The organism is Chitinophaga tropicalis (genome assembly GCF_009758205.1).
Classification (GTDB): domain Bacteria; phylum Bacteroidota; class Bacteroidia; order Chitinophagales; family Chitinophagaceae; genus Chitinophaga; species Chitinophaga tropicalis.
Genome location: NZ_WRXN01000027.1, coordinates 1 through 40,689, shown reverse-complemented (window position 1 = coordinate 40,689; position 40,689 = coordinate 1). Strand labels below are relative to the sequence as shown.

The following is a 40,689-nucleotide window of genomic DNA, read 5'->3' as shown; positions in this document are numbered from 1 at the left end:
AAGAAAAAATAGCACTTACTAATGACCATATCTTATCTTTGAAATCTTAAAACGCTCTTTCTTTTTTGGCTCTTCTTAGAGGGGATACCATCACCGGTACGAGGGGGTATCATCACCGGAATTTACAATCTATAAAATGTAATGCTATTCTTTACCATCATAAAATGTCAAGCTTTATTCAAGTAGTTTAAAAACATTGCATCTCTAGCCAGAATTTTATCATATCTGTTTCTAACAAACTAGATATGATGTTTATGCTATAAAAAGAGGATAAAAAACAAACATCTTGAGGATTGTTTAAACGCCTATCTGATTCCATGAGATTATCCGCATGAAAAGAGGCTGCTCAATACATTGAGACAGCCTCCTTTTATTCATTGTTTACATCAGTTGATTTGATAAAGTGTCAATGGAACACAAGGAGCACTTTGGATTGTTGTGATAGATGTATAGAACGTTGTCAGAGGTCCAGTAGCATCTTCTGGATTAGTAGTGTAACGTATATCCAAAGGCACAGAACAAACGTTGTTAACACCTGGTGTAAAATACCTAACTGAGATACGGGCTGCTTTAAAAGCCAGTGCACCACCTACTACTGCGAACAGAGCTACTGCGCTCAGGATAACTTTTGCTTTTTTCATAATCATAGCGCCTTTTAGAATCAAAAGGCGAAATTTAAAATTAGCGACGTTTCATTGCCTACTTTTTTCTAAGGGTGTTCGGCTTCTCCCTTGAGGTCGTGCCACCACGATTGCGCAATCGGGGTAACGTATCGTTACGTAACGGAAGAACTTAATTTTTCATCGTAATATAAGTCGGACAAGATCTCTCCTGGTATTTCGTCGTCAGCTCTGTAAAAGACCCCGTATTTGAAAACGTAATATTCAAATAGGTAATCGTTCTTATAGTACAGACGCCTCCAGGTTGAGCCGGTTTATAAAGATAGTTGGGGCTTTCATTCGCCTTAAACGCCAGCATTCCTCCTACCATACCAATCGCACCAATCATTACCAGAATAAATTTTGCTTTATTTCTCTTCATAATATTCTTATTCAATATTAATAGACCTTATATCCTATCTTAGCATTGAATAACTAGCGCTATACATGTGCCTACATCAATAGCCCTAACATAATCTTACACTAAGCAAAAATGGAAATCGGGTAAAGCATTAAACGCTATAAAAATTGGGTGATTAAGTTAACGAGTTTATAATGGTCTTTCAATGTTGAATGTGCATTAATGAATGACTTCCTACAAGTCCACTAATTTCATACTGCTAAGTTACCTCTTCTCTCATTCTAACGCTTAGGAGACCCGGAATTATATTTAGGAGATACACTCTTATTTCTTCTCCTCATGATACTCCTGCTCCGTATTAATCGACCATATATTCGCCTTCTCCTCTATCCCGCTCTCAATATTATCCACGGCTACCATCGCGGTCAGCATGGAATGATCTGCGTTGTTGTATTTGTGCATACCGTTCCTTCCAACCAGGAAGAGATTACGCAAAGTATCAGTATATGCACGGATCACATCAAACTTCTCATATGCGCCAAAGTAAGCAGGATAAGTCTTTTCCACTCTAAGCACAGTGCTATCCAGTACATTCGCGGCAGATATCAACCCTATTTTTTCTAACTCAAAAACGGCTAACTCCTTTATCTTCTCATCCGGCAATTTCCAGAAGTCGTCAGTATCATTACAGAAGAATTCCATTCCTACCCACACATTACCAGGATCTGCCACCATATACGGGCTCCAGTTGTTGAAGATCTGTAGGCGGCCTACTTTCACTCCGGCGTCTTGTATATAGATCCAGTTGTCTTTGAGATCAAGTTTTTTCCACTCTCCTGTATGCGGGTCTCTGGTAGACATTCGGCTTAGGAGGATGCCTACGGTGATGAAGTCACGGTACATAAGGCCGGAAGCAATCTCGCGTACCTCTGCAGGCACAGGGCCTTCAATATCGGCAATGAGCTCTTTCACCGGCATGGTACTGAAGAAGTAGTCGCCTTCCAGGTACAAAGGTTCGCCGGTTTGATTGTTGGATGCTACAATAGCAGTTACACGGTCTTCAATGGTGTATATCTTCTGCACGTCATGATGCATATGAATGATCCCTCCCATTTCCTGTACCTGGCGGGCAACTTCTTCCCAAAGCTGACCCGGCCCTAGCTTGGGATACAGGAACTGCTCGATCAGGCTTGTCTCTGTATCTTTCTGTGAGATGTCGCCGGAGGTGGCTGCTTTCCTGCGGGTGATCTCTTTAATTGCATGTGCGATAGCCTTGCTGATACTCACCCCTTTGATGCGCTGCGCGCCCCATTCTGCCGGTATTTCATGACAGGGTACGCCCCATACTTTTTCTGTGTAGTCACGGAAAAACAGTTCATAGAGTGTTTTCCCGAAACGGTTGATCATGAAATCTTCCAGGCAGTTTTCCGGCTTGCGTGGAAAAAGCTGTGCTTTCAGGTAAGAAAATAAGATAGCGATCGTCCTGCCTATCCCTAATTTGCGCAGGGTGTCAACGGATAAAGAAATGGGATAGGTAAAGAACTGCCGCAGGAAATATATGCGCGATAAACGTTTACGAACAAGCATAACCTTGTTCTGGTCCCGCGGGTGACCATCTCCATCGCTATCATTAGTAACTTCGGTCGATTTATTCTGATATTGTATTGTAAACTTCCTGTCTGCCGATTCTGCAAGCGGCAGGATCTTCATCCACCACTTCATTACACGGTCAGATTTTGAAAAGAACCGGTGGCCTCCAATGTCCATACGGTTACCCTTATAATTGACAGTTTTTGAAATACCGCCAATTTCCCCACTTTTCTCAAGGATCACAGGTGTAATGTCTGTTCGCTTCAGTAGTTCATATGCGGCGGTCAGACCGGCAGGGCCGGCGCCAATGATTATTGCTTTTTTAGTCATCTGAGGGTTCTTTGGTTAACGTTTCAAAATGTCATGTCTTTTAAAGAATGTCCCGCCTGGAAAAGCAGGACAGTTAGATATCCTCAATATACCATTAAAAGAATTTGAGCATACTTTCACATTACCAGCTGGAGCCACCCTCCGCAGAGCAAAGGGATGGACATCCGGCTGATTGATCTTTAATGCGGAATTCCCACATTATGCAAATAGTTGAGGAAAACAGACATCCGGTAGGGATGCTCATGTAAAGTGAAGTATAATACTAGTTCGTGCCTGTTGTAATAATGTTGGGATTAAACGTCTTCTCATCTGTTGTATCTCTTTATTTGGCATTAACAATTATTCCTGGGTTACGCTCAATGTTCGTTACAAATATCGTAAGTTCTCCGGTAATTCTATGGTAAGAAGGCGATTAATTTGAGGGCTTTTTTTTCTTATCTTTTTTACTATCCGCAGCTATATTTCCGCATTGTGATCACTCCTGTACCTGCCAGGCGTAATTCCCTCTGCCTGCTTAAATACCTTTATAAAATAAGACGGATCAGAGTACCCTACTTCCATCGCTATATCAGCTACAGACTGCATGGTATCTACCAGTAACTGTTTGGCTTTCTCTACCCGCTGCTGGGAGACATAGATCTTCACCGTACTTCCGATCTTCACTTTAAACGCACATTCCAGTATACGTTCAGGCAACCCGAGCAACTGTGCCCGCTGTTCTACATTAACATGCTCTTCAGGGCATTGCTCCACCCGTTCAATGAACTCATCTATTTCTTTCTCATGCTGCAGTATCAACCGGCTGTCCTGTTCAGAGATATGCGACAGGTCATTCAGATATGCGATCAGCAGATCACTGATACGGTTATTAATATACAGGTTACGCGCAGGCCCTGCCAGGTAACAATTCTTCATCTTTTCTATTTCTGTACGATGCGCCGCACTTACCCTTATGTTAGGCAATTTTAACGGAACGTCCTGACCATAAGATGCCAGCATATCATTCAGTAACGGATAGGCTTCTGACAATCCTTCCAGCAATGACAACGGCACCCTGAAATAAACGGCGCGGTATTTATTTCCTCCGGTAAAACTTATCTTATAAGGCACTCCCGGAGCCAGGTACAGCAATCCTATTTTACCTGTTTGCAATGAAATATGCCCGTTCGGATATGATAACCGGAGATTACCCGTTAACATAACCTGCACAATAATGAGCGGCTCAGTTACTGAAACAGACAACTCCATATCTATCAGCGGTTCTGCATACAGTTCATTGTACACACTATCTTTAACAGGCACCTGCTGACGGATCATCACTCCCCAATGGCCGGATACACAAGTAGCTTGCGCATCCTCTATGGGAATACGTAATTTACGATAACAACCAGGCACAGCCTGAGCTGTTACCGTCTCTTGGGCAATATTGCCAGGTAGATGGAACTTAAGTGGCATATTGGAAAGGTTTGGTGAATGGTAAATAAATATGATTCCTATTTCTTGTTCTCCGGGTTTGGATTCATCATTCCTAAGGCAAACAGGAACTTATTGATGAAAAATATAGTCTCTCCTCCTCCCATCCTGTCTTTCTTTTCATCCTCTTCCAGGGAGAACGGAAAGGTCAGTGTCTGGTAAGATCCCTTACCAAGCAGCACCCGCAGGTCTTTGGATTTGAACCCGCCTCCCAGGTAACAATAATCTCCCGTCTCTATATCAACTCCTACATCCTGGTGCACATACATCATCTCATTTTCATTCTGTATAGCATAGATAAGCAGCTTATGCACACCGGGAGTTATTTCAAGACGTAACAGCAGGTTATCTTCAGTGGCATTAATAATGGTGTACCAGAAGGGTCTTTCAAACATTTTCATACGCTGGATCAACAGCTCGCATTTGGGCGAGGAATAATACAAAGGTTCAAATTCGGATATAATCTGCTGCTCCAGGTGCGCCGGCGCTTTCATACTTTCCTTGAAAGGTAGTAACGGGTTAAAATTTACATCTACTTTCATATGAGCTATTTTGGGTGAAGAGGAGAATAGGATTGGAATACTTCACTGCACACCTGCGGCAGCTAAGTAGGTAATTATGAGTCAGTGCACCTTTAGCAGTAAGATAAAATAGTTTAAGAATACGGATATCTCTCATACGTTTATTGTGGATACTGATCATCTTATTCAGGTTAACTTGCCATTTAATACCGGTTCTGTTATTCTCAGGGGAACATTTCTTATCCGGATTGGGTTAAACACATCTTTATCCCTTCGCTGCAACCTTCTCGCAGTAAGGCTTTCAATGCAAATTGCGATGAAATGAAATTACAAAATATTTCAAATAAAAAAGTTAATAGCAACAAGAAATATTGCTGCTATTACTCACACAGCTAATTTGGAAAAAAACGAGTCACTATTTGCTCATCTTTTCACTACCCTGTTATCCCTATTCTTCAGCCATCATCGAAGTATATAGCTCATAGTTCTCCTGGTCAAAACACACAAACACGACCTGCTTTATCGACCGGTTCTTTCGCAGGAATGCCTTAACCGCATCAATAGCTATTTCAGCAGCTACCTTTTTAGGAAACCGGTAAATGCCTGTACTGATATTGGGAAACGCAACGGTTGCTACCTCATTCTCCATTGCCAGTTTCAGGCTGTTGATATACGCATTCTTCAACAATGTCTTTTCTTCTTCACTTCCCTTATTCCATACAGGACCAACAGTATGGATCACATATTTTGCGGGTAGCTTCCCCGCAGTAGTGATCACTGCCTCCCCTGTTTTACACCCACCCTGTCTTTCTCTTATCCTGTAACATTCTTCCAGTATTGCTGGCCCGCCAGCGCGGTGTATAGCGCCATCTACTCCCCCGCCGCCCAGTAACGAAGAGTTAGCAGCATTGACAATAGCATCCACCTCAGTTTTGGTGATATCGCCCTGCTTCACTGTTATTCTTGCATCTGTCATGATGATAATTTTTTAAAGAAAGCCCCGGTAAGTTAAGAAATTTATAACTTGTGCTGTTCCTTGCACTTATATGCAACTATAAACTATTATTTATCATGAACCGCTCTTCGAAGACTGGAATTTTCATCGCTGTGGTATTCGGGCTTGTTATGCTTGTCGGATTACCTTACTATATTTTTTCGGTGATGAAAAAACACAGTAGCAGCAACGCCCAGGACGATGCCATTGTATATATGCACAATGGCAAACCGGTACTGGCCACAGTGCTGAAAAAATTCCAGGCCAGCTCTGTCAGAAGCAGCAAAGGATTTACCTCTGTATCAGGTTCTTCAAAGTTATATGCCCAGGCTATAGATATAGAAACAGGCAAAGTATTATGGAGCCACCGGCTCAAAGCTGAGAACAACCGCGGCCAGGATTGGGGAGATGCAATACTGCTGGGCCAGTCTTCCAGGTATCTCTTCTTCCTGCGCAATGAACTGTATGTCATCAGCAAAGAAACCGGCGAAATCGTAGCGCGCAATGAAAACCTCAAAGATCTGCAGGATAAGCTGCTTACCGAAAGCTCCATATATCCCACATTCATAAACAACTACGCTTACAACGATTCTCTACAGGCTGTGGTCATAAAAGGTTCCGACGGACTCACCTATCTCCTGGACGGGAATACACTTCAGACCAAACAGGAAGACAACCCTTACTTTGAGAAATCAACACATAAACCGCACCATATAGACTATAATACCCAACTGGTAACTATCACCAGAGAAGGAGAATTATACTCCGCCCTGATGAGCGATAAAGATCAACAGTTACTACAACAGGGAAATAAAATACCTTACGGCCCCCGGGAAGCAGCACGCAGGTTTCTATTCACCGGCAAACAGCTTACGCTCCAAAAAGCAAACAACGACCTATACCTCTATGGTGGATTCCTGAAAGCTGCTAACCAGGACACCCTCCTATTCAGCCAGAACGATCCCCTGTATTATAAAGGCATTTACCAGCTGCTCAGCCGTGGAGATGAGAAACACCAAACAGCTTTCCAGCTCCCGGGAGGCGGCCATATTATCCTTCACCGCACCACTGTTGAACGGGATGCGCCTATACTGTTAACTGCCGTAAAACAGGATGGTAAGAAGTTATGGCAGATAGCTACCAATATGCGGAATATCGTCAAGGTAATAGAGTTGCCTGATCATTTAGTAGTAATGGCCAGCCAGGAGAATAACAACAGCTTTAGTGATCTGCTCTATATCTCATTGTCTGATGGTAGTACCAGGAAATATAATTTTAAAGATGGGACTTTCAGCCCGCTCATTGGGAAATAAGGAGGCTGAAACCCCTGTCAGCATTATGCTGATAATTTGTAGGTAAAGAATTTACTATGTAGCGCTGTTGAAGACCTGTGACGGATGACAACTTTAACGATTTATTCATTTAAATGAAACCGGTTTTTCGTACCAGATCTTGTAACGTTTTTCGCGGGTCACATTATTAATTATTTCAAAAAGACCATCTAAATCTTTTTGATAAAAGTTTGCCACATCAATTATTTTAGTCTTGTTACCAAACTTTAATTCAATTCTTTTTTGATCCCCATCCTCGGCAAAATGATTGATATACTCCTGCTTCAGGGTATCAATGTCAAAAGAGCTGAGATAATTACAGATATTTAATCTATCATCTTCGGTTAAGGCTTTACTAAATACAATTTTATTGGTATCTCCAACTACACCTCCAATAAATTCAATCGAGAGACTATCATTGCTAATATTATAAAAGTCTGTATAAGCCCGGGAAGGATGTGCATTCCAAATATGTATTAAATATTTCGTATTACAACTTTGAGGTGGTTGGTTGGCACACCCCGAAAGTAAAGCGGCTATAATTATTATAATTTTTCTCATGATCATGGTAATACTCTGTCAGGAATATTATGTTCCTTGCGAATTTTATTTTCAAAGCTTCTTGCTTTTACTTCCTCATTGTTTAATTTTTTACCCGGCACTTCTGGATCCGTTTTCCCGGAGTCGCTACGGTCTCTTTGTCCTGTCATCATGTTTTGAGCATGTTTCAATTCATGTCCAATAGCTATTACAGTTGGTCTTTGAGTATTTCCGTTAACATCAGTTCCTCCTTCAGTATCGTATGGGCTATACCTAATCACAACATCGGATCCTTTTCCTTTAGAGCCGTCAGGTTGTAAGTCTGCTTCTGGATTTTCATCGGCAGCATTTGTTACATTTTCATAAATGGCTTCCGTTACCCAAGCTTTCTTGTCTGAATTTATTATAGATTTTACCAACTCGGTTCCGATTGGTTTATCGGCTCCTGTATTTATCATGCTAAAAGTACTAACTTCTCCTGTATTAATTGCCAAAGTCGCTTGCTGGGTATTTGCAAAAACTACTTTTCCACTGGGCAGCAATGCCAACTTATCATTTGTGAGTTTTTGCAGATCTGAAAATGCTCTCTGCATAAATTTTGCATCACCACGTAAAATGATATCTGTTGGCGCCATCCCATCAGCATCAACAAATCTTATTGGATTATCGAATGCATAGTTAAAAGGAGAATGCCTTCTCATCTTCTCCGCAAGAGGATCCACAACATGCCACCTCCCAATCTGCTGATCATACACCCTGGCGCCATAATCATACCATTCCAACCCGTTTCCATTCACAAACTCCCTACTCTGCAACTCCTTCCCATTATATTTTAACCTATTCCCAGTATAGCTATTACCTTTCAAAGCATTTGCACTAATCCCTGCCATTGTCAACCCAAACGGATAATAATGCGTCTCTTCCAACAACGGTCCGCTATTATGCACAACTACCAGGTTATCAAAGAACACGTTTTCTGCACTCTCATTAGAAGAATAAATATAAATAAATCCTGTCTTCTTTATCACCATACTTCCGGTTCCCAGCGGTTGAATAACGTTCGGACTACCCTGTACCTGCCTGACTCCACTATTCTCATTCACCATTTTAAACTGATCATCGAACAGAACATAATTCAAGTAAGCTTTAGGCTTATCACTCAGGTTCTGTAATGGATCAGTATTCTTTAAGGCCTGGTAATCATCTCCTGTAAAGTTATTGGCAATTGGAGCATTAGCGCCAAGAGCCGCATGAACTCCTTCAGTCAGATTTCCAGTGCTGAAAGCAGAAATGGCAGCTATCACCATTTCTTCAGCAGTGGCAGCTGATTGGCTGGCGCCGGCACTCTGGTAAAAGGCCTTTACAACCGCCTGAATAGTATCTCCTGCCATGACTCTCAAAACTAATGAAGGTCCTATTTTAGCAGCATTCTTGTTCAGTTTGGCAACATAAGTATTAGGATTTGTTGTTGCATCTTCCGGATAACCAGCAGGTAATGTTGAACGGGTAGCATCTATGTTACTGAACAAAGCATTCTCTTTTTCAGCAGCAGCTGTTTCCATCGTAGCAGCATAAACATTCGCTTCCGCCTGTGTTCCCAGTACAACTCTCACGTTACCAAGGTGATCTTTCTCAAAATAATCATAGGCATAAGTAACCGGCTGACCGGATTTATACACCGGGCGAATACGCCCTTCTTCATGCCCGGTATACTCCAAACTATCCTGTCTGTAAACAAAACCAGCAAGATAATCGGTAACAGTTATTCTGGACGGTGATACTGTGTTATCTACCACAGTCTTTTTCAGCTTATTACCTGCTGCATCGTACAAATAGCTGATCACACCTTTCCCGATGATTGTAATCTGTGCAGGGAGATTTAAATGATTGTAAACAATAGAACCGATATTCTTATTCTGATCAGTTATCAGGTTGCCATTCGCATCATAGCTGTAGTCATCTCCTGTATTGGTGCCATTATTGAAATCTCCCAGTTTAGCTTCTGCCGTACTGCCTGGATCTGCAACTGCCAGCAGCTTATTACTATTAGTCTGATAAGAATAACTAAGTTGGTCGATAGTTGCAACACTGCTTCCAACCATACCTTTCTGCGTCATGGAGTTAATGTTACCATTAGCATCATACAACAGATTATTTACTGAAAAGTCTACTTTATCATTTGTCCATAAACTACTTCCACTATTCTGTTGAGTAAAATCCGCTACTGTAAGGCGGTTTACCTTATCGTAGCCATAACCATACGCCCGGCCAATGCCATCACCTTTTGTCTTCCATTTGATACCGGATATATTTCCATTATACTGATTAGAGGTAAATCCCTGATCATAGCTCAACTCTTGCCCGAACCAATTAGAGCTGCTATTAGAAGTATTTACAAAAGCCTTGTTAATACCCGACACCCAACCACGGATATTATAGGTATAAGTCACCGAATCCAGCTGTGCATCAGCTCCGGTTACTCCCAGGCGCTTCTGTTTAAGCTGTCCCAATTCATCATAACTATTAATTGCTACTACTTGCTCTGCCTCATCGTCTATCTTCTTTTTCACCTCGATCAACCTGCCGGCAGCATCATATAAATTAGTAGTCAATATCCTTACTTCCGGCGTCAGCACGCTTCGGGGATTTTTATGGTTAACATAGCTACTTAGCACTTTACCATTAAAATCATAAAGACTGGTTACGACCTCACGTCCCCCAACATTATTCTCACTTATAGTTTGGATAGTACGTCCTTTATCATCATAGTAAGAACTGGCAGTTAACCACTGATCTGTACCTAATACACGCACCTTTGATCCTGTAACTAACCCGTTGGTCATAACACTCGGTGTACCAGGTAATGCTTCCGCATAAGGATTTCTCCCGGCCTGTGGCTTGCTAATGTCGCCGGCTTCAAAAGGAAGTCTGCCGGCATAATCATAATTATCGTAATAGGTATATGTCAACGGCGTCAGATCTGCTGAAGATATCCCAGGCAGCGGATTAGTTGCAACTATTGCCGTTGTTCCCGAAGAACCTCCCGGTTCAATATTAGCATCGAAAGTTGCCCCTTCCCCTGAATCAAAATTTGCCGTAAAGTTTATGTTCTGAGTAGCCGTAAATTTGTTCTCTCCTGCATACCTGTCAACATACAGATCTGCTTTAGCGGGGAAATCATAACTAATTGTCCCACTGCCGGAAGAAGCTGTATTCATACTCTGCTGTAACACCTCCCTTGTACCGGCCGACTTATAAATTGCCGTCATAACAGGACGATTCAACGCATCGTAAAATGTAGCCAGCCATTCGGGTGTAGATTTAGAACGTTGCACAGCATCCTGCGTAAACACCAGCCTGTCCCGCGTATCATACACCATGTAAACCGGACCAGCTCCAGGTACCTGCTTTACTATCATCCTGTTACGATTATCAAACTGATAACTGAAGCAAAGTTCTATCGCAACATCTGTCGTAATACTCCAGCTGGCTATAATTGATTCTACTGCTTTGGGAGGTATCACAAATGCAAGGTTACCCAGATCATCATACACGTAATATGTACATAACCATCCCACATGAGCGCTACCAGGAGTATTGACCAGTTGAGATTTCTTCAGGATCACTTTCCCCTCTTTATCTTTATACTCAATTACCTGGCTTCCCCCTTCATCAATTGTGACGTTCTTATACAATTGATTGGCGGCATAAGTACTGACACTTACAGGAACCACAGCATTCATTTTCCATATACGTACCGAATCAGTGACTGTATTAGCCAGGTATTGATTCGCCACAGGCCTGTTCCCTCCTTGCTGTGCCCAGCTATTTCCCGGAGCATAGGCCTTTAATATCCTGTTCAATGGAGAAGATTCATATTCCACCTGGCTATAGTAAATATTCTCACCGGCAACACCAGGATTAAGAATATTATTCTGATAAAAGGCCTGTTGCTCACCAAACGGATCCATTTTAAACTTACCATCATTACTATTACCAGATTGTTGAACATAAGGCAGATACTTAAATCTCTCCCGTCCATACGCATCATAGACTACCGGTGTCACAAGGTCCCTCCCCTGGGAACTGACCGCCTTCTGCACCGTCTGCAGCGGACGACCAAGACCATCAAAATACTGTGTTCCCTGCTTTACTTCAGACAACGTCCTGTTCTCTGATACCACCACATTAATATCAGATGTAGGCATACTCGGCTCCCAGGAGCGGATATAGTTCACAACAGTATTATTATACCGGGACGGTACAGTAGTTGGCACTGCATTTACGGGCTGTCCTGCAACAGGAACATTCTGGGCCTGTAAACCGGACATACCGGCTACCATGGTACATATCAATAGATAGATAGACTTTCTCAATATTCTAAAATTCAACTTTCAGGTAATAGGGGCATTACAATGACAGAACCATTAAGATCCGCATCACATAACCATAAAGCAAAATTATAACTGAGATGCTTAAACGATCATAACATCTTCGTGCCATAAATCAGTGGTTGCCAATCTCTCGTATACAAAAAAAGGCCGGCAAAACGCCAGCCTTCTCAAAGGGTATTCAAAGGGAAACTACGGTCGTTTCAGCAACCTCCACTCCGCCAGCTGGAAAAGCGTACCACTGCCCACAGCACTCACATTAAGACGGTAAAACTTAAAAGCAACCTGGTTGGAGAAAGTATACTTCACCGTCAGGAAACGTGAACCAAACGCCTGGTTAGTACGGGTATCCAGCACAGTCCAGTCAGTACCATTATCAGATCCTTCTATAGTCCAGTTCTTCGGGTCCCTGCCGGGAGCATCATTGGCGGAAGTCATAGTATAAGCTCCCGTTGTCTGCGGAGTGGCAAACTCCAGCTGCGCCCATACAGTAGAAAAGTTGAAGAGCAGGAATTTAGTATTGATGTTATTATCAACCAGTTTACCTGAAGTCTCATTGGCATTGCTGGTATTCTCATATTGGGTCTTATAGCTGATATTGGTATTGGTAATATCTGTCTCTATCAGTTTTGTAGGATCCAGCTCCATCACCAATACCCGTTTTGAAGAATCCAGTAGGTGTTTGGTCGGACTGCTTAACTCTACCGCCAATACAGGCTTATTAGCGGCATATTTTTGTAATGACGATGTCTTGACCACCAAATTGAATTTAGCGGTATTTATGCCCGCTGGAAAGCTCAACGAGGCAGGTAGTGAATAGTCATCCCCCTCCTTCAGTAATACAGCATTATTGAATGTACCATTATCTATCAGCGCCTGCGCTGTATCCGGGAAAGCTGCCAGGTTAAGGGAAAAGGCGCCGCCCGCTACACCGCCCAGCGTCACGCTGACAGGTATGGTCACCTCCATAGTACCCAGGATATGATCAGTACCCGATGGCACCGGCCATATCTTTCCCGCCTCTGTGAACGACAGGTAATGAATATCTTCCGGCCGGATGATCTCTGATGTATTGATCACCACAATAGCAGTAGCGCCGGCGGCATCCAGGGTATTGTTCTTACCTGGATTGCTCAGGGTAACCGCCAGCGCCAGTTTACTGCCATAATACTTTTCTATTGCCTGCATACTCACCTGCAGAGGAATAGTAAAAGTATCGATCCCGAAACGGATCTCTGCGGAGCGGGGTAATTGATAAAAAGCTTCATCCAGCAGCATTGCACCAGGCAACTGCTGGTTATTGATCAGCTGCGTAACCGTATCGTTATTCACACCTATATCAACAGTAAAGATCTTAGGCGCAGCAGCAGATAGCACTACCTGTACCGGCACCATTACATAATCTACCGAACGGGTATAGCTGCTGCCACCCGGTACAGCTATCTGCCCGTTATTGCTGCGCAGGGATACACTCACAGCTGTCAGCTTCTCATCATTGAACTTCTCATCCTTATGACAGGAGCACATCAACAGCAATAACAGGATAAATATGTAGCGACTCATGTTATAGTTTTTTTGTTCGTTATTTGCCGACTGAGATATACGATGTGACCCATACCCTTCCATCCAGCTCCCACTTTGTATCGGCCGCTATCTGCAGCCAGTTCAGCACCTGCCGGGCTATATCCACCGGTTGCGGCACCAGCTGGGAAAGATTGGAAGAAGAATTAGGACATACCAGGTCACTGAAATCATCCCACTTATAACTACCATTTATTACAAAATCATGGGCATATTCCGTCTGGTCTTTAAATACCCCTCCAAAACCATCCTTACAGGGCCAGTAACCTATCAGGTAATCTTTGTAAGGATGCGATGAAGGCAGCTCCGGTGCGCATACATAAGCGCTGATCACACTGTCCGGCAATGCCGCCCGCCAGAAACGCACTTCAGTGATATAGGCGTTCAGCCAGCGGTTATTGTCAGTCACATTACCAGGCATAAAGCCCAGTGTCAAAGGACTATCCGTATCAAAATTGCCATATCCCGTAATCTCCCCTTCTGTATTAAAAGCGCCATCAGTATAAAGACGTATATAACGCTTGCCGTCCCTGTTCACAAATACCGTAGTGATGTCATGCCAGCGCCCATCGGCAATATTGGCGCCGGTCGACATGTTAAAGCCCGCTCCCGACTGACCATAATGCACACCCCAGCCATTCACTTCCAGCGATATGTTCCAACCCGTATTATTCCACCAGTCCATAGACATATTGTTACCCAGGATAGAAGGATAGGTATAGGAATAGTCCCCATAGGACGTTTTGTTCTTTTTGATCTTCAGCGCAATAGTGGCTTCATTACTACTGCCCAGGTTATAATCCTCCTTACCTTGTGTAATAGTAGCATATACCGCCGTAGCAGCAGTATTACCGTAAAGACGTACAGACTTACCGGAATAACGGTTACCTGTATACGGCCTGTCTACAAAACTGGGCGCATAACGCGGAGAATAATAAAAGGTAAATGTGTTGACTTTGGTATTACTGAGGATAGTGCCATCATCATTAGAGGGATCTATCGTATAAGGACCTCCGTTGCCGGAAGTGACAATGACCAGCCAGTCTTCCTGCTGGTATTGCTGCCGCTGCTGTAAAGCGGCCAGGATGCGGCCTGCATAATCATCAGCCTGTAAGATAGCTGCCTTGTATTCAGGGATGCCTGCATCAAAGCCATATTGCCTCCCTGCTTCCATCACATTGCTGAATTGCCCGAACACCAGCCCGGCCGTATCTACCTTCAGCTCATCCAGGATAGCCTGGAAAGTAGCCTCGTCATTATTATTGAAAGTCCGGTTCACATCAGCACCGGACATCAGCATACTGCCCAATGAATCAGAAGAGCTGTAGGCAGCTATCCTGAATGCAGGCATACGCGTTTTAATATGCTCAAAGAAAACAGGATAACGGCCCAGCTGATTATCACTCAGCGTATTGCTGATCACACCATGTTTCTCCTTATGTACACCTGTCAGCAGGTCTGCCCAACCTGTGGTTCTCAGGTATAACGTATCACTGATACTGTTCCATGAATAGATGGCATGCTCCGCCATCCCGTTCAGATGAGGCGCCTGCGCATCTCTTACAGATTCGCCACGGGCGCCGTCTATCACCAGGAAAAGTATCTTTGGCGTCCTTGCCGTCACACCGGTGGTATCCTCATATTCCCGCTCTTCCAGCATACGGTCAAATCCCTTGTTACAGGCGGCCAGCAGCATGCCGGTCATCATCAGGGCCAGCCATTTAAAATGTTGAATGTTACAATACATATACGGCAGTTTTATTTGAACAGCAGGCGCACAATGTTGGAGATCTCCTTACGGTTGAAGGAGCTGAAGCTTCCCAGCAATAATGCCTGTGTTTGTCCGGAAGTGTTGGTTGTTTCAAATATTCTGTTCAGGTAACCACTAAAATCTGCCACATTATTATAGCCTGCAGCCAGCGCACCCGTTTTATCCAGTACCATGAACCCGCTACGGTGTATACCTCCGTAACTCTGAAAGGAACCGCTTACAACTATCATCCCGTTATTCAGTTGCTGAGCGCAGTCGTAATAAGTACCGGCTTCTTTTGAAAGGGCCTGGAACTGGTTGTCTAACGCACCATCAGTTTTCAGCATCACCATGCCGTTAACAGCAGCTCCGTCAAAAGAGGTGAAGGCTCCCGTTATCATAAACCGTTGAGTAACGGCATTATAACGGATACTGGTGATAGTGTTATCGGCCCCTGTACCGCCAAAGCCGGCATCCAGGCTACCGTCAGTATTAAGCCGGGCTATGTTGGAAGCATTCTGCCCGTTATAGCGGGTAAAACGTCCTACAATAATGAGCTTTCCGTCCTCCTGCATAAAAGCATCAGAGATAGGTCCGTTAGCGCCTTCATAACTCCTGTGCAGAGATAAGTCATAGTTGAAAGTGGAATCCAGCGAACCATCAGCATTAAAGCGGGCAATCCGCTTCACCAGCACACTGTCAGTCACAAGCGAATCCCTTTCATTACGCGTATCAGACACACCATACACATATTGCAGGTAATAGTTAAAATCACCAATGGCTATGACCTTATTCTCATGTACAAATACCCGCCGTATCCAGCCGTCTGTACCACCATTGAACGCAGGTACAGTATCCTTGTCAGTGAAAGTGTTGACAGTCATAGAATCTATCGATCCATTACTGTTCAGCACAGTAATGTTGTGCATTTCAGCCAGGTGTATATCGTAAGATGCAAACCTTCCGGCTACTACCAGCTTTCCGCTGGGCAGGGCGGCAACAGTGTTCAGAGAGCCGTCGGCTCCTCTCCCGGACTGCAGGCTACGGTCTATCTCCCCATCGCGGGATGTCATTACTATCCGGCTGACAGGCCTTATTATCCCCTTCCGCTCATAATCCGTAAAATCTCCCACCAGCAGCAACCGCCCGTCTGAAAAACGGTGTACGTCATTCACACTACTGTTGGCGCCTACCACCACTTTGAAGTTGTTATCAATATCCAGGTTACCTTTCACTGTGAATACAGGACCGAAAAATATCTGGTCTCCTATCGTTACAGAGGTAACGCCGGTACTGGCGGTAACAGGCACCTTCACCTGAATACCGAAAGAATCTACTTTGATGATTTCTCCGGCGGCCCCGTTAAAATTGAAATGGATAGAATCCCGGTGTTTCAGTAACCCCGTGCCCTTGAAGGCAATCACTGCTCCCGGCGCGCCATCATTGGGAGAAGGCGGATCTGTACTGAGTTTAACACCAAGCGGTTCTTTACCGCCGGCATAAGGATCATCGTATACTTTGTCCTTACTGCAGGCTATTACCATCAGCACCAGCAGCAGGAAGAATGTCTTGATCAGGTTCATGTTAAAGATGTTTTATTACTCTCCGTTCTGCATGGTGGTTACTGCGTCCTGCAGGAAATAGTTGATGTCAAATCCGAAATAGATATCAGACAACGCATGCACTACCCCATTATAGGTGGTAATGTTACTGGAAGCAACCTTGTAGGTGGTCCAGTTATTCATAGGCCTTGCAGGGTCAGGAATAAAGGATATAGACAGCTGCCGGTAACCAACATATTTCACCCCGTTATCGTCATTGTATATCACCCCTATGTTCATTGGCGTCTGGTTCCAGGAAAGAAATCCCTGGCCGGGGTAGATGTTCAGCAGGTTGTAATCTATCTGCGGATAGTCTTTCAGCTGGTTGGCGCCATGAAACATATACATCTGCAGGTACTTACGCCATATCTCTGCAGGTACGTCCTCCAGTGTTTTCACAGTATCTTCGTTCAGCAGGTAAAGCGTAAAGTTCAACCGCTTTAATGTAGAAAGCACAGCCCTGTCTGTGGGAGCAAAAAAGGTAAGCGTATCCTCCTTAAACACATCTTCCATACCGGCTATCCGCACAATGGCAGCCACAGTATCAAAGAACAGCGGAACAGCGTCAAGGTATTCCAGCGTACTGCCTTTGAAGCTAGGATCATGCCTGCCGGAATCCTGGTAATAATCATCTTTATTGCAGGCGCACAAACCAAGTATGATAGCTGCCATAAGGCATATGATAGTTCTCATAAACATTATTTTATCTTAACCAGTAATTGTTCAGTTCCATATAAGGGTTATTATTCAGCGCAGCTGTACTGATAGGCCATGTCCATCCGCCGTTCTCAAACTGTGTGAGGGTAAGCGGGGTATAACACCACAGCTGATTGGTAACACGGCCGGTACGTACCAGGTCAAAATAGTAGTGGCCTTCCATCATCAGCTCCTTGGCCCTTTCGGTGAAGATGGCGTCTTTCAGCGCCTGTCCGCCACCGCCCTGGTACAACGTGGTCTTTGCCCTCTCTCTTATAATATTCATCATACGGATGGCTTCATCTTCCTGTCCCAGCTCTGCCAGCGCTTCCGCTCTTAACAGTATAGCTCCGGCGTAACGCAGTACTATCAGGTTGTTATCCACGTTCACATCAGAATTACCCTGCTCATACAGGCTGTTATATTTCAGGAACATAAAAGTGCCGTCGTTGGCAAACATCTGCGAGTCAAACCACACCTCCATCCTGGCATCCGGAACACCCGTAGGATATAACCGGCGCAGGTACTCAGCGCGGAAATAGGTAAAGCTGTACTGGTGACCATTAGCCGGACGCTTATACGGGTAATGCACTACCAGCTCTGAAAGATCATTCCACTTCTCAGCCAGTGTCTCTCCATAGTTAGAGCTGATCACAATATCAAACAGGCTCTCTTTTGAACGGCCTTTAAAAATGGTGAACGATTCAGCTATAGGTAACAGAAGGTGCGCTCCGCTTTCCATCAGCTCGGCGCCCTCCTGTGCAGTTGCTTTGTAATAATTCTGCGCATTGGCCTTGTCAAAACCGGCATTCCACATATTCATCTCCATCAGCAGCCCCAATGCTGCGCCCCTGCATGCGCGCGCACCCTGGTAAGCAGGCTCCGTGAATGTCCACGGCAGGTCTGCAGCTACGGCAGACAGGTCAGCAATACAATTGCTCATGACCGTTACCATCTTCTCCCTGGGTAAAGGCGTTTTATGATAGGCATCAGTATAGTAGGGTACATCTCCCCACAAACGGACCATAATGAAATATGACAGGCAACGCATAAATACAGCCTCCGCCTGGTAGGTCTTTATCTGCTTTTCATCCAGCCCGGATATAGAACGGCGGGCAATTTCATAATGCAGGATATTACAGGCCTGTATAATGCGGTAATAAGGCTTCCAGTCAGCCAGGTTAGGCAGGTCAAAAATATCCCAGAAGCCCTTGCCGGCAGGTGTATAGATAAGCGGCAGCAGATCGTTCTTCGCCGCATACTCCACGAAAGTGCGGTCATTCCCGTCATTCTTCTGCGGAGACATAGCCAGCATTCCGCCCCTTACTTCGCCAGCTACGGCAAACAGCGGACAGGAGCCCGTAGCATCACGGAACAAACCGTAGATGTCCCACATATTATCTTCCACATCCTTGGCGGTTTTAAAGAAAGTATTGCCGGAAAGGCGGTCCAGCGGTTCCACATTAAGGAACTTCTTACAGCCATACTGGCCGCTCAGCAGCAGCAAACAGAGGCTGATATAAATGGTCCTTCTAAGCATAGTCAGTTTCATTTAAAATGTCAGAATTCAACATTCATCCCGAAATTGTAACTGCGGGGAATAGGATACCCTCCAGACTGATCACGCCCCATGGCAGATACATTCTCCGGATTAGGCCCGCTGTACCCCGAGAAAGTGACCAGGTTATTACAGGACAGGTACATACGCACAGAGTTGATATTATACCGGTTGGTAAATTTCCTGTTCAGCAGATAAGCCAGCGTTACCGTGTTGATCTTGAAATAGGAACCATCTTCCTGGATGAGCGTCTGGTTATAACGGTAGGGATTGATATCCTTATAACGCTGGTAATCGAAAGGATTAGGATACGATGGATTGCCGCCACTACCCTTCCAGTAATCTACCTCCTTGAAATCTACCACAGCCTTGGCTTTGTATGGGTCCCCCAGGAACTGCATTCTTTCAGCGAACGCATTGTTCAGGATATCCCTGATCAGCGTAAAGGAAGTACTGAGATTAAGAGAGAAGTTCTTCCAGTTTACGTACGACTGCAAACCACCGGTAATAAGCGGCTGGGAATTACCCGCAGGCACCAGGTCATTATCATTCAGAATATAGTTACCATCTACATCTTTCCAGATAGGATCGCCGGCCCGGAAATAAGTACCGCTGGCAGTACGGTAACGCTGCCCTGTGGCAGGGTCTACCGGCACATCCGCATCAGTAGCATAAACACCTTCGGTCTTCAGCAGGAAATTGGTAAGACTGTTCCTTCCCACCCGGAAAAGCGTATGCTGCTGCGTACTATTATCATACTGTATCAGCTGCCTCGCGCCATCAGGCAGATGTGTGAGGATATCCTTGTTCAGGGCAGCATTCACAGAAACAGTCCACTGTACCTTACTGGTACGCGGCAATGGCCGGAAGGTCATCGTCAGCTCATAACCATAGTTGATAAGCGAAGTCTCATTGGTGGTGATCTCATTAAAACCCGTCATGTTAGACAACGGCTTTGTACGCAACAGGTTCTTCACCGTTTTATAGTAAGCGTCAAAGATCACTTCCACCCTGCTCTCAAAGAAACCGGCCTCTAATCCGAAGTTATACTGCGTAGTAGCCGTAGGTTGCAGATAAGTATTGGGCAGCTGGTTAAAGTTGATGCCCAGCCGCGGATTTGCATTGTATGTACCCCGCGGGTCATACGTTCCATAAATGGAAAAGATATCGCCGGTAGGTACAATGTTCTGTCCCCAGCTACCACGCAAAGAGCCATAAGTCAGCCACTTTGCATCCGTCAGTGCAGCTTCCTTATTGAAGTTCCAGCGTACGCCAATAGCAGGGTTCTTTGAATAAGGATCTTCAAAACCGGAGCTGGAAGTACCATCCATACGATAGCTCAGGTCTAACACATACTTCTGCTTGTAGTTGTAGGAAAATGTTCCCGCAAAGGAGGCCACATGCTGTTTGCTGTAGTTATCCAGGAGACCCCCTCCACGGGATGCCCATCCATCATAGCCCAGCGGCCCTTCATATTGGTTATTCGGCGTTTTCTCCTGCCGTATAACCTGGGCCTGGAATCCTCGGTTATAGAACTCGTTAAAGGCTGAGATGAAGAAGTTATGATTGTCATTCAGTGTGTAGAAATACGATAATGTATTACGGTTGTATAATGTGAACTTACGATCGTTATAAGCATAGATCTGCGAGAAATCATTGTTCGCTTCCGCAGGAGTAAACCTGTCCTCCGTATTGGAAGCATAGTCATAGCTGACGCTGGAACCGGCATTCAGACCTTTCAGCAACTGGTAACTTACATCCAGGCTGGCGCGTACATTGGCGGTCTTGTTATCATTCTTTGTTTGCAGGGAAGATAGTATACCCGATGTACTCTGGTAATAAGCCGGTCCCGGTAACAGCGAAGATGCAGAAGCATTGTCAGACACCCCGCTTTGCGTAAGCCCATTCCCATCTCCCTTGTTCCTCTTACCTACCTGCGTAGATAACGTAGTAAACACCCTGAACCTCGGATTAGGCTGATACAGCATATTCGTGTTGATAGAATACCTGTCAAATCCTGTATTACGGATCACACCATTTTCATGATAGTAACCCAGGTCTACCTTATAGTTGAATTTAGGATCACCACCACTGATATTCACATTATGCGTCTGGTTGTATGTAGTACGGTAAAATACGCTCTGCCAGTTGGTAGAATTGTTATAATACGGGTTGAGACTGTCTGCCAGGAACGGTGTATCAAATATCCTGTAGATATCGTCCATATTCTTACCGGCATATATCTGCGCAATACGCAGCCGCCTTTCATCCACACCACCTATCGTACTGCGCAGCTGCGGCGGATTATTGATAAAGAAATTACCGGTATAACGCACCAGCGGAACAGGAGAGCTACCCCTCCTCGTTGTGATCAGTATCACACCATAAGCGCCACGGGAGCCATACAATGCGGTAGCCTGGGAATCTTTCAGCACTTCCATGCTCTCCACATCTTCAGGAGGAATGAGAGATAAAGGGCTTACACCAGGACCGGCGGATTGATACCCGTATTCAAAATTAGCATCTGCCTCTATGGGCACACCATCTATTACATACAACGGAGAAGTGGGCGATAGAAAAGCATCATTACCACTGCCCTGCATAGTAATATTGGAAAGGCCCCTGATCTGTATCATACCTCTTCCACCAGGCGTACCGGTATTATTCTGGATATTCATACCAGCCACACGTCCCTGCAGCAACTGCTCTATGTTAGAAACAGGAACGTCCTGCAATTCCTTGCCACTTACAATCACGGCAGAACCGGTAGTTACCTCCCTGGTCTTTTTCTGGTAACCGATGACAACGGTCTCGTTCAGCTTATTCTCCGTCACCACCATGCGCACAACCAGCTCACGCTTACTCTGCGATCTTATTGTATAATCAGAGAAACCTATATAACGGAACACCAATGGAGAACCCGGCGTCACATTCACACTGAATGCGCCGCTGGCATTGGTCACGCCTACTGCCTTGGGAGGCGAACCAGCCATAATGCTCACACCTACCAGCGGTTCATTGGTCTGTGCATCCCTTACCATACCGGTGACCTGCACTTTCTCCTGAGCGTGCAGCATAAAGCCCGGCAGCAATAACAACAGCAGCAGCAAGCATTTATTAAAACGGAAACATTGCATACCAATATTTTTAATAGTTGTTAACTTATTCATCTCTGAACCGGGGATTATTACGGAAATAGAATATGATCTCCCAGTCTCCCTTCTGATAGATATTGAAGTAGAGATCTACCACACCGATCTCCCTTATATTGCCAAAACCCAGTCGCGTAAAACTGAACTTCACATACGCCTGCGATCCGTCACCATTCGTATACCTTGTCTTATACCTGATCAACGGAACAGGATACGCCACCTGGTAACTGACCGCATCCTTCATCATTACCTTATCAAAGCCATGCAGCAGGGAATCCCAGGGAGTGAGGTTAAACAATGTGGGGTTCATAGGCAATGAATCCTTATCCATGAATTTGAAGGTGAGAGAATTGCCCTCTCCTTTTTTATGGAAATGCACACGTACACTGTCTGATTTCAATCCCAGGCCGGTACCATCATCTACAATACCATAAACACCGGGATGATTGTACTGAAGCACGAAAATGGAAGAATCGCCGGGCTCCGGGTAAGTAGCCCTGTGCAGCCCTGTAACCGGGTCATACTCATAGGGTGCATAAGGTTGCTCCCGCAAGGGCATAAGGGAAAGGTTCTTATAAGTATTTTTTCCTCCGGTATTAGATGCCTCCACGTCAAAAAGATAGCCGGAATCAGGCTGATAACGCATGGCGGTAGCGTTTGCTTCCGCCCATAGTATAAAATCGCCCGATTCCGGTCTGATCTCCCATGCGGGATGTTTCTCCAATGTCCGCTTACTTTCAATTTCAGCGATCGACTTCTCCTCACCGGTATATGCCTGCTTCCACGCCAGTACATCTACCTGCTGGTCAAGATCAGTTGTTGGTTGCCCATCCTTTTTGTAACGCACATTCAATATCCTGAACGAAATAGGTGTTGAAGAGTTATCTGTGTTGAAGATCTGCAGGAACTGCGTAGTCCTTCCCAGCACAGGAGAGAACTGGTTCCGGTTGTACACCGCCCGTGGACTGAGATAATCCAGGTCGTCCGGGGCCGACTTACGGCAGGCGGCCACCAGTATGAATGCCAGTAAATAAATGGTAAGTATGCTTCGCATGGGTTGTTTTTTACGATTTAATTCAAGGCCCTGAAAGTGACAGACTTTACATCAAATCCGCCATTATCCACATAGAACTGCATTACATGCACTCCCTTGGTGAGATAGACAGAACTGTTCACCACCTTTCTTTTATGATGATCTGAAGTATTAGGCACCTGCACCGTTCCCGTTGCATTCTGCCCGTCAAATGATATATGGAATTTGCCATCGTCCCTGTTGGTGCCCACCAGCGTAGAAACAGTATAGAAGCCGGTTTCCTTTACTTCCACAGTATAATTCATCCACTCTCCCGTTTCCGTCCATCCTACCTGGTAACCGCCTCCTTCATTCTTTGCAAAGTCTATATCCACCCCTTCACTTGTACGGTATTTATTACCGTTATTACCGGTATTGGCATCGTGATAGGCTACTCCCTCCCCACCCTGGTCATAGTCTTCCATTGTGATCACACCAGGTATGGTCATAGGCTGGTCTTTTCTGACAAACTTCAGGAAACGCAGATCATAGATAGCATAGTCATAATAGATCCTCATCAGGTGCCGCCCTGCTGTAAGCTGCACGGTCGATTTAATATCCCTGAATGACTGATAAGAACCACTGGCCGGCATAATGAAAGCACTGCCCACAACAGGCCTGCCATCCATTTCCAGGTGCAAACGGCCGTTGTCATTAGCCGTACCATAACGCAATGTCAGATCATAGGCGCCAGACGTTGTTACTTCAACACTATAGTCCATCCATTCTCCCGTTTCTGTCCATCCAACTTTCAACCCTCCCTCTTCAGAAGTGGCAATGTCCACCTGCTCTGCCGGACGGTATTGCCCGCCCTGGTTGTTGAGGGAAAAATCCAGGTACCCTACCTTATTTCCGCCCCGGTTATACTGTTCCAGCCCTATCACACCCGGAATGAACATAGGAAAGTCATTCCACGGCGTAGATACCGTCGGGTTCATACGCAGAATAAATTCATCAAAACCAAACATGTGATCTTTCTCTATCACATTCACACGGCCTGTGCTGGTCTGAATATCTATAGCCACCGTACTGCTCTTGCTCCATCGGTTAGTGTAGATCACTCCTTTGGTATCACTATAGGTAATTATTCCCGGTCCACCACCAACATGGCCCTCAGCGTCCGTCCTGCTAAACTTCCCGTGCATAGGATACCCATACCTGATGGCAGACAACAACAGCCCATCCTGCAGCTGCATACGGCCGGAAGTAACAGTGTCCCTTATAATATAACGGCATACCAGTGTGTCCAGCTGCTCATAAGGTACAGAGCTGATATAGATATAATCCCTGTTCTGTATCCTGCGCAGCGTATTCATATTTTCAACAGCCTGCTTAAAGCTGGCGTCTGAAGGAGCAAAAACAGTATAACGGCCTGTTTTCAGGCTATCTGTCAGCTGTAAACGGTCTACAGCCAGCAGGAAAGAATCATACTGATGTTGTGCCTTCAGGAACTCATACGTGTTACCTTCAAATACATTTGATCCGTTACTGTAATCATAATATCCTCTGTCCTTCCGGCATCCTGTATAGAACAGCACACAGGCAAAAAGCACTGCCGTTAATAACTTGATATAATGCATGACTGTTAGTTTATCTCTGTTTGAATCTTTTTTGCCAGCCGCGGGCCAGCTCCACTCTCTCAGAAAACAGGTTTTACCGGAGGCGAAACCTGTTTTTTGAGCAGTTCTTTCGCGCCGTGCACCCTACTGCCAATAAGGGTTCTGGGTTATCAGCGGATTTTGTGCAATGATCTCTTCCGCCACAGGCCAGTAAATACCACCACTGGCTATCAGCTGCATAAAAGCAGGGTCCTGCTGCTTGATCTTATGATAGCGTATCAGGTCAAACCATCTCCAGCCCTCTCCCATCAGTTCTTTACGGCGCTCCCTGAATATGGCGTCTATCAGGTCTCCTTCCCTGGCGCTGTCATAACGCCTGATCTTACGCAGGTCTCTGATGGTATTAAGAAGATCTATCGCCCTTTGCTGCTGACCAATCACTGCCAGCGCCTCTGCCTGCAGCAGCGTAATGTTTTCCAGGCGGGTAACAATGATAGTGCTGGAATATATCCTGAAAGAAGGGTCAGATGTATTGCCGTCCTGTATCACTTTTATTTTACTGAAAATGGGCACCAGGCTGTTGAAGTTGGAAAAATAACGTTGTGATGCAGGTGCACCGGTCAGCGTATCCAGGCTGAAACGCTCATCCTGCGGCTGATCAAATATGGAGAGAATAGTATCCTTAGGTATATAGATGTCAGGCAACGCTTTGTTAATAACAGGCTTGGCCAGGGTCATCTCTTCCAGGTGACCTGAAAATGAAGCGTCCACATGTCCCCAGTCAAAATTGAAAGCCAGGATATGATTATCTTTCTTCCATTTGAAGAACCCGTCCCTGTTAGCCAGCTCGTCCGTACCAATATAATAGCTGCCACCCTTGGAATAGTTGTCCAGCACAAACTGCCCGTACACAGAAGCATCTACATACTTTCCCTGCCAGGCGGCCACATGCGCCAGTATAGCATAGGCGCTGTGCTTCCGGGCCAGCACGCCAGACCACCGGGTATTGCTCTCATTATAATAAGCGCCTGATTGCTGAGGATCGTCAGCGCTGTATTTATAAGGCAGGTCTTCCGCCGCCTGCAACAATTCCTTTTCTACAAATGCAAGTACGGCCTCTTTCTTTTCCCTTGCCTTAGGGGCAAATTCTCCGTCATGTGATGAGGTGATCAGTGGCACATCTCCCCATATAGAAACCAGCATGAAATAAGTGTAGGCCCTCATAAAACGCATCTGTGCAATATCCACCCGCATGTTCTGATCAGAGTATTTAGGATCTCTCTCCTTCACTTCTCCAACATGCTCTAAAAACATATTGGCAGCGTTGATCACTGCATAGAAACGGCGCCAGTTGGCGAGCGACTGTATCAACGGATAAGAGGCACGCAGATCATTACGGATGATCGCTTTCAGGTCCTGCCGTTGCAGGGAGTAGAAGTCGCCCTCTCTCAACTCCCCATACATCCACCAGGCATTGTTATCTGCCACAGCAGCACGCGCCAGACCATACACACTTATCAGCGCATTACGCGTGTCCTGGTGAGAGTTCCACATATTCTCCTCAGATACCGCATGAGAAGAATTAATATCAAGTAGCTTATTACAACCCACCCATGTACAGGAGCAGATCATCAACAGAAAAAATATTCTTTTCATCAGAGGTCCATTTTTAAGCCAATGGTGTAAGATTTAGGCATAGGCAATCCATAACCGTTGTCATAGCCGTTAAAGTCTGCCTGCTCAGGGTCTCCGCCGCTATACGGCGTAATGGTGAAGAGGTTATTGCCCGTGGCATATACCACCAGTTTTACAATACGCCCTTTCTTATTCCACCATTTTGCAGAGGTAAGATCATATTGCAGCGAAAGGGTGCGCAGCTTCAGGAATGCCGCATTTTCCAGGAACAATGTCTGATCTGTACGATAAGCGTCCACCGTACTCCACGGATTGTATAGAGGGTATTTATCGTAATTGCCGGCCTTTGACCAGAAGGTGATCTCCTTTACGGCGCTCATATCTATCTTTCCTTCCCGGTTAATGAAGTCAAAGTGATTGGCCATTTCCTCATTCATGATCTTATGCCCCAGGGCATAATAGAAAGCGCAGCCCAGCGTAAAGCCCCTCCAGTAAACATCACTGTTAAACCCACCTGTGATCACAGGCAGCGCATGACTCTTCATAACTTTATCCTTATCGTCTATCACATAATCTCCGTTAATATCATTCCACCTCGGATCTCCGGCCAGTATAGGAATACCTTTGTAGTTCAGGGATTTTCCACTGGCAGGATTTACCGGCACATCCGCGTCCCTGTTATAGATACCTTTGTTTTCCAGCACCCAGTACTGATCTATGGAATAACCCGTTCTTAGCATACGGCTGCCATTCCCTACTTTCAGCTCTTTCAGCCCTCCGGGCAATGCCAGCAACGTATTCCTGTTATAGTTCAGGTTAGCGCTTACCTGCCATTGCAGGTCGCTCTTTTCTGGTAGCAGATAGGCGCCGGCAGAGATATCCACTCCCCTGTTACGCACTTTCATACCGTTCTTATACTGGAAATTGTAACCGTATTCAGCGCCAAAAGGTATGCCCAGCACCATGTTATGATCTATCTTGTTGTACACGTCTGCAGAGAGATTCAGCCTGTTCCCGAACAAGGCTGTATTTACGCCAACCTCCAGCTGCTCCATATAAGGCCAGGTGATACCGTAACCAATGTAGCCTGACGAATAGGCGCGGCTGATGCCTGGAAAACCGTTATAGGAAAAGCGTACAGGGTTATTACTGAATGAAAGGTCCGACAGGTATTGGGGCCCTTCTCCAAAACGGTCGTCCGGCATCAGCCTGCCCACCCGGCCCCAGCTGGCATGCACACGAAGGGCATTGACAGCTGCTTCATCTTTCAGCCAGGTGTTTTTTACATTGAGACCTGCAGTGAATGTGGGCGTGTACAACCACCAGTTGTCCGGCTGTGCACTGGAAGAACCATCTGCGCGGAATAACGCAGAGAGGTCAAACTGGTCGTTATAATTATAAACCGCCCGTCCGTAAAAGGACAACAACCGGTGCCGTTGCTTATCGAGGAAAGTAAAGATCAACGCATGGTTGAATGATTTAGGCGAAAGATATTCGTCTTTCGTATTGTCAGAATGAAGAAGGTTAAGACGTATCAGGTCATTCGGACCTTTATACGCATAAGCATAATTATACCGGTTAAAATCTGCCTGGAAGGTTTCTCCCGCTTCCAGCGTAACATGATGCTTACCCCAGGTATGCCTGTAACGCAGGGTATTATTGAAAAGCACCCGTTGGTTATAACCAAAATAGTTGGAGAGATAGTTCACTGTTTCCAGCAATGTACTGGGATAGAACAGGTCTCTCAGCCCCTCGTTATAATCAAACCCGAACATGGACGTAAAGTCCCAGCTGTTGCCAAAATCAGCCCTGAGCCTGAAGTACCCGTTCACTTCATTGGTCTTGTTATCATCGAACGATTTATCGAATTCATTGAGATAAGCGCTGTAAGATGTTTTATTGGGCGGCAGCGGGTTGCTGAGGTCCGGCAGGTATTGCATTTCCGCAAAACGGTCCCGCAGCCAGGTGTTCCGCTTACGCTCCAGCCTCGTGGCATTGATCATTGCAGAAACGGTAAAGCCTCCCAACGGCATCATGTTGATCTTGAACATAGCGTTGTAGCGGTCCATAGCAGTGTTATCCGCAGCATTGCTGCTACGTTGTGTACCTCCGGCAAAGATGAAATTAGCCCTGCTGGTACCGCTTGAAAGGCTGGCATTCACACCATACACCGGTGTGTTGCTATAGTAAAGGTCCGTCCAGTTGGATGGTCCATAATAAGCACTGTTGGTAGAATCCCGCAGGTAAAGTGGGTAAGTCTGCAGCTGTTCTGTAGTAGCGTACTTATCGTAGAACTGCTGCCTGAAACTGTTCTCAAACCGCGCATTAGTGGTATAGATATGCGGCCTTTGCACCATACCGAAGTAAGTGTTGAAACTGATCCTGCGGATGCCTGAAACAGGCGTCTTCGAGGTGAGCAGTATCACGCCTCCGTTCGCTGCCCGTGGCCCGTATAACGCCGCTTTTCCCAGGTCCTTTACCACTTCCACGCTGCCTATATTATTCATATCGATCGCAGAAAGCAGGTTGGTGGCCGGCCCCAGGTGATTATAATCAAACAGCTGTATATCAAACGTAAAAGGATGGTCCATGATAAGCGGAATGCCATCCAGTATTACTGTAGGCTGCGCATCATACACATCACGCCTGTTGATGAAAGGAATAGCGCTGCCCCGCAACAACATACTGCTGAAAGCTCCAGGTTCTCCACCTGTCTCCTGTATGTACACGCCGGCTGCATTGCCTTTCAGCAGCTGATGCAGTGAAGAGTAAGGGTAAATATTTTCACGCTCCATCGAAACGGAATCTGTCTTCCCCGTTGTAACATGCTGCTGGATTGACTTTAGAGTGTCCTGCCCCCGGACAATAATTGGACAATACACGCCCAGGCACGTGATCAATATCCGTACAGATAAATTCATAGATGAAAATTTTTAAATGGCGACGGCCTCCGGTAATCGATTACTTCCCGTAATCGGCCATCCGTTTGCTTTTGGTTGATGCCAAACGTTTATACCGTTGGATAACATAGGGTGAACAACACAGAACCTGACCCGTGGAAACTATAACGTGGAATACCTGTATAAAACGATTTAGCTTGATGATTTCAGATCAATAGAAAAATACATTTAGGTTAAAAAATAAATCCTTGTGATTTTGGTAATGTACAACTTGAATTCAGCCGGCCGCAGGCGCTTTCTGGTTACTTTAAAACTTTCTCTCTTGCTACTGGTACTATAATTGTGATTAAGGTTGAACTACAATACTCATTCCATCCAGGGATTACTATAACGTGAACTAGGGAATCCGGTAACACATGAATAAAACCATGGTTCCTTTTAATTCCGATTCAAATATAGTGAGCCACTTTATAACTTTTTAGCCATTTTTCATTTGAAAAAGACATTCCCATTTTTGCCTTTATTTGTTTTGATTTTTATTTTATAGTGCAAACAAATATTATTTATCAACCAATTACAAAGTTGAACTTTAAACGGATATGCCATTTCTATTATACGTTTCAGACAATCCGAAAGCATCCGGCACACTATTGCAGCCACAGTAGCAACTATTGTTATTTACTTATTTTGTTCGCTGTGACTCCTGAAATTAAAAACCGACTGTAACATGGCTAAAGCTGATATGCTTGGCAGGCTTATTAATACACTTACAAAAGCAGAAAAGAGATATTTCCGTTTATACACTGCCTTGCAGCAAGGCAATAAAGATTATGTAAACCTGTTCGATCTGCTGGAAAAACAAGCCGTCCTTCCCGTTGCCGACCTGAAGAAAATGTTTCAACAGCAGTATCCTGGTTGCAGTTATGACGTATGTAGTAAGTACCTGTACAAAGTTTTACTTGATTGCCTCCTGCATCTGCGCATGCAACGGCATCCCGCCATGGCGCTGGCCACAGGCATATTAAAAAGTGAGATCCTTTTTGAACGCTCGTTGCATGAAGATGCCTTAAAACAACTGAACAAAGTGCAGGCATCTGCTGAAGAAAATGAGAAACACCTGCTGCTGCTCTGGGCACAACAACAGGAAATACAGCTGTTACACCTGCTTAATTTTCCCGGCATCACAGAAGAAGAGCTACAGCAAAAACAGGCAGAAATGCGGCAGACAATACATACCATACAACAGGTAAGACAACAGTCATCCCTATATGAAATATTACGGCATCGCTTGTTATACAGGGGCAGCACACGCTCCACACGTCAGCAGGAAGACCTCGATGAGCTGAACACAGCCATGCCTGCCCCACTGGCATCATCTGCCATAAGCATGAAGATACACCTCCTGTTCCAGGCGCATTACTACCTCATTTCCGGCGATCATGCCGCTGCACTGCGTGTATTCCACACCTTAAACGATCTGCTGGAAACACACCCGGCCCTCTTTGAAGATACCCCGGCAGATCACCTGCTGGTAATAGAAGGCATACTGGACAGCCTCCGGGCAGGGAAACACTATACCGAACTGTTACAGTTCCTGGATAAGGTAAAACGCTTCAAAGGCAACAGCCCCTATTTCGAAGTGATGCTGCAAAGACTGCTGTTCATCTATGAACTGGGCAGCTATATAGACAGCGGTAATTTTACCTCCGCCCTTCAGCTGCAGAAACAATATGCCCCCCTCCTGCAGAAACATATTTACCTGCTGGATATCAGCAAACAGGCAGAACTGCATCTTTATAAAGCGCTGGTATACCTGGGCAACGGAGATATCAACAATGCACATGACAGTATTGAACAGGTGCTGCAGCAAAGCAATCTTTACAGCTCTCTTCCCATCTACCGTACCTTCAGACTGGTACACCTGCTCATTCAGTATGAACTGGGCAACTACGATTACATACGCTATGAAACAAGGGCATTCCGCCGGCACCTGCAGCCGGATACCAAACGCTCTTACCTGCTTGAAAGGACCGTCATCAAATTTCTGAGCGCAGGAGAAGTACCTTCCGTTCCCTCTTTCCGCAACATGCTGTGGAAAAAGATCAATGCCAGCTTTGATAAGATCAGAGCTGACAAATATGAGCAGCAGCAACTCAGGATCTTCGACTTCTCAGCCTGGATAGAAGCCCGGCTCAAAAGAAAATCACTCGGTGAGATTCTAAAAGAGAAATACGAAAGAGGCGCATAAGAATGTAAAAAAATATTGTTAAAATGCCTACTCCTGTTTTTCAAAACCAGAACTTACCCTACCTTTGTTTGACAATTTTGTTAGACATTATTATAAAAGCATGGCAACCAGGGATAATAAAACGGAACAACACATTATTGATACTGCCATGCGCGTCTTTTTTTCCGAAGGCCGTTTAAATGCTACTACCCAGGACATTGCAGATGCTGCCGGGGTAAACAGGACACTCATACACTATTACTTCAGGTCCCGCGATCAGCTTTTTGACGCAGTATTTGAATGCGCCCGCCTGACCGCATTAGCCGAATCAAACAATATTCTCAGTGAACCGATCCCCTTCAGAAAGAAGATAGAAAAGTTCGTAGAGTCTTTCCTAAACAGGCTTAAAACCTATCCCTACCTCGAAATGTCTATCACCACCGCCTTCAACGAAATGAAGGAAGAAAAAGATGCCGCTTTCATGAACGGCCGCTCCCGGATGAAAGAATTCCTGAAAGAGATTCAACATGAAATGGATAAAGGGAATATACGAAAAACAAAGCCTGTCCATTTTATGATCAACCTCTTTTCCCTGCTGGTTTACCCCTTCATAGTCAGACCACTCAATATGCAATTATTCGGTTTGACTGAACAGGAATACGAAAAGATTGTTAATGAAAGAAAGAAAGTGATCATGGACCTCATTTTCGGTCAGTAATCCTCTATATCAACTTTATTACCATTGCCATTCCCCTGTACCTGTACGAGCAAATTTTTTATCTGGTAATTAACAAAAATGTCAAACTTATATGTTAACAACGAATGCATCTGGTTATTTATCCACAGCCTTTGCTGCATTGCTGCTTATCTCCTGTGGCAATAAGAAAAAAGCCGCCGGTGGCGGCCCCGACGCAGTCAAAGACTATGCAGTGGTCACCCTGACACCCCGGAAAACCACCATCCATTATGATTTTCCAGCCACCATACAAGGACAGCAGGTGATAGAGATCAGGCCCAAAGTAGACGGATATGTAGAAGCCATCTACGTGAATGAAGGCGCCACAGTTAAAAAAGGACAACTTCTATTCAAGATCAGCAATCCACAGTATGAGCAGGACGTCATCACCGCCAAAGCCAGCATCAAAAGCGCTGTGGCAGATGTAAATGCTGCACAGATGGATGTAAACAAGGTCAGGCCCCTGGTAGAAAAAGAGATTGTCAGCAAATACCAGCTGGAATCTGCTCAATATACCCTGGAAGCAAAACAGGCCGCGCTGGCACAGGCAAAAGCTACACTGGCCAACGCCGAGACCAACCTGGGATATACCATCATCAGAAGCCCCGCCGATGGCGCCATTGGCACTATCCCTTATAAGATAGGCGCACTGGTAAGCAGCACCAGCACCGAGGCGCTGACCACACTCTCCAACGTAGGCAAGATCTACGCTTACTTCTCCTTCAACGAAAAACAACTGCTGGATTTCTCAGAACTTGTACCAGGGAATACCTTACAGGAAAAACTCAACATCCTGCCTGACGTCTCCCTCATTCTTGCCAATGGCGCACAGTACAATGAAAAAGGAAGGATAGAGACCGCCAGCGGACTGATATCCACAGAAACAGGCACCGCCAGCTTCAAAGCCTCCTTCCCCAACCCCCTGGGTATTATCAGAAGTGGCGCCAGCGCCACAGTGCGACTACCAAGAACAGAAGATACCGCACTGGTAATACCACAGGGCGCCACTTACGAGCTCCAGGATAAACACTTTGCTTACGTTGTAGGAAAAGACAACTACGTTACCAGTGTTCCCATTGTTACTACTGCTAATGATAATGGTCTGTACTTTATCGTAAAAGAAGGCCTCAAAGCAGGTGACAGAGTAGTGCTGGAAGGCGTCAGCACATTGCGGGACAGCACATTGATCCGCCCCCGGGAAGTAAAAGCAGACAGCCTTTACAGCAAGAGTGAATAGCCCATCTTACAAAACATCAGATCATGCTAAAGAAATTCATAGAACGTCCGGTACTCAGTACGGTGATATCCATCATCATTGTCATACTGGGTATACTGGGACTTGTATCATTACCTATTGCACAATACCCGGACATTGCACCGCCAACGGTACAGGTGTCCGCCAGCTACACAGGCGCCAATGCCGACGTGGTGCTGAAAAGCGTGATAGTGCCCCTGGAAGAACAGATAAACGGCGTAGAAGGCATGACATACATGACCTCTACCGCTACCAACGAAGGCTCTGCCACTATCAGCATTTATTTTAATGTAGGCACAGACCCTGACCAGGCAGCCGTAGATGTACAGAACCGCGTATCTACCGCCTCCGCCCTGCTTCCGGCAGAAGTGACAGAGGCAGGCGTAACCGTTAAAAAACAACAGAGCAGTAACCTGCTGATCACCGCTATCTACAGCGATAACCCGGCATACGACCAGACCTTCCTGCAGAACTATGCTGAGATCAATCTCATCCCACAGCTCAAAAGAGTGAACGGCGTAGGTAACGCCAGCGCCTTCGGCACCATGAACTACTCCATGAGGATATGGCTGAAACCGGATGTAATGTCTGTGTACGGACTGGTACCGGCAGATATTAACTCCGCCCTGAACGATCAGAACATTGAAGCAGCTCCGGGTAAATTCGGAGAACAGGGAGGTCAGAGCTTTCAGTACGTGATCCGTTACAAAGGGAAGCTGCAGTCTATTCCGGAGTTTGAGAATATCATCATCAAATCCACCGGCGAAGGACAGGTATTACGCCTCAAAGATGTAGCCCGCGTAGAACTGGGCGCCCTCTCATACAACAGTATGGGTACGGTGAACGGTAAACCCGCTACCAATATCTCCATCAACCAGACAGCAGGCTCCAATGCCAGTGAAGTGATCAATAACAGTAAAGCCGTCCTGGCAGAAGCAGCCAAATCTTTCCCGGCCGGCATACATTATACACAACTGGTAGATATCAACAGGTTCCTGGACGCCTCAATAGAAAAGGTGATCCATACACTGATAGAAGCATTCATACTGGTATTCATCGTTGTATTCATCTTCCTGCAGGACTTCCGTTCTACTCTCATCCCGGCCATCTCCGTACCGGTAGCCATTATTGGTACATTCTTCTTCCTGAACCTCTTTGGCTTCAGCATTAACCTGCTCACATTATTCGCATTGGTGCTGGCCATCGGTATTGTGGTAGATGATGCCATCGTAGTGGTAGAAGCTGTCCACGCCAAACTGGATACAGGGTATAAGTCGTCCCGCAAAGCTGCCATAGACGCCATGAACGAGATATCCGGCGCCATTATATCCATTACACTGGTTATGTCTGCAGTATTCGTGCCCGTTACCTTCATCAGTGGTTCCACCGGCGTGTTCTACAAACAGTTTGGTATAACACTGGCTATCGCCATCATCCTTTCCGCTGTCAACGCGCTCACCCTGAGCCCCGCGCTGGCAGCCTTATTCCTCAAACCACATTCAGAAGAACATAAAAAGAAAAATCTTATCCAACGGTTCTACACGGCCTTCAACGCAGGGTTCAGCGTAATGACCGACAAATACGCCCGTTCCGTTTCCTTCCTCTCTGCCAGGAAATGGATAGTAATACTGGGCATTGCCATCTTCAGCGGTGGCCTGTATTATTTAATGAAGACAACGCCTTCCAGCTTTGTACCGAATGAAGACATGGGTACGATCTTTATCAACATCAGCATGCCACCCGCTACTTCTATGGAACGTACCACTGTTATTGCCACTGAAGTAGACAACATTGCACGCTCCATTCCGCAGGTCAACAACTCCCTGCGCATGGTAGGACAGAACATCCTGGCCGGCGCCGGCAGCTCCTACGCCATGGTGATACTTGAACTGAAACACTGGAATGACCGTAAAGGAGTGAGCAACGAAGACGTCATCAAAATGATCTGGCAAAAAACTGCGCACATACGGGAGGCACAGATACTGCCCATCTCCCTTCCCACCATTACCGGTTTTGGCATAGCCGGCGGGTTCTCCTTCCAGCTGCAGGATAAAGGCGGACATACTACGGCAGAGTTTTACAAAGTAGCCCAGGACTACCTGGCAGCCTTACAGAAACGCCCGGAAATACAATACGCTTCTACCACTTTCAATCCCAACTTCCCTCAATATCAGCTGGATGTAAATGTGGCTAAAGTGAAAGAAGCAGGTCTGCTGGTCAACGATATCATGAACGCCATGCAGGTGTATTATGGAGGTTACTACGCTTCCAACTTCAACCAGTTTGGAAAACAGTATCGCGTAATGATACAGGCAGATACAAACTATCGCGCCAATATTGCAGGACTCAACAAGATCTACGTACGCACCACAGGCAACAACATGGCGCCCATCTCTGAGTTTGTAACCCTGTCAAGGGTATACGGACCGGAAAGCATTTCCAGGTTCAACCTGTTCACGGCCATGTCTGTCAACGGCGCGCCCAATGCAGGTTACAGCTCAGGTGAAGCACTCAATGCCATTAAAGAAGTGGCAGATCAGACCTTACCTCCCGGGTATGGATATGAATTCTCAGGTATCAGCCGCGAAGAACAGAGCAGTGGTACACAATCCACCTACGTCTTCATACTCTGTCTCATCTTCGTTTACTTTCTGCTCAGCGCACAATATGAAAGCTATCTCCTGCCACTGGCGGTACTGCTTTCCCTGCCCGTAGGCCTTGCAGGTACATTCCTGTTTGCGAAGATCTTTAACATAGATAACAACATCTATACACAGATCTCCCTCATCATGCTGATAGGATTGCTGGCCAAGAACGCCATCCTGATAGTAGAGTATGCGGTGGAAAGAAGGCGCAATGGCATGCCCCTGGTCCAGTCGGCAGTAGAAGGCTCCAAAGCCAGGCTCCGGCCCATTCTCATGACCTCTCTTGCCTTCATTTTCGGACTGATGCCGCTGATGATATCTACCGGCGCAGGCGCCAATGGTAACCGATCCATCGGTACAGCTGCTGTAGGCGGGATGCTCTTTGGTACGGTGATAGGCGTATTCGTTATACCGGTGCTGTTTATCATCTTCCAGGCAATACAGGAAAAAGTAAGCAGGAAAAGAGAAGAAGACGAGGAAACTGCTACTCCAGTCATCACAAAATAGAAGTACATGAGCCATACACATATATTGAGTAACAGGAAAGCATTGCTGGTGGCTGCACTGGTTGCTATGACAGCTTCCTGCAAAGTAACAAAGCCTTATCAGCGGCCGGAACAGGTGGCAGACAATGCCCTGTACCGCGATGTCAATACCACAGACAGCGCCACCATTGCAAATATGCCGTGGCAGCAGCTGTTTACAGATACAGACCTGCAGGCGCTTATACAGGAAGGCATCAGCAATAACCTGGACCTGAAAATAGCCGTTGCCCGTATTAAATCGGCTTCCGCCAACCTGCAGCAAAGCAAGCTGGCTTTCCTCCCCACACTGGATGCAACGGCCAGCGCCACAAAGAAAAAGCTGTCTGTTACCCAGGGAGCAGGCTTCCTGGCCACCACCTCATACGAACTGTCCCTCTCCTCCAGCTGGGAGGCCGACATATGGGGGAAACTCCGAAGCACCAAAAAGGCTTATCTCAGCGCCTTCCTGCAGAGCGAAGCATACAGAAGAGCAGTGCTGACCCAGCTGATAGCAGACATTGCTACCAACTACTACGCCCTGCTGGCTTACGATGCCCAGCTGGCCATCACAGAAAAAACAGTGACCAACAGGATAGCTGATGTTGAGGCCATGAAGGTCCTGAAAGAAAGCGATGTAGTGACCGGCGCGGCTGTAGTGCAAAGTGCCGCCAACCGCTACTCGGCAGAGGTGACCATACCTGACCTGAAACAAAACATACGGGAAACAGAAAATGCCATCTGTATACTGCTGGGTAGGGCCCCGGCCCCCATTACCCGCACATCCCTTGATGCACAGGCCGTCAATACAGATCTGCATACCGGCGTACCGGCACAGCTCCTGGCCAACCGGCCGGACGTACAGCAGGCAGAATACCAGCTACGCTATTATTTCGAGCTCACTAACGTAGCCAGGACCTACTTCTACCCTTCCCTCTCTATCACCGCCACCGGCGGCTTGTCAAACACCAGCGTATCCAAACTGTTTGACGCCTCCTCTTTCTTTGGCAGCATCGTGGGCAGCCTGACACAGCCCATCTTCAACCAGGGATTGAACAAACAGCGGCTAAAGGTAGCAGAGGCCAACCAGGAAGAATCCCTGGCCACATTCCGGCAAACCCTGCTTACCGCCGGACAGGAAGTCAGCAATGCCTTATTTAAGTACCAGGCAGCGATAGACAAAGCGAAGATCCGCTCAGAACAGATCAACTATCTCCAGAAATCAGTCGATTTCACCAAAGAGCTCCTCAAATACACATCCTCCACTAACTATACCGATGTATTGACATCGGAACAAAGCCTGCTGGCCGCCCAGCTAAATAGCGTCAGTGACAAGCTCCAGCAGCTGCAGGCCGTTGTAAGCCTGTACCGGAGCCTGGGAGGCGGCTGGAAATAGGCCGTCAGGTAAGGGATAGCCGGCGGCTATCCCTTGCTTTTTAACATTTTCATACTGTTTTAATCCTTACCTTGCACAGCTATAGCCCCATCGAGAGGCACCAAAAAGTCACGAACAATAACCTATGACCATCAAACAATAACAATAAATAATCCCAATTCCAGGAACCAACCGGGTAAGGGCAGATCAATGAAACTAAATATGAACATTTGCAAGAAAGCAGCAGTTGCTGCCACACTTTTACTCTCAGTGTCAGCTGTTTATGCCCAGACTCCTAACTGGCAGAACATGGACCTGCAAAAAGATTCCGTATTCGGCGTCAGCGTAGAAAAAGCATATACAGAACTGCTGAAAGACAAAAAGTCCAAACCGGTTATTGTTGCTGTAATTGACGGTGGTGTAGATACCACACATGAAGACCTCAAAAAGGTCCTTTGGGTAAATACAAAAGAGAAAGCCGGCAACGGTAAGGATGATGATAAGAACCATTTCACAGATGATATTAACGGCTGGAACTTTATCGGTTCCACCAAAGGCAATGTGGATTATGACAACCTGGAGCTGACTCGTCTTGTACGCCAGCAACAGACTAAATTCGGTAGTCTGAACAGCGTTCCTGCAGATACTGCCGGGCTCTACCAGTACAAACAACTCCGTTCAAAATATGAGCAGCAGCTCAACGAAGCCCAGCAAACCCTTGCCGGTATTTCCGGCTTTGTAGGTATGCTGGACAGCATGCTGGCCCATATGAAAAATGATAATCCAACCCAGGCAGATCTCCAGGCATACAACCCGCAGAACACAGGCGAATCCAGGATCAAACAGGTAATACTGGAACCGCTGCAGCGCTACCCCGACTTTAAAACCTTCAGGGAAAAAGAACTGGACGCCGCAGTAAAACATTACAAAGAACAGGTAGACTACCAACTCAACCTGGAATTCGACCCCCGCGCCATAGTTGGGGACGACTATAACAACGCTAAAGAAAGATACTACGGCAGCAATGACGTAACCGGCCCCGGTGCCGATCACGGTACCCACGTTGCCGGTATCATTGCCGCATCAAGGAATAACAGCCTTGGTATAAACGGTGTAGCTGACAATGTTCAGATCATGTGCGTACGCGCCGTTCCTAACGGCGATGAAAGAGATAAAGATATTGCCAACGCTATCCGCTATGCTGCAGATAACGGCGCTAAAGTGATCAATATGAGCTTTGGCAAACCTTACTCTCCCAATAAAAAAGAAGTGGATGAGGCTGTGAAATATGCCATCTCCAAAGATATACTGCTCATTCATGCAGCCGGTAACGATGGCCAGAATACTGACAGTGTAGCCAACTATCCTAACCGCATTTATGCTGACGGTGGTGAAGCTACCGCCTGGATCGAAGTAGGCGCCTCCGGCCCTGATGATAATGAATCTCTCGTAGCTCCTTTCTCCAACTACGGTAAAAGATCTGTTGACGTATTTGCTCCCGGTGTAGCGATCTACTCCTCTACGCCCGGTTCTCATTACGACTATCACGATGGCACCAGTATGGCAGCTCCCGTTGTTTCCGGTATTGCCGCACTGATCCGCTCTTATTACCCTAAACTGACTGCTCTGCAGGTAAAGGAGATCATTACAAGATCTGTAGTGAAAGTACAACACCCCGTAGCTGTCATGGGAGATGATGAACAGCAGCCAAAAGAAGTACAGATGACAGATCTGTGCCGTACAGGCGGTGTGGTAAATGCCTATAAAGCATTACAGCTGGCAGCTACTTATAAATAAATTCCCTCACAAAAAAACGGGTTTCGCCAAAGGCGAAACCCGTTTTTTTGTGAAGTTTTCTCTAACCACCTACAGCAAATCAAACTGACATATTATTTTTTAAGATTTTTTTTGTTTTTAAACAGAAAAATATAACTTTGCACTCCCAACAAAGGGAAACTGCCTGATAGTATAACGGTAGTACGACAGACTCTGACTCTGTTTGTCTTGGTTCGAATCCAGGTCAGGCAACTCGAAAAAACGAACCTTTTTTTAAACCGCTGAAGAATTCATTCTCAGCGGTTTATTTTTTTTAGATTCTAACCGCTCAAAAAGGGATCAAGTTGAAAACTTGGGGGGAAGATCAAAAAGTTGTTTTTTTGCAGCTCATTAAGAAGCAACAACTTGGATCAGAACTATCGACAGTTAATGGAATTTCTTCTCCCAAAGGGACTTTTAG

Annotated in this window: 25 protein-coding genes and 1 tRNA gene; 8 read left to right on the top strand and 18 right to left on the bottom strand. The window is 45.9% G+C overall.

Translation table 11 applies throughout. The annotated features are described in order from the left end of the window. Positions 1-386: 386 nt before the first annotated feature. The 6 genes from GO493_RS29865 to GO493_RS29840 all read right to left on the bottom strand — a co-directional run bounded on the left by GO493_RS29865 (position 387) and on the right by GO493_RS29840 (position 5,910). Positions 387-641 carry a hypothetical protein gene (locus tag GO493_RS29865; RefSeq protein ID WP_157309909.1) on the bottom strand — a complete coding sequence of 85 codons (255 nt, stop codon included), beginning with the start codon at positions 639-641 and terminating at the stop codon, positions 387-389. A gap of 151 nt (positions 642-792) precedes the next feature. Then, positions 793-1,041 (bottom strand): hypothetical protein, encoded by a 249-nt coding sequence (locus GO493_RS29860; protein WP_157309908.1) that lies wholly within the window; start codon positions 1,039-1,041, stop codon positions 793-795. 303 nt (positions 1,042-1,344) lie between these two features. After that, on the bottom strand, positions 1,345-2,940 hold the full coding sequence (locus GO493_RS29855; protein WP_157309907.1) for an NAD(P)/FAD-dependent oxidoreductase: 1,596 nt from the start codon (positions 2,938-2,940) through the stop codon (positions 1,345-1,347). 456 nt (positions 2,941-3,396) lie between these two features. Further along, positions 3,397-4,395, bottom strand: coding sequence for a helix-turn-helix transcriptional regulator (locus GO493_RS29850; RefSeq protein WP_157309906.1), 999 nt, complete (start codon positions 4,393-4,395; stop codon positions 3,397-3,399). 38 nt (positions 4,396-4,433) lie between these two features. Beyond that, positions 4,434-4,955: a hypothetical protein gene (locus GO493_RS29845; protein WP_157309905.1), complete on the bottom strand. Its 522-nt coding sequence runs from the start codon at positions 4,953-4,955 to the stop codon at positions 4,434-4,436. A gap of 427 nt (positions 4,956-5,382) precedes the next feature. Continuing rightward, positions 5,383-5,910 carry an O-acetyl-ADP-ribose deacetylase gene (locus GO493_RS29840; RefSeq protein ID WP_157309904.1) on the bottom strand — a complete coding sequence of 176 codons (528 nt, stop codon included), beginning with the start codon at positions 5,908-5,910 and terminating at the stop codon, positions 5,383-5,385. Between the two features lie 95 nt (positions 5,911-6,005). Between GO493_RS29840 and GO493_RS29835 the strand changes: the two genes are divergently transcribed. Continuing rightward, a complete protein-coding gene (locus GO493_RS29835) occupies positions 6,006-7,241 on the top strand; it encodes a PA2928 family protein (protein WP_271711442.1) in 1,236 nt (411 codons plus the stop codon). Positions 7,242-7,346: 105 nt separating this feature from the next. Here GO493_RS29835 and GO493_RS29830 read toward each other — a convergent pair whose 3' ends face one another. From GO493_RS29830 to GO493_RS29775, 12 genes are all read right to left on the bottom strand, one after another. After that, positions 7,347-7,820, bottom strand: a complete 474-nt coding sequence (locus tag GO493_RS29830; RefSeq protein WP_157309902.1) for a hypothetical protein — start codon at positions 7,818-7,820, stop codon at positions 7,347-7,349. A 2-nt stretch (positions 7,821-7,822) separates the two neighbouring features. Beyond that, on the bottom strand, positions 7,823-12,175 hold the full coding sequence (locus GO493_RS29825) for a DUF6443 domain-containing protein (RefSeq protein WP_157309901.1): 4,353 nt from the start codon (positions 12,173-12,175) through the stop codon (positions 7,823-7,825). Between the two features lie 207 nt (positions 12,176-12,382). After that, positions 12,383-13,753 carry a discoidin domain-containing protein gene (locus GO493_RS29820; protein ID WP_157309900.1) on the bottom strand — a complete coding sequence of 457 codons (1,371 nt, stop codon included), beginning with the start codon at positions 13,751-13,753 and terminating at the stop codon, positions 12,383-12,385. A gap of 19 nt (positions 13,754-13,772) precedes the next feature. Further along, on the bottom strand, positions 13,773-15,518 hold the full coding sequence (locus tag GO493_RS29815; protein ID WP_157309899.1) for an alkaline phosphatase family protein: 1,746 nt from the start codon (positions 15,516-15,518) through the stop codon (positions 13,773-13,775). 11 nt (positions 15,519-15,529) lie between these two features. After that, the gene (locus GO493_RS29810) at positions 15,530-17,104 is read right to left on the bottom strand and encodes a DUF5008 domain-containing protein (protein WP_157309898.1); all 1,575 of its coding nucleotides are present in this window, start codon (positions 17,102-17,104) and stop codon (positions 15,530-15,532) included. Positions 17,105-17,119: 15 nt separating this feature from the next. Then, positions 17,120-17,815, bottom strand: a complete 696-nt coding sequence (locus tag GO493_RS29805; protein ID WP_157309897.1) for a fasciclin domain-containing protein — start codon at positions 17,813-17,815, stop codon at positions 17,120-17,122. 10 nt (positions 17,816-17,825) lie between these two features. After that, positions 17,826-19,358 carry a RagB/SusD family nutrient uptake outer membrane protein gene (locus GO493_RS29800; protein WP_198315869.1) on the bottom strand — a complete coding sequence of 511 codons (1,533 nt, stop codon included), beginning with the start codon at positions 19,356-19,358 and terminating at the stop codon, positions 17,826-17,828. A 20-nt stretch (positions 19,359-19,378) separates the two neighbouring features. Then, positions 19,379-22,546 (bottom strand): SusC/RagA family TonB-linked outer membrane protein, encoded by a 3,168-nt coding sequence (locus GO493_RS29795; protein ID WP_157309895.1) that lies wholly within the window; start codon positions 22,544-22,546, stop codon positions 19,379-19,381. Then, positions 22,539-23,582, bottom strand: coding sequence for a DUF5007 domain-containing protein (locus GO493_RS29790; protein WP_157309894.1), 1,044 nt, complete (start codon positions 23,580-23,582; stop codon positions 22,539-22,541). The genes GO493_RS29795 and GO493_RS29790 overlap by 8 nt, the downstream gene beginning before the upstream one ends. A gap of 17 nt (positions 23,583-23,599) precedes the next feature. Then, positions 23,600-25,180, bottom strand: coding sequence for a carbohydrate-binding protein (locus tag GO493_RS29785; RefSeq protein ID WP_157309893.1), 1,581 nt, complete (start codon positions 25,178-25,180; stop codon positions 23,600-23,602). Between the two features lie 123 nt (positions 25,181-25,303). Next, positions 25,304-26,815, bottom strand: coding sequence for a RagB/SusD family nutrient uptake outer membrane protein (locus GO493_RS29780; protein ID WP_157309892.1), 1,512 nt, complete (start codon positions 26,813-26,815; stop codon positions 25,304-25,306). Beyond that, positions 26,815-29,715 carry a SusC/RagA family TonB-linked outer membrane protein gene (locus GO493_RS29775; RefSeq protein ID WP_157309891.1) on the bottom strand — a complete coding sequence of 967 codons (2,901 nt, stop codon included), beginning with the start codon at positions 29,713-29,715 and terminating at the stop codon, positions 26,815-26,817. Before GO493_RS29775 ends, GO493_RS29780 begins: the two co-directional genes overlap by 1 nt. 706 nt (positions 29,716-30,421) lie before the next feature. On the opposite strand from GO493_RS29775, the gene GO493_RS29770 reads away from it, so the two are divergent. The 7 genes from GO493_RS29770 to GO493_RS29740 all read left to right on the top strand — a co-directional run bounded on the left by GO493_RS29770 (position 30,422) and on the right by GO493_RS29740 (position 40,481). Further along, positions 30,422-31,942, top strand: coding sequence for a hypothetical protein (locus tag GO493_RS29770; protein ID WP_157309890.1), 1,521 nt, complete (start codon positions 30,422-30,424; stop codon positions 31,940-31,942). Positions 31,943-32,042: 100 nt separating this feature from the next. Then, on the top strand, positions 32,043-32,639 hold the full coding sequence (locus tag GO493_RS29765) for a TetR/AcrR family transcriptional regulator (protein WP_157309889.1): 597 nt from the start codon (positions 32,043-32,045) through the stop codon (positions 32,637-32,639). Between the two features lie 91 nt (positions 32,640-32,730). Beyond that, complete coding sequence (locus GO493_RS29760; RefSeq protein WP_157309888.1) at positions 32,731-33,894, top strand: efflux RND transporter periplasmic adaptor subunit; 1,164 nt, start codon at positions 32,731-32,733, stop codon at positions 33,892-33,894. Positions 33,895-33,917: 23 nt separating this feature from the next. Then, a complete protein-coding gene (locus GO493_RS29755) occupies positions 33,918-37,064 on the top strand; it encodes an efflux RND transporter permease subunit (protein WP_157309887.1) in 3,147 nt (1,048 codons plus the stop codon). 6 nt (positions 37,065-37,070) lie between these two features. Next, complete coding sequence (locus GO493_RS29750; RefSeq protein WP_157309886.1) at positions 37,071-38,474, top strand: efflux transporter outer membrane subunit; 1,404 nt, start codon at positions 37,071-37,073, stop codon at positions 38,472-38,474. A gap of 201 nt (positions 38,475-38,675) precedes the next feature. Continuing rightward, the gene (locus tag GO493_RS29745; protein ID WP_157309885.1) at positions 38,676-40,250 is read left to right on the top strand and encodes a S8 family peptidase; all 1,575 of its coding nucleotides are present in this window, start codon (positions 38,676-38,678) and stop codon (positions 40,248-40,250) included. A 160-nt stretch (positions 40,251-40,410) separates the two neighbouring features. After that, positions 40,411-40,481, top strand: a tRNA-Gln gene (locus tag GO493_RS29740). The last annotated feature ends 208 nt before the right edge of the window (positions 40,482-40,689 follow it).

Excerpts from the sequence above, each read along its gene's own strand:
- GO493_RS29865 (WP_157309909.1), bottom strand. The coding sequence starts at position 641 with ATGAAAAAAGCAAAAGTTATCCTGAGCGCAGTAGCTCTGTTCGCAGTA.
- GO493_RS29845 (WP_157309905.1), bottom strand. The coding sequence starts at position 4,955 with ATGAAAGTAGATGTAAATTTTAACCCGTTACTACCTTTCAAGGAAAGT.
- GO493_RS29780 (WP_157309892.1), bottom strand. The coding sequence starts at position 26,815 with ATGAAAAGAATATTTTTTCTGTTGATGATCTGCTCCTGTACATGGGTG.
- GO493_RS29800 (WP_198315869.1), bottom strand. The coding sequence starts at position 19,358 with ATGCTTAGAAGGACCATTTATATCAGCCTCTGTTTGCTGCTGCTGAGC.
- GO493_RS29835 (WP_271711442.1), top strand. The coding sequence starts at position 6,006 with ATGAACCGCTCTTCGAAGACTGGAATTTTCATCGCTGTGGTATTCGGG.
- GO493_RS29785 (WP_157309893.1), bottom strand. The coding sequence starts at position 25,180 with ATGCATTATATCAAGTTATTAACGGCAGTGCTTTTTGCCTGTGTGCTG.
- GO493_RS29820 (WP_157309900.1), bottom strand. The coding sequence starts at position 13,753 with ATGAGTCGCTACATATTTATCCTGTTATTGCTGTTGATGTGCTCCTGT.
- GO493_RS29750 (WP_157309886.1), top strand. The coding sequence starts at position 37,071 with ATGAGCCATACACATATATTGAGTAACAGGAAAGCATTGCTGGTGGCT.
- GO493_RS29770 (WP_157309890.1), top strand. The coding sequence starts at position 30,422 with ATGGCTAAAGCTGATATGCTTGGCAGGCTTATTAATACACTTACAAAA.
- GO493_RS29805 (WP_157309897.1), bottom strand. The coding sequence starts at position 17,815 with ATGAGAACTATCATATGCCTTATGGCAGCTATCATACTTGGTTTGTGC.
- GO493_RS29815 (WP_157309899.1), bottom strand. The coding sequence starts at position 15,518 with ATGTATTGTAACATTCAACATTTTAAATGGCTGGCCCTGATGATGACC.
- GO493_RS29855 (WP_157309907.1), bottom strand. The coding sequence starts at position 2,940 with ATGACTAAAAAAGCAATAATCATTGGCGCCGGCCCTGCCGGTCTGACC.
- GO493_RS29795 (WP_157309895.1), bottom strand. The coding sequence starts at position 22,546 with ATGAATAAGTTAACAACTATTAAAAATATTGGTATGCAATGTTTCCGT.
- GO493_RS29755 (WP_157309887.1), top strand. The coding sequence starts at position 33,918 with ATGCTAAAGAAATTCATAGAACGTCCGGTACTCAGTACGGTGATATCC.
- GO493_RS29765 (WP_157309889.1), top strand. The coding sequence starts at position 32,043 with ATGGCAACCAGGGATAATAAAACGGAACAACACATTATTGATACTGCC.
- GO493_RS29840 (WP_157309904.1), bottom strand. The coding sequence starts at position 5,910 with ATGACAGATGCAAGAATAACAGTGAAGCAGGGCGATATCACCAAAACT.
- GO493_RS29775 (WP_157309891.1), bottom strand. The coding sequence starts at position 29,715 with ATGAATTTATCTGTACGGATATTGATCACGTGCCTGGGCGTGTATTGT.
- GO493_RS29860 (WP_157309908.1), bottom strand. The coding sequence starts at position 1,041 with ATGAAGAGAAATAAAGCAAAATTTATTCTGGTAATGATTGGTGCGATT.
- GO493_RS29790 (WP_157309894.1), bottom strand. The coding sequence starts at position 23,582 with ATGCGAAGCATACTTACCATTTATTTACTGGCATTCATACTGGTGGCC.
- GO493_RS29810 (WP_157309898.1), bottom strand. The coding sequence starts at position 17,104 with ATGAACCTGATCAAGACATTCTTCCTGCTGCTGGTGCTGATGGTAATA.
- GO493_RS29830 (WP_157309902.1), bottom strand. The coding sequence starts at position 7,820 with ATGAGAAAAATTATAATAATTATAGCCGCTTTACTTTCGGGGTGTGCC.
- GO493_RS29760 (WP_157309888.1), top strand. The coding sequence starts at position 32,731 with ATGTTAACAACGAATGCATCTGGTTATTTATCCACAGCCTTTGCTGCA.
- GO493_RS29745 (WP_157309885.1), top strand. The coding sequence starts at position 38,676 with ATGAACATTTGCAAGAAAGCAGCAGTTGCTGCCACACTTTTACTCTCA.
- GO493_RS29850 (WP_157309906.1), bottom strand. The coding sequence starts at position 4,395 with ATGCCACTTAAGTTCCATCTACCTGGCAATATTGCCCAAGAGACGGTA.